The sequence below is a fragment of the Clostridioides sp. ES-W-0016-02 genome (genome assembly GCF_020641035.1).
In the GTDB taxonomy this organism is placed as follows: Bacteria; Bacillota; Clostridia; order Peptostreptococcales; family Peptostreptococcaceae; genus Clostridioides.
The window spans coordinates 3,131,527-3,189,197 of record NZ_CP061361.1 but is presented as its reverse complement, the minus strand read 5'-3'; the positions used below and the strand labels follow the sequence as shown (position 1 = coordinate 3,189,197).

At 28.2% G+C, this 57,671-nt stretch carries 54 protein-coding genes (2 of these 54 only partly in view); 46 read left to right on the top strand and 8 right to left on the bottom strand.

Features of this window, described 5'->3' with window-relative positions:
- Positions 1 to 196, top strand: partial view of an SH3 domain-containing C40 family peptidase gene (locus IC758_RS15045; protein ID WP_227434465.1) — the 3' portion only. The gene continues 509 nt to the left of window position 1, outside the view; the window shows 196 of its 705 coding nt (coding positions 510-705); the start codon falls outside the window, past its left edge; it ends in the stop codon at positions 194 to 196.
- A gap of 299 nt (positions 197 to 495) precedes the next feature.
- Positions 496 to 2,610 carry a cell wall-binding glycosyl-hydrolase Cwp19 gene (locus tag IC758_RS15040; protein WP_227860554.1) on the top strand — a complete coding sequence of 705 codons (2,115 nt, stop codon included), beginning with the start codon at positions 496 to 498 and terminating at the stop codon, positions 2,608 to 2,610.
- A 241-nt stretch (positions 2,611 to 2,851) separates the two neighbouring features.
- Here the strand turns inward: IC758_RS15040 and IC758_RS15035 are convergent, their stop codons facing one another.
- Together IC758_RS15035 and IC758_RS15030 are read right to left on the bottom strand one after the other, a co-directional pair.
- Positions 2,852 to 3,817, bottom strand: coding sequence for an LCP family protein (locus IC758_RS15035; protein ID WP_227830829.1), 966 nt, complete (start codon positions 3,815 to 3,817; stop codon positions 2,852 to 2,854).
- Positions 3,818 to 4,152: 335 nt separating this feature from the next.
- Complete coding sequence (locus IC758_RS15030) at positions 4,153 to 5,109, bottom strand: LCP family protein (RefSeq protein ID WP_227434468.1); 957 nt, start codon at positions 5,107 to 5,109, stop codon at positions 4,153 to 4,155.
- Positions 5,110 to 5,477: 368 nt separating this feature from the next.
- On the opposite strand from IC758_RS15030, the gene IC758_RS15025 reads away from it, so the two are divergent.
- The gene (locus tag IC758_RS15025; protein WP_227434469.1) at positions 5,478 to 6,266 is read left to right on the top strand and encodes an HAD family hydrolase; all 789 of its coding nucleotides are present in this window, start codon (positions 5,478 to 5,480) and stop codon (positions 6,264 to 6,266) included.
- A 362-nt stretch (positions 6,267 to 6,628) separates the two neighbouring features.
- Here IC758_RS15025 and IC758_RS15020 read toward each other — a convergent pair whose 3' ends face one another.
- The gene (locus IC758_RS15020) at positions 6,629 to 7,099 is read right to left on the bottom strand and encodes a DUF4358 domain-containing protein (protein WP_227434470.1); all 471 of its coding nucleotides are present in this window, start codon (positions 7,097 to 7,099) and stop codon (positions 6,629 to 6,631) included.
- Between the two features lie 138 nt (positions 7,100 to 7,237).
- Here IC758_RS15020 and IC758_RS15015 point away from each other — a divergent pair, with 138 nt between their 5' ends.
- The 11 genes from IC758_RS15015 (at position 7,238) to IC758_RS14965 (ending at position 19,022) form a co-directional block, all read left to right on the top strand.
- Positions 7,238 to 7,882, top strand: a complete 645-nt coding sequence (locus tag IC758_RS15015) for an undecaprenyl diphosphate synthase family protein (RefSeq protein WP_227482127.1) — start codon at positions 7,238 to 7,240, stop codon at positions 7,880 to 7,882.
- Positions 7,883 to 8,005: 123 nt separating this feature from the next.
- Positions 8,006 to 8,830, top strand: coding sequence for an N-acetylmuramoyl-L-alanine amidase (locus IC758_RS15010; protein ID WP_227434472.1), 825 nt, complete (start codon positions 8,006 to 8,008; stop codon positions 8,828 to 8,830).
- 325 nt (positions 8,831 to 9,155) lie between these two features.
- Positions 9,156 to 10,706 carry a putative bifunctional diguanylate cyclase/phosphodiesterase gene (locus IC758_RS15005; RefSeq protein ID WP_227824284.1) on the top strand — a complete coding sequence of 517 codons (1,551 nt, stop codon included), beginning with the start codon at positions 9,156 to 9,158 and terminating at the stop codon, positions 10,704 to 10,706.
- Positions 10,706 to 11,104, top strand: a complete 399-nt coding sequence (locus tag IC758_RS15000) for an RrF2 family transcriptional regulator (protein WP_227434474.1) — start codon at positions 10,706 to 10,708, stop codon at positions 11,102 to 11,104. The genes IC758_RS15005 and IC758_RS15000 overlap by 1 nt, the downstream gene beginning before the upstream one ends.
- Positions 11,105 to 11,143: 39 nt before the next feature.
- Complete coding sequence (locus IC758_RS14995; protein ID WP_227434475.1) at positions 11,144 to 12,877, top strand: Eco57I restriction-modification methylase domain-containing protein; 1,734 nt, start codon at positions 11,144 to 11,146, stop codon at positions 12,875 to 12,877.
- Positions 12,878 to 13,107: 230 nt separating this feature from the next.
- A complete protein-coding gene (locus tag IC758_RS14990) occupies positions 13,108 to 14,319 on the top strand; it encodes a patatin-like phospholipase family protein (protein WP_227434476.1) in 1,212 nt (403 codons plus the stop codon).
- Positions 14,320 to 14,510: 191 nt separating this feature from the next.
- Positions 14,511 to 14,771 carry an HPr family phosphocarrier protein gene (locus IC758_RS14985; protein WP_003422895.1) on the top strand — a complete coding sequence of 87 codons (261 nt, stop codon included), beginning with the start codon at positions 14,511 to 14,513 and terminating at the stop codon, positions 14,769 to 14,771.
- Between the two features lie 261 nt (positions 14,772 to 15,032).
- Positions 15,033 to 16,745: a phosphoenolpyruvate--protein phosphotransferase gene (gene ptsP, locus IC758_RS14980; protein ID WP_227434477.1), complete on the top strand. Its 1,713-nt coding sequence runs from the start codon at positions 15,033 to 15,035 to the stop codon at positions 16,743 to 16,745.
- Between the two features lie 492 nt (positions 16,746 to 17,237).
- The gene (gene tnpA / locus IC758_RS14975; RefSeq protein ID WP_255630929.1) at positions 17,238 to 17,555 is read left to right on the top strand and encodes an IS200/IS605 family transposase; all 318 of its coding nucleotides are present in this window, start codon (positions 17,238 to 17,240) and stop codon (positions 17,553 to 17,555) included.
- A 31-nt stretch (positions 17,556 to 17,586) separates the two neighbouring features.
- On the top strand, positions 17,587 to 18,690 hold the full coding sequence (gene tnpB, locus IC758_RS14970; protein ID WP_413927358.1) for an IS200/IS605 family element RNA-guided endonuclease TnpB: 1,104 nt from the start codon (positions 17,587 to 17,589) through the stop codon (positions 18,688 to 18,690).
- Positions 18,691 to 18,809: 119 nt separating this feature from the next.
- Positions 18,810 to 19,022 (top strand): hypothetical protein, encoded by a 213-nt coding sequence (locus IC758_RS14965; RefSeq protein ID WP_227434479.1) that lies wholly within the window; start codon positions 18,810 to 18,812, stop codon positions 19,020 to 19,022.
- Between the two features lie 441 nt (positions 19,023 to 19,463).
- Here IC758_RS14965 and IC758_RS14960 read toward each other — a convergent pair whose 3' ends face one another.
- Entirely contained in the window at positions 19,464 to 20,129 is a 666-nt protein-coding gene (locus IC758_RS14960) for a hypothetical protein (protein ID WP_227434480.1), read from the bottom strand.
- Positions 20,130 to 20,472: 343 nt separating this feature from the next.
- Between IC758_RS14960 and IC758_RS14955 the strand changes: the two genes are divergently transcribed.
- The 20 genes from IC758_RS14955 (at position 20,473) to IC758_RS14860 (ending at position 42,671) form a co-directional block, all read left to right on the top strand.
- On the top strand, positions 20,473 to 21,903 hold the full coding sequence (locus tag IC758_RS14955) for a DUF4116 domain-containing protein (RefSeq protein ID WP_227434481.1): 1,431 nt from the start codon (positions 20,473 to 20,475) through the stop codon (positions 21,901 to 21,903).
- 305 nt (positions 21,904 to 22,208) lie between these two features.
- Positions 22,209 to 22,817, top strand: coding sequence for an accessory gene regulator ArgB-like protein (locus IC758_RS14950; RefSeq protein ID WP_227434482.1), 609 nt, complete (start codon positions 22,209 to 22,211; stop codon positions 22,815 to 22,817).
- 3 nt (positions 22,818 to 22,820) lie between these two features.
- On the top strand, positions 22,821 to 22,967 hold the full coding sequence (locus IC758_RS14945; RefSeq protein WP_227434483.1) for a cyclic lactone autoinducer peptide: 147 nt from the start codon (positions 22,821 to 22,823) through the stop codon (positions 22,965 to 22,967).
- Between the two features lie 356 nt (positions 22,968 to 23,323).
- Positions 23,324 to 24,703 carry a thioether cross-link-forming SCIFF peptide maturase gene (scfB, locus tag IC758_RS14940; RefSeq protein ID WP_227434484.1) on the top strand — a complete coding sequence of 460 codons (1,380 nt, stop codon included), beginning with the start codon at positions 23,324 to 23,326 and terminating at the stop codon, positions 24,701 to 24,703.
- A gap of 28 nt (positions 24,704 to 24,731) precedes the next feature.
- A complete protein-coding gene (locus IC758_RS14935) occupies positions 24,732 to 25,226 on the top strand; it encodes a gamma carbonic anhydrase family protein (protein ID WP_227434485.1) in 495 nt (164 codons plus the stop codon).
- 301 nt (positions 25,227 to 25,527) lie between these two features.
- A complete protein-coding gene (locus IC758_RS14930; RefSeq protein WP_227434486.1) occupies positions 25,528 to 27,192 on the top strand; it encodes an ABC1 kinase family protein in 1,665 nt (554 codons plus the stop codon).
- 12 nt (positions 27,193 to 27,204) lie between these two features.
- Positions 27,205 to 29,655: a single-stranded-DNA-specific exonuclease RecJ gene (recJ, locus tag IC758_RS14925; RefSeq protein ID WP_227434487.1), complete on the top strand. Its 2,451-nt coding sequence runs from the start codon at positions 27,205 to 27,207 to the stop codon at positions 29,653 to 29,655.
- 12 nt (positions 29,656 to 29,667) lie between these two features.
- Entirely contained in the window at positions 29,668 to 30,180 is a 513-nt protein-coding gene (locus IC758_RS14920; RefSeq protein ID WP_227434488.1) for an adenine phosphoribosyltransferase, read from the top strand.
- A 73-nt stretch (positions 30,181 to 30,253) separates the two neighbouring features.
- Entirely contained in the window at positions 30,254 to 32,461 is a 2,208-nt protein-coding gene (locus IC758_RS14915) for a RelA/SpoT family protein (protein WP_227434489.1), read from the top strand.
- Between the two features lie 24 nt (positions 32,462 to 32,485).
- A complete protein-coding gene (dtd, locus tag IC758_RS14910; protein ID WP_227434490.1) occupies positions 32,486 to 32,935 on the top strand; it encodes a D-aminoacyl-tRNA deacylase in 450 nt (149 codons plus the stop codon).
- A gap of 14 nt (positions 32,936 to 32,949) precedes the next feature.
- Positions 32,950 to 33,564: an MBL fold metallo-hydrolase gene (locus tag IC758_RS14905; protein WP_227434491.1), complete on the top strand. Its 615-nt coding sequence runs from the start codon at positions 32,950 to 32,952 to the stop codon at positions 33,562 to 33,564.
- A 92-nt stretch (positions 33,565 to 33,656) separates the two neighbouring features.
- Positions 33,657 to 35,216, top strand: coding sequence for a coproporphyrinogen III oxidase (locus IC758_RS14900; protein WP_227434492.1), 1,560 nt, complete (start codon positions 33,657 to 33,659; stop codon positions 35,214 to 35,216).
- Positions 35,206 to 36,468, top strand: coding sequence for a histidine--tRNA ligase (hisS, locus tag IC758_RS14895; protein ID WP_227434493.1), 1,263 nt, complete (start codon positions 35,206 to 35,208; stop codon positions 36,466 to 36,468). Before IC758_RS14900 ends, hisS begins: the two co-directional genes overlap by 11 nt.
- A 73-nt stretch (positions 36,469 to 36,541) precedes the next feature.
- A complete protein-coding gene (gene aspS / locus IC758_RS14890) occupies positions 36,542 to 38,329 on the top strand; it encodes an aspartate--tRNA ligase (RefSeq protein ID WP_227434494.1) in 1,788 nt (595 codons plus the stop codon).
- A gap of 333 nt (positions 38,330 to 38,662) precedes the next feature.
- Positions 38,663 to 39,415: a GntR family transcriptional regulator gene (locus tag IC758_RS14885; RefSeq protein ID WP_227434495.1), complete on the top strand. Its 753-nt coding sequence runs from the start codon at positions 38,663 to 38,665 to the stop codon at positions 39,413 to 39,415.
- 24 nt (positions 39,416 to 39,439) lie between these two features.
- Positions 39,440 to 39,853, top strand: coding sequence for a PTS sugar transporter subunit IIA (locus IC758_RS14880; protein ID WP_227434496.1), 414 nt, complete (start codon positions 39,440 to 39,442; stop codon positions 39,851 to 39,853).
- 3 nt (positions 39,854 to 39,856) lie between these two features.
- Positions 39,857 to 40,600, top strand: coding sequence for a BtpA/SgcQ family protein (locus IC758_RS14875; protein ID WP_227434497.1), 744 nt, complete (start codon positions 39,857 to 39,859; stop codon positions 40,598 to 40,600).
- On the top strand, positions 40,600 to 41,070 hold the full coding sequence (locus IC758_RS14870; protein WP_227434498.1) for a PTS sugar transporter subunit IIB: 471 nt from the start codon (positions 40,600 to 40,602) through the stop codon (positions 41,068 to 41,070). Before IC758_RS14875 ends, IC758_RS14870 begins: the two co-directional genes overlap by 1 nt.
- Before the next feature lie 16 nt (positions 41,071 to 41,086).
- The gene (locus IC758_RS14865; protein ID WP_227434499.1) at positions 41,087 to 41,845 is read left to right on the top strand and encodes a PTS mannose/fructose/sorbose/N-acetylgalactosamine transporter subunit IIC; all 759 of its coding nucleotides are present in this window, start codon (positions 41,087 to 41,089) and stop codon (positions 41,843 to 41,845) included.
- On the top strand, positions 41,829 to 42,671 hold the full coding sequence (locus IC758_RS14860; RefSeq protein WP_227434500.1) for a PTS system mannose/fructose/sorbose family transporter subunit IID: 843 nt from the start codon (positions 41,829 to 41,831) through the stop codon (positions 42,669 to 42,671). The genes IC758_RS14865 and IC758_RS14860 overlap by 17 nt, the downstream gene beginning before the upstream one ends.
- Before the next feature lie 6 nt (positions 42,672 to 42,677).
- Here IC758_RS14860 and IC758_RS14855 read toward each other — a convergent pair whose 3' ends face one another.
- Positions 42,678 to 42,875 (bottom strand): hypothetical protein, encoded by a 198-nt coding sequence (locus IC758_RS14855; RefSeq protein WP_227434501.1) that lies wholly within the window; start codon positions 42,873 to 42,875, stop codon positions 42,678 to 42,680.
- A 505-nt stretch (positions 42,876 to 43,380) separates the two neighbouring features.
- Between IC758_RS14855 and IC758_RS14850 the strand changes: the two genes are divergently transcribed.
- Both IC758_RS14850 and IC758_RS14845 read left to right on the top strand, forming a co-directional pair.
- Positions 43,381 to 44,613 (top strand): cytosine permease, encoded by a 1,233-nt coding sequence (locus tag IC758_RS14850; RefSeq protein ID WP_227434502.1) that lies wholly within the window; start codon positions 43,381 to 43,383, stop codon positions 44,611 to 44,613.
- A 13-nt stretch (positions 44,614 to 44,626) separates the two neighbouring features.
- Complete coding sequence (locus IC758_RS14845) at positions 44,627 to 45,433, top strand: nitrilase-related carbon-nitrogen hydrolase (RefSeq protein ID WP_227434503.1); 807 nt, start codon at positions 44,627 to 44,629, stop codon at positions 45,431 to 45,433.
- A gap of 122 nt (positions 45,434 to 45,555) precedes the next feature.
- Here the strand turns inward: IC758_RS14845 and IC758_RS14840 are convergent, their stop codons facing one another.
- A complete protein-coding gene (locus IC758_RS14840; RefSeq protein ID WP_227434504.1) occupies positions 45,556 to 46,425 on the bottom strand; it encodes a LysR family transcriptional regulator in 870 nt (289 codons plus the stop codon).
- A gap of 171 nt (positions 46,426 to 46,596) precedes the next feature.
- Here IC758_RS14840 and IC758_RS14835 point away from each other — a divergent pair, with 171 nt between their 5' ends.
- The 6 genes from IC758_RS14835 (at position 46,597) to IC758_RS14810 (ending at position 51,960) form a co-directional block, all read left to right on the top strand.
- A complete protein-coding gene (locus IC758_RS14835; protein WP_227434505.1) occupies positions 46,597 to 47,658 on the top strand; it encodes a DUF917 domain-containing protein in 1,062 nt (353 codons plus the stop codon).
- A gap of 263 nt (positions 47,659 to 47,921) precedes the next feature.
- Positions 47,922 to 48,857, top strand: a complete 936-nt coding sequence (locus IC758_RS14830) for a DUF1177 domain-containing protein (protein WP_227434506.1) — start codon at positions 47,922 to 47,924, stop codon at positions 48,855 to 48,857.
- Positions 48,858 to 48,966: 109 nt separating this feature from the next.
- On the top strand, positions 48,967 to 50,394 hold the full coding sequence (locus IC758_RS14825) for a cell wall-binding repeat-containing protein (RefSeq protein ID WP_227434507.1): 1,428 nt from the start codon (positions 48,967 to 48,969) through the stop codon (positions 50,392 to 50,394).
- A gap of 373 nt (positions 50,395 to 50,767) precedes the next feature.
- Positions 50,768 to 51,169 (top strand): hypothetical protein, encoded by a 402-nt coding sequence (locus tag IC758_RS14820; RefSeq protein WP_227434508.1) that lies wholly within the window; start codon positions 50,768 to 50,770, stop codon positions 51,167 to 51,169.
- A 42-nt stretch (positions 51,170 to 51,211) separates the two neighbouring features.
- A complete protein-coding gene (locus IC758_RS14815) occupies positions 51,212 to 51,505 on the top strand; it encodes a metal-sensitive transcriptional regulator (protein WP_227434509.1) in 294 nt (97 codons plus the stop codon).
- A 14-nt stretch (positions 51,506 to 51,519) separates the two neighbouring features.
- Positions 51,520 to 51,960 carry a SoxR reducing system RseC family protein gene (locus tag IC758_RS14810; RefSeq protein ID WP_227434510.1) on the top strand — a complete coding sequence of 147 codons (441 nt, stop codon included), beginning with the start codon at positions 51,520 to 51,522 and terminating at the stop codon, positions 51,958 to 51,960.
- A gap of 88 nt (positions 51,961 to 52,048) precedes the next feature.
- Here the strand turns inward: IC758_RS14810 and IC758_RS14805 are convergent, their stop codons facing one another.
- A complete protein-coding gene (locus IC758_RS14805) occupies positions 52,049 to 52,522 on the bottom strand; it encodes a threonine/serine exporter family protein (protein ID WP_227434511.1) in 474 nt (157 codons plus the stop codon).
- Complete coding sequence (locus IC758_RS14800; protein WP_227434512.1) at positions 52,522 to 53,310, bottom strand: threonine/serine exporter family protein; 789 nt, start codon at positions 53,308 to 53,310, stop codon at positions 52,522 to 52,524. The genes IC758_RS14805 and IC758_RS14800 overlap by 1 nt, the downstream gene beginning before the upstream one ends.
- Positions 53,311 to 53,627: 317 nt before the next feature.
- Between IC758_RS14800 and glyA the strand changes: the two genes are divergently transcribed.
- The 4 genes from glyA to IC758_RS14780 form a co-directional block, all read left to right on the top strand.
- The gene (gene glyA, locus IC758_RS14795; RefSeq protein ID WP_227434513.1) at positions 53,628 to 54,872 is read left to right on the top strand and encodes a serine hydroxymethyltransferase; all 1,245 of its coding nucleotides are present in this window, start codon (positions 53,628 to 53,630) and stop codon (positions 54,870 to 54,872) included.
- 247 nt (positions 54,873 to 55,119) lie between these two features.
- The gene (locus IC758_RS14790; protein ID WP_227434514.1) at positions 55,120 to 56,217 is read left to right on the top strand and encodes an MGDG synthase family glycosyltransferase; all 1,098 of its coding nucleotides are present in this window, start codon (positions 55,120 to 55,122) and stop codon (positions 56,215 to 56,217) included.
- On the top strand, positions 56,208 to 56,906 hold the full coding sequence (locus IC758_RS14785) for a polysaccharide deacetylase family protein (protein WP_227434515.1): 699 nt from the start codon (positions 56,208 to 56,210) through the stop codon (positions 56,904 to 56,906). The genes IC758_RS14790 and IC758_RS14785 overlap by 10 nt, the downstream gene beginning before the upstream one ends.
- A 2-nt stretch (positions 56,907 to 56,908) precedes the next feature.
- On the top strand, positions 56,909 to 57,671 hold the 5' portion of the coding sequence (locus tag IC758_RS14780) for a lysylphosphatidylglycerol synthase transmembrane domain-containing protein (RefSeq protein ID WP_227434516.1). It continues 302 nt past the right edge of the window; 763 of the gene's 1,065 nt are visible here — the first part of the coding sequence; it begins with the start codon at positions 56,909 to 56,911; the stop codon falls past the right edge of the window.

Here is a 57,671-nt window from a genome sequence, read left to right as displayed (position 1 = left end):
ATCTAGAGCAGAATTAAAAGCAGGAGATTTAGTTTTCTTTGGTTCAGGTGGTTCAATAAATCATGTTGGGTTGTATATAGGAGATTCTAAATTTATACATTCACCACAAACAGGAGATGTAGTAAAAGTTACTAGTATGGCTCCAGGAACTAATTATGCTAGAAGACTTATAACTGCTACACGTGTTTTACAATAATAATAGATTTAATTTACATAGGATTGAATATTAACATTAAATGCAGTTATGTTTAATGTTTTACATAGAGAGTGAAGTATTAATTAATATTAAAATAGTGATGAACGTTATAAAAACAGCAAAGAAGATAAATTTCTTTGCTGTTTTTTTTATAATAAATTATTTCATATTATAATCAAATATTAAATATAAATATTAACTATATTATTCAATATTTGACAGATAATATGAATTTTAGATATACTTAGTAAGGAGTATATTGTAGAAAAAAATAAATTTAAGAAATTAAGGGGGATGAAATGAAAAAGATAAGTATATTACTATTATCGTTGGTAATGACACTTACAATGTGTAGTGTAAGTTCATTTGCTGATTCGTCAAATGATAAGGAAATGAGAGCAGCTTGGATATCTACAGTTTATAACTTAGATTGGCCTAAGACTAAAAATAATGAAGCCAAGCAAAAAAAGGAATACACAGACCTATTAGACAAATTAAAAAGTTCAGGGATAAACACAGCAGTGGTTCAAGTAAGACCAAAATCAGATGCTTTATATAAATCAAATATAAATCCATGGTCTGAATATCTTACAGGTACTCAAGGTAAAGACCCTGGATATGATCCATTACCATTTTTAATAGAAGAAGCACACAAAAGAGGAATGGAATTTCACGCATGGTTTAATCCATACAGAATAACTATGGCAGATGAGAGTATAGATAAGTTGCCAGCAAACCATCCAGCAAAGAAAAACCCAAGCTGGGTAGTTAAACATGGAAATAAGTATTACTATGACCCAGGTCTACCAGAAGTTAGAAAGTACATAGTTGATAGTATAGCAGAGGTAGTTCAAAATTATGATATAGATGGTGTTCATTTCGATGATTATTTCTATCCAGGAGTAAGCTTCAATGATACTGCTACATATCAAAAATATGGACAAGGACAAAACAAAGACAATTGGAGAAGAGAAAATGTAAATACTCTACTTAGAGATGTAAAGGCATCTATAAAGAGTATAAAGCCTGAAGTTGTGTTTGGTGTGAGTCCAGCTGGAATATGGAGAAATAAGAGTAGTGACCCAACAGGTTCAGATACATCAGGTAATGAAAGTTATGTAGGTACATATGCAGATACAAGAGCATGGATAAAACAAGGATTAGTTGATTACGTAGTTCCACAACTTTACTGGCCAATTGGTCTTAAAGCTGCAGATTACTCTAAATTAGTAGCATGGTGGGCAAATGAAGTAAAAGGAACAAATGTAGATTTATACATAGGACAAGGTATATATAAGCAAGGGCAATCAAGTTATAATGGGCAAAACATAGCAAAAGAAATAGTTAAGCAAGTAACATTAAATAGAAAATATAGTGAAATAAAGGGTAGTATGTATTTTTCAGCTAAAGATATAGCAAATAGTACATCTATACAAAATGATTTAAAGAGCTTGTACTCTGACAGCAATGAACAGCCAGTGACTCCACCATCTAATGTCAAGGTGGAAAAATTAAGAGGTGCTGAAAGATATGATACAGCAGTTGCAATAAGTAAAAAAGGATGGGCTACAAATTCAGATACAGTAGTATTAGTAAATGGATATTCTATAGTAGATGGTATAACATCAACTCCACTTGCTACTGCAAATGATGCACCTATATTATTAGTAAATAAGGGTGACATACCAACATCTACCAAAAATGAAATAAAAAGACTTAATCCAAGTAAAGTTATCTTAATAGGAGGAAATAATTCTATTGGAGATAAAGTTGAAAGTGAGATAAAAGATACATTATCAAATGTATCAATAAACAGAGTGGGTGGCTCAGATAGATATAGCACATCTCTTTTAATAGCAAAAGAATTAGCTAAGACTAATCCAGTAGACAAACTATATATAACAAGTGGTACAGGTGAAGCAGATTCTCTTTCTATAGCTTCAAAAGCAGGAGAAGAAAAACAGCCAATCGTATTAGTATCAAAAGATAATGTAAGTGATGAAATCTATAACTGGGTATCAGACTTAAATGTAAAAGATGCATACTTTATAGGTGGTAATTTAAGTATATCTGATTCAGTAATAAGTAAATTAGATAAAGTTATTACTAATGATGTATCTAAAAATAGAATAGCTGGAGAAAATAGAGAAGAAACAAATGGAAAAGTAATACAGAAATTCTATCCAAATGCTGAATATTCATCAATATTTGTAAGTAAGAGTAATCAGTTAGTAGATGCATTAACATCAGGACCTTTAGCAGCAAAATTAAAATCACCAGTAGTTATGCTTGGAAATAGTGTAACATCTGCTCAGAAAACTGCTCTAGAGCCTAAAAAGACAAGCCTAGTATATGAAGCTGGAGATGGCATAAATCAAACTGCATTAAACAGTTTATTAAACTTAGTTCAGTAGTAAGAATTTAATAAAGATGCTATATTATAAATTCTATAAAGGCAAATTAAAATAAAAGTATCAAATTGGAAAATGTTAAATTAAAAAGTATTAAATAAAAGTAGAAATTAAAAAAAGAACTATATACATTTTATAATCAAGCATGGATAACAACTTGAAAATAATTATGTAATATAGTTCTTTTTCTATATTTAATCTTATATTTTATAATAATATTTGTATTAAATGTTTTTTAGTGTTATTATTGTTTAAATTCTATATCATTAAATATAAAATCATGTAATATATCTAAAGTATCTGGGTCAAATCTAAGAACCCAACCAGCCTTTCCATATATACCACCTGTACTATGAATTTCATCATCAATAGGGAATTCAAATTGTTTAACATTTAAGTCGCCCATTTTTAAAACTTGAGCTCCTAAAGAAAGTATTGCATTAGGTTTCATATTAGTTTTAACATATGGAAGAACAGCATCTAATAAACCTGGATATTTAGTAACAGGTAAGGTTTCTGTTTTCTTGATTATAGCTTGTATAATCTCTCTTTGTCTTCCATCTCTTGCAAAAGCTGTATCATTATGTCTGATACGTGCAAAAGATAATGCTTGATATCCATTTAAAGTTTGTGCTCCAGATTTTCTAATATATTGTATGCTACCTTTATCATCACTTTTATTCCAACCATAAGTTTCAGGAATAAATTTATTTAATTCACTTATTTCTCCTTTTTCAATTGTAACTTCAACGCCACCAATAGCATCAATTATATACATAAATGATTCGAAATTAACACAAGCATAATTTTGAATATCAACATTAAAGTTCTCTTCAATTGTTTGTATTAATAAATCAGCTTGTCCATAAGCATAGGCATGAGTAAGTTTTTGTTTACCATGACCAGGGATGTCTACATAGCTATCACGAGCTAATGATGTAAGTTTGATATCATTATGTTTGTTATCAATAGTTAATATCATCATAGCATCTGACCTTGAAGAATCTTCATTTGGTCTAGCATCTGTTCCCATAAGTAGTATGTTAGTTATCCCATTTTCATTTTTATGGTCATTATTATCTAATAAATCACTATTTATGCTTGAGTCATGAATAGTAGATAATTTATAATAAAAATATCCATAGACGCTTATAGGGAATATTACTACCAAGAAAGCCAGTAGTATAACAAATTTCTTTAATTTTGACAAAAGTACCCCTTCTTTCTTCTTTTTCCTGTATATTTTTTAATAGCATACACTTAATTATATTAAAGTATTGAGATATATTCAATACTTGTTTCAGTTACAAAAAAAAGACAATGGCATAATTTATAAGAAAATTTGTCAATTTATATATAATTAAAAGTATGTGTAGTATACTCTTTAAAAAATTAATTAAATTTTTAAAGAAAAATAAGATTTATATGTTTTTTTACAATAAAAATAAGTACACACCTATCAATTACAAAATAATTTGCTTCTTGAAAGGCATGCACTTACTGTCAAATTCTGTATATAACTTTTTATTAATATAAATAAATATTTTACTCTTCAACCATAATATCTTCAAATATGAAGTCGTGCATTGCATCTAATTCATATTCTTCAAAAGGAATTACATAGCCTGCACTACCAATTTTTCTACCATTTTCAGTAGAAAGAGGGAATTCCATTGATTTTAAGTCTAAGTTTCCAATACTTAAAAGTTTTGTTCCTAGAGAAATTATTTCATTAGGACTCATATTAGTTTTAACATATGGAAGTATAGTATTAACTAGATTAGGATATTTGGTAACTGGTAAATCCTTAACACCATTTATTAAACTTTGTATAACACTTCTTTGTCTTCTATCTCTCTCATCTGTACTATCATTTTTTCTTATACGAGAAAATGCAAGTGTTTGATATCCATTTAGTTTTTGCTCACCTGAACTTCTTATATACTCAAGAGAGCCTTTGTCAGAATTTTTATGCCATTTATAAGTTTCAGGTATAAATTTGTTTAATTCTCTTATTTCACTCTTATCAACTGTAACAGTAACCCCTCCTAGAGCATCAACTATATCCATAAAAGAGAAAAAGTCAACTACAGCATAATTCTGTATATCGAGTTGGAAATTTTCTTCTATAGTTTCTATTAATAAATTAGCTTGACCATATACATAAGCATGTGTTAATTTTTGCTCTCCATGTCCTGGTATATTAACGTACGTATCTCTATTTAATGATGTTAATTTAAGACTTTTATTTTTATTATCAATAGTTAATATCATCATGGCATCAGAACGAGAAACTTCTTCTCCTGGTCTTGCATCTGTACCTAATAATAATATATTTGTAATATCTTCTTCATTTTTATAGTCATTACTGCTAAGAGCCTCTGTATTTATACTATCATCTTGGATAGTTTTTAATTTAGTAAAAACATATCCGTATACACTGACAGGAAATGCTATGACTAAAAGGGCTAGAAATATAACAAATTTTTTGAGTCCTGACAATAATATCCCCTACTTTCTAAATTTTTTAATTACACATAGTTAATTATATTAAAAAATTGTTACATAAGCAATAAAAAACACAATAAATTAGCATAAGTTTGTCATAATATAATTATTTTTATAATATTTTATAGAAGGAAGTGTGTAGTTATTATTAATTTTCTTGGAATATAATTATATGAAGATTTAAATTTTTATAAATTACTGTATATATTGGAAAAAATATTTTCCTGATTGTAGTTATATCATCTTACAAAAGGTGTAAATTGTAATTTAGAATTTTTGGTGTATAATAGGAATTGAAAATTTAAACTGATAAAAATTAATAAAAAATAATCATAAATTATATAATTTGGGGGAGGAAATGTATGATAAAATTAATAGCAACAGACTTAGATGGAACTTTGTTAGATGAAAAGAGCGAAATAAATCCAGAATTTTATAAAGTATTTAAAAAATTAAGAGAGAGGGGAATAATGTTTTCTGCTGCAAGTGGCAGGCAGTATCAAAATCTTATAAAAAAATTTGAAGATATAAAAGATGATATGATGTTTATCTCAGAGAATGGAACATTAGTAGTATATAAAGGAGAAGAAATATTATCAAATCCTTTGGATAAAGAGTTAGTAAATGAAATCATAGAGACAACAAGAAGTATAAAAGGGAAAAAAATTGTAATGAGTGGTAAAAAATACGCCTATATAGAGAGCAAAGATGAAGCTTTTATAGAAGAAGTTAATACTTACTATGCAAAGTTTAAAATTGTAGATGACTTGACTGAAGTAGAAGGTGATATATTAAAGATAGCTATACATGATTTCAAAGGTGCAGAACATAACAATAGTATCTACTTTGATAAGTTTTCTGATAGAGCTCAAGTATGTATTTCTGGGGTAGAGTGGCTTGACTTAACTGCAAAAGGTGCGAATAAAGGAAGTGCCATAAAAAAAGTACAAAGAATGTTAGATATAAAATATGAAGAAACTATGGTATTTGGTGACCAATTGAATGATGTGGAAATGATGAAGAGTGCTTATCATAGCTATGCCATGGAGAATGCAAATGAGTATTTGAAAGAAATTGCTAGATTTAGAGCAAAAAGAAATACTGAAAATGGTGTTGTAGATAAGATAAAAGAAGTCATAAAAATTGGATAGCCATCTATGATGGGGTTCTAAATGAAAAAGATTATTTTGGCTGGTATAAATGATAAATTAAAGGAAGCATATAAATTACAGCTTGAAGAAGTATTGGGAGAAATTGCAGAAATAGAAACTAACTAACTATATGATATGTCTGGTGGATATACATTAGCATGGATGACATACTTAGTATTGACTGTAATTATGGTCGATTTGATATTAATAAGTTTAGTTTTAGGAAAAAAGAAAAATATAAATATCAAAGAGAGTTAAATGATACTAATTGAATAAATAAAAAATATCAATGTAATTTTTGATAAAATAAATTTATTTATATAAAAATTACATTGATATTTAATAAACATCAATAAAGATATTTATTTTTTTATGATACTCAGTATTTTGTCCTCTATTTGAGATACATTTTCTGCGGAAATCAAATAAACATATTTACCTGCTTTTTCAACAATAGTACTGTTTGCTATTTCAGAATTGTTTTTTTCTCCATGTCCTTCTCCAAAAGGTGCTTGAATCATGTCTCTTTTATAATTTTCTAGAGTTTTATAGATTTTATTTACATCGTCAGTTTTTATGACAATGATATCTTCTAGATATAATTTTTCAGAAGAATTGATTACAAAACCTTGTGTAATGTCTTCTTCTACATCGTTAAAATAATTAAATTCTTTTGCATCAAAAAATTTTGATTCTTTTATAAGCAAATCAGAAGACTTTAATGCTTTTTCAATTTTTGATGTAGAAACGTTTTTATAATCGCTACTTGAAGAACAACTAACCATTCCAAAGGATAAGATTATTGAAAAAAACAACATTAAAATTTTTTTCATGAGAAACCTCCAAGTTTTTTTAACTCTATCTTAATTTAGTTTACTACATAATTATATAAAAATAAATGTATTTAATGTTACAGTTTTGATTAATAATGTAAGAATTTGATAATAATACCTATTAAGAGGTGATTAAAAATGAGAGTACCAAAACATGTAGGAATTATCCCAGATGGAAACAGAAGATGGGCAAGTCAAAATGGAATGACAAAGGATAGAGGATATGAAAGTGGAATAAATCCTGGACTAGAATCTTATAGATTATGTAGAGATTTAGGTTGTGAAGAAGTAACTTTTTATGGATTTACAACTGATAATACAAGACGTCCATCAGTCCAGACAAAAGCGTTTACAAAAGCATGTATTGATGCAGCAAATATATTGATAGAAGAAGGTGCAGCTTTACTAGTTGTTGGAAACACAAAATCTCCAATGTTCCCAGAAGAATTATTACCATATACAAATCGAATTCAAGCTAAAGATGGACAGATAAGAGCAAATTTACTGGTAAATTATGGATGGTATTGGGATTTAAATAATATATCAGGAGTAGAAAATGTAAATAAGAATAACATACAGGATTACATACAGTCATTTGATGTGTCAAGACTGGATTTGATAATTAGATGGGGAGGAAGACGCAGATTAAGCGGTTTCTTGCCTGTGCAATCAATTTATGCAGACTTTTATGTTATAGATAATTATTGGCCAGATTTCAAAGGTGATGATATAAAAGATGCCTTTAGTTGGTATGATACACAAGATGTCACTTTAGGCGGATAATTAAGAAATTTCAGTTTTTAGATTGTAGAGTATTTTAAATTATTGAAAAAAAAACTTCTTGGTGGTAAAATAACACTAATAATATGAAAAAATGTAAAAATCTATACCAAGAAGGGTGAAGAAATGTCGAAAAGCAATAATAACAATAATTCAAGAAACAAATCTAAAAATACCAGCTATCTAAATAGAAAAAAAAGAAAAATAAATAAAAAAAAGTTAGTAGTACTGATTTGCTTTACAGCGTTATTTTTATTTATTGCATTTAAGGCTACTCAAGGTGTAGTAGCTTTGGTCAAAGGGATGGATAAAAATAATAAAGCAAATCAACAACAAAAAGTTGACTCAGAACAATTTGACCTTGGTGATGAAAACGAAAATAAAAACAAAAAATATACTGTATTTATAGACCCAGGTCATGGAGGAAATGATAAAGGAACTCAAAGTAAAACTAGTAACAGATATGAAAAAGACCTTACTTTACAAATTTCAAAGAAATTAGCAAATAAATTAGCTAAGCAAAAGGACATTCAAGTAGTTGTATCTAGAACTGATGATACATATGTATCATTAATGGATAGAGTAAACTTAGCAAAAAATAGCTCTGCTGATGTACTTGTTTCTATACACTTAAATGCAGAAAAAAATGGAAATACAGCAACGGGTATAGAAACATGGTATAGAAATAAAGCTACAGATGGCTCAAAAGAATTTGCACAAACAGTTCAAAGTACAATAGCATCTTATGTTAAAGTAAGGGATAGGGGAATAATTGAAAATAATTTTGAAGTACTTAGAGAATCAAATATGCCAGCTATATTAATAGAGTGTGGTTTTTTAACAACGCCTTCAGAAGAGCAAAAAATAATAAATGCGAAATATCAAGAGCAACTTACAGAGGGAATTGTTCAAGGTATACTTTCATATTTGGATTCTAAGGGAAACAAATAATTTAATTATTATCTAAATGTAAAAGTTAAATTAAAAATGCAAAGGTGTGAATTATATTAAAAGTATGATTTCATACTGAAAAGATTATTTAGATTCAAGAACTATGAAACTACAGACTGTTTTATGTATGTCTGTCTTCATAGTTTTTTTTGTCAAAATTAGTTGGTATTTGAAAAAAATAGAGAAATAAAATCGTAGAAATAGAGTTATTTATATGTGATTTTAAGTTAGATTGATTTACTAGCAATTGTGCCTTATAATTAATATATAATATAAAAAAAGTTTGATTGTAAAATAATTTAAAAAATAATATAGGGGAATTTATATGAATAAAAAAAGTATAATGAAAATTTGTTGGTTAAATAAAATAGTTTTTATTATAATTGGTGTTTTGGGAATAGTTTTACTTACAAAGCATATTGGAATAGACATTAAGAGTCAAATTTTGCTTTTATTAATCTTATTTAGCATAAGTATGTTTATTTCATACCTTAAGGTTAAGGCATATGAAGACGAAATTAATTTAGATATCACAAGTAATTTGGATAAACTTATAAACATCACTAAGGATGATGACTTTTTACAACATATTCAAAGTTATATATTTGCTAATAAGAGAGAAAATTGTGTGTTAGCATGCTTTGATTTATGCAGACTTAAACTTATAAATGAGATATATGGTTATAAGCTAGGGGATGAAGCATTAGACAATATCTCAAACAACTTAAAAAATTATTTTGGAAATGAAGCTATTTATGGAAAGTTAAAAAGCGATGTCTTTTTATTAATAATAAAACTTGAAGATAGAGATGAAAAGATTCCTAATTTGGCAAACCTTATTAAAAATAAAATTGTGACCTTGAGTCAGATAGATAGTTTTAAAATGAATATAAACATTGAAGCTTCTATTGGTATTTATAAATTTAATAATGATGAAATTGACATAAAAAAAGCCATAGATAATGCTGATATGGCAAGAATTAAATCAAAAGGATTAAAGCATATAGAATATGTTGAATTTGATGATGCTATGGAAAAAGAAATAAAATCACTTATGAAAATAGAACAAGATTTATTTTTAGCTATTAAAAACAAAGAGTTCATAATTCACTACCAACCTAAATTTGATTCAAGTACAAATAAAATTATAGGTTCAGAAGCATTAATAAGATGGATTCATCCAACCTTAGGTATGGTTGCTCCAAATAATTTTATACCTATAGCTGAGAAAAGTGGTTTGATAAATAATATTGGTAGATGGGTGATTGAAGAAGTTTTTATTACTATTGATAAATGGATTTCAGAAGGGATAAATGTTTTACCAGTTTCAATAAATTTATCTAGAGTAGAACTTTATAAGAATGATTTAGTAGATTTTTTTAAGTCGATGTTTGATACATATAATGTTCCTAGAAAACTTGTAGAAATAGAAATAACAGAAACAACAGCTTTAAATGATGTAAAATTTATTAGTGAGAGACTTTATGAAATTAAATCTTTAGGTATGAATATATCATTGGATGACTTTGGCATAGGGAACTCAAATTTTATCAATCTTAAGGGGATACCAGTAGATGTTATAAAAATTGATAGGTCACTTATATTAGATATAGTAACCAACTCAAAAACAAAGGTTATGATAAAAGCCATTGTTAATCTTTCGCACGATTTAAATTTAGCTGTTATATGTGAAGGTGTAGAGGATATGGAACAAGTTAAAGTTTTAAATAATATGGGATGTAATTTTATACAAGGTTATGTATTTTCTAAGCCAATAGAAGAATGTAGTTACAAGGAACTTCTTACTGGAAGAAGTAATATAAGTTTAGAAGAGAGTCTTTTGAAAGAATATATGGCAGTTGAGGAGGTGGAATAATGATTTCAGAAGACGTAGATTATGCAATAAGAATTGTAAGAGCTATATTTAATAATGGAGAAAATAATCCAATAGATGTCAAAACAATATTAAAGAATGAAGATATACCAATATTAACACTATATAAACTACTTAGAAAACTTTGTGCAAATAATTTACTTACTTTTAATAAAGAAGATGGAAAGAAATACATGTTAAATGTATCATTGGATACAATAAGTTTGAGAACAATTGTAGAAATAATTGATGGGAAAATATATATAAATAAATGTACTAGATATGTATCTAATTGTAGTAATTGTTTAAAAGGTTGCAAGGTAAATCAGGAATTACTAGAGATAGAAAAAGAAATCTATAAACTTTTATCAAGAAAATCTATAAGACAGATATTAGAATAATAAATTTTTAGCTTAGCTAATAGTTGGAGGTTTTCAGTTATGGATGATATATCTCAAGATAATTTTCTATTATCTAAAGAGTATGAGAATAGTTTAGATGTAGATACTAAAAAAGCAGGTGGAATATACTATACACCTAAAATCATTGTCGATTATATTGTTAAAAAAACCTTGAGAAATCACGATATAATTAAAAATCCATATCCGAGAATTCTTGACATATCTTGTGGATGTGGGAACTTTCTTTTAGAAGTATATGATATTTTATATGACTTATTTGAAAAAAATATTTATGAATTAAAAAATAAATATGATGAAAATTATTGGCAGATTGATAATATACACAATCATATATTGAACTATTGTATATATGGTGCTGATATCGATGAAAATGCTATAAATATACTAAAGGATAGCTTAAAAAACAAAAAGACAACGAATGATTTAGAAGATGAAGGTATTAAAATCAACCTATTTTGTTGTGATAGTCTAAAGAAAAACTGGCGATATAAGTTTGATTACATAGTTGGTAATCCTCCGTATATTGGACATAAAAAACTTGAAAAAAAATATAAAAAATTTCTTTTAGAAAAGTACAGTGAAGTTTATAAAGATAAAGCTGACTTATATTTTTGTTTTTATAAAAAGATTATAGATATCTTAAAATGTGGAGGAACTGGAAGTGTTATAACGCCGAGATATTTCTTAGAAAGTTTGTCAGGAAAAGATTTGAGAGATTATATTAAGTCAAATGTTAATATTAAAGAAATAGTAGATTTTTTGGGTGCAAATATATTTAAAAATATAGGTGTTTCTAGTTGTATTCTTACTTTTAATAAAAAAAAATTGAATGATACGCCTATAGATATATTTAGAATAAAGAATGAAGATGTATCTATAAATAAATTTGAAACACTAGAAGAACTTTTAAATAGTAGTAAATTTGAATATTTTAATATAAATCAAAACTTGCTTTCTGATGAATGGATAATTGTAAATAAGGATAATGAATCTTTTTATAATAAAATACAAGAAAAAGGTAAATATAGCCTAGAAGACATAGCTGTAAGCTTTCAAGGCATAATTACAGGATGTGATAAGGCTTTTATTTTAAGTGAAGGGGATTTAAAATTAAATTTTGTAGATGAGAAGCTTTTAAAAGATTGGATAAAAAGCAAAAATATAAACAAGTATGTAGTAGAGAAAAGTAAATATAAGTTAATATACTCAAATGATATAGATGACGAGGTTAAAAACAAAAAAATACTTGATGAAATTATAGGTGTGTATAAGACTAAATTAGAAAACAGAAGAGAATGTAAAAGTGGAATAAGAAAGTGGTATGAGCTTCAATGGGGTAGAGAAAAGCTTTTTTTCGAAAGAAAAAAGATAATGTATCCATATAAATCCAAAGAAAATAGGTTTGCTATAGATTATGATAATAATTTTTCAAGTGCAGATGTATATTCTTTTTTCATAAAAGATGAGTATTTAGATAAATTTTCATATGAATATTTAGTTGGAATTTTAAATTCTAGTGTATATGATAAATACTTTAAAATAACAGCTAAAAAAATGAGTAAAAATATATATGATTATTATCCTAATAAGGTTATGAAGATAAGAATTTTTAGAGATAATAATTATGAAGCAATAGAGGATTTATCAAAACAAATAATATCAATTTTATTAAATGAAACAATAGACAAAGACAGAGTAGAAAAATTGCAGATAAAAATAGATAAATTAGTAATAGATTCTTTGGGAATATAAATAAGTATGGATATGAAAAAATATGTTGAATGTTAATAATTTATCTAAATTGATAAAGAAAAAGTTAACCATATAAAAAATATTAAAAATATATACTTTTGAATATTTTTTTGATAAAATAAAAATAAATTTGTACAATTTTATTTTTCTCCAATAGCTAAAAGTAGTTTTTTGAATTAATATTTGCTGAGGAATATAAATTAGGAACGCTTTAAATAGTAGGTGATAATATGAAAGGATTAGTTTTAGAAGGTGGAGGAACAAAAGGAGCTTATCAAATAGGTGCGTATAAAGCTTTAAGAGAACTTGGTATAGAATTTCAAGGAGTAACAGGAACATCAATTGGGGCTTTGAATGGAGCATATATAATTCAAAACGATATTGAGGTAATGGAAGATATATGGCTAAACTATGATTATACTCATTTTATGAATATTGACAAAGAAAGCTATGAGAGATTTAAAAATGTAGATTTTACTACGAAAAATATCAATGCAGTTTTTGAACTTATAAATAAAGCCAGAAAAAATGAAGGTATAGATATAAGCCCATTAAGACACTTGATGGAAACTACATTAAATGAAGATATAATAAGAAAATCAAAAAAAGACTTTGGACTTGTTACGGTTTGGTGGGATAAAAAAATTAATCCTCATCCATTGTATATAGAAGATATGCCACAAGGTAGATTGGTTGATTATTTAATTGCTAGTTCTAGTTTGCCTATTTTCCAAACAAATGTAATGGATGATAAATTGTATTTGGATGGAATGTTTTGTGATAATATGCCAATAGGGCTTTTAGAAGATAAAGGATATGAAGATGTTGTTGTAATTAGGTTAATTGATGATTTTCTTGGAAAAATGAACCTAAATAAACATCAAAATATAAATATAAAAACCATAATACCATCAGAATATTTAGGCGGTTCTCTTAATAAAGATAGAGATAATGTAGAAAAAAATATTCGATTAGGATATTTAGATACCATGAAAGCTTATGAAAGATGCGATGGTATTAAGTATTACTTTGATGTAGAGTATAAGTATGATGAAGAGTATTGTTTTGATAGATTTAGAAGAATGAGTAATGAAACAATACAATGTATTTGTAACTTATTGAATATAAAAAGAGATGTTTCGCTTAGAACTGTTATGGAAAATGTAATACCAAAGCTTGGTGAGACACTTGGTTTACCCAAAAATTTTTCATATAAAGATTTATTTTACTGTGTATATGAGAAAAAACTTGAAGAAAATAGTATAAATAGGGTAAAATTATATGATTTTAATAAGGTTATAGATGTTGTAAATACAAATATTGATTCTAATAAGAATTTAGCATCAAATTTTGAAATTAGACCTAAAATCAGTATTAAAAAGAACAAAAACACAAAATTATTGACAAATTGTATTATAAAAGACTTAAAAAGTCAAAGTTAAATAAAAAACAAAAAAAAATTTGTAATTATACTCGAAAAAAGTGTATATTAGTAGTATAATATTTTTGTAGCACTAGTGGGAACAAAAAATGACCATAGGACAAAAAAGTACCACTAAGTGCCATTAAAGTAAAAAATAGGAAAACAATTTTAAAAAATATAAAATGTTAGGTTTATAGGAGGATTTAAAAAATGGAAAAAGTAGTTAGTATCAAAAATGCAAGTGGATTACATGCTAGACCAGCAGGAATGTTTGTTAAGAAGGCTGCTGAGTTTAAATCAACAGTAGAAGTTGTGGCAAAAGACAAAACTGTAAATGCAAAATCAATCATGGGAATAATGAGTTTAGGTTTAGCTCAAGGAGAAGAATTAAAATTAGTTGTAAATGGAGAAGATGAAGAAGTAGCTTTAGCAGCAATGGTTGAATTAGTTGAAAGTGGATTTGGAGAGTAGATATAATAATTTCTAAAAATTTGGTATTTATAATCTAATCATTGCTTAGAGTAAAAGTAACAGAGAAACATTAAAAATATACAGACAAAAGTTTGTAAATATTTAGTTTCTTTGTTACTTTCATGTTTATTTAATCAGAAGATTAAGATTATTATTAATTGGGTATGAAAATATAAATATTTTAAATGATGAAATAAGTAAGATATTTTTAATTATAAATTTGGAATCAAAATACAGAAGATATTTTTAGGAGGTAGGGTTATGGCTTACAAAGGAATAGGAGCTTCTCCTGGTATTGCTTTAGGGAAAGCGTTAGTAGTTGAGCATAGTGAGTTAGTAATTGAGAAAAAAACTATAGATAATGTTGAAGCGGAAGTTGCTAAATTAGAAAATGCAGTTGTAGTTTCTAAAGAAGAATTAATAAAAGTTAAGGAAAAAGCTTCTCAAGAATTAGGAGAAGAAGAGGCAGAAATATTTGAAGCACATTTATTAGTTTTAGAAGACCCAGAGTTAATTGGTTCTGCAATTGATAAAATCAAAACTGAAAATGTAAATGCAGAATATGCTTTAAATGAAATAAAAGAAATGTTTGTTAGTATGTTTGAGTCTATGGACAATGAATATATGAAAGAAAGAGCAGCAGACATAAAGGACGTTACAAATAGAATACTTAGACATATACTAGGAATCAAAGTTGTTGATTTATCTGCTTTAAGTGAAGAAGTAGTATTAATAGCACATGATTTAACTCCATCAGATACAGCAACTATGAACAAAAAAATGGTTTTAGGATTTTTAACTGACATAGGTGGAAGAACTTCTCATACAGCTATAATGTCTAGAACTTTAGAAATCGCTGCAATCGTTGGACTAAGTGATATAACTTCAAATGTTAAAGATGGAGATTTTGTAGTTTTCAATGGAGATACTGGTGAAGTAATCGTTAATCCAGATGAAGAAACTATAAGCAAATACACTGAGTTAAAAGCTAAGTATGAAGAGGAAAGAAAAGCATTACAATTATTAAAAGGAAAGCAATCAGTAACTCTTGATGGGAAACACGTGGAATTAGCTGGTAATATAGGAACTCCTAATGATATAGAAGGTCTAATAAAGAATGATGCTGAAGGTGTTGGTCTTTATAGAACAGAATTTTTATATATGGATAGAGATTCTTTCCCAACTGAGGAAATACAATATGAAGCTTATAAAGCTGTATTAGAAGGAATGGAAGGTAAACCTATAGTTATAAGAACATTAGATATAGGTGGAGATAAAGAGTTAAGTTACTTGACTATGGAACCTGAAATGAATCCATTTTTAGGTTACAGAGCAATAAGACTTTGTTTAGATAGAACAGATATATTTAAGACTCAATTAAGAGCTTTATATAGAGCAAGTGTTCATGGAAGATTGAGAATAATGTTCCCTATGATTTCATCTTTAGAAGAATTATTACAAGCTAAAGAAGTTGTAAAAGAAGTTTTAGCAGAACTTGATTCTGAAGGTATAGCTTATGCTAAAGATGTAGAAATCGGTATGATGATAGAAGTGCCATCTGCTGCTGTAATATCTGATATACTTGCTAAACATGTAGATTTCTTCTCAATAGGAACTAATGATTTAATACAATATACTTGTGCAGTTGATAGAATGAATCAAAAGATAAGCTATCTTTACAATCAATTTAATCCAGCTGTTTTAAGACTTATAAAGACAGTTATAGATAATGCACATAAAGAAGGTAAATGGGCAGGTATGTGTGGAGAATCTGCTGGAGACCAAAAAATGATACCAATACTTTTAGGTATGGGATTAGACGAGTTTTCTATGTCTCCAATATCAATACTTCCTGCTAGAAAATTAATAACTTCAGTTAAAGAAGCGGATATGAAAAAATTAGCTGATGAAGTACTTAATATGGGTACTGCGGAAGAAATAAAAAGATATATTGAAACAACTTTTAACATGTAATTTATAAAATATATAATATGTAATTTACAAACTTATATTATATAAAATATCCATGTAGATATGTTATAAATAATATGAATAACTCAATAAGTAAAGAAAAGCCATAGTTTATTTTATACGCTATGGCTTTTTTATTATTATAAATTAAAATTTATAATACTTTAATTATAGTTTGTGTTTTTTGTAGACTTATTTTTTAGGTAATTGCACCTGAATATGTATTAATGTTATGTGGATGTACTTTTGAAATATGGTAATATATATTAAGGGTGAATGGTTTAAAGAGTATATATTTAACCTCCTATGGCGAAATTCCTCTTCCTCGTCATAGGAGATGGAGGATGTAAGCCTAACCGATAGGTTATTTATTTTACTTGATTTTCAAAAAATGTATTGTATTATAAAATCAGTAGTAAAAACTGAAAGGAAGTAACTACAATGAAATTAGATAGTAATAATCATTAAGTATTTTTGTTACACTATCACTTAGTTATGTGTATAAAATATAGAAGAAAAGTAATAGATAACTCTATATCAGATAGACTAAAAGATATATTTGTAGATATCTCCCCAAATTATGGAGTGGAGTTGCTAGAATGGAATCATGATATTGACCATGTGCACTTGTTATTCAAAGCAAAACCAAATACAGAGATATCTAAACTCCTAAATGCTTATAAATCAGCATCAAGTAGAAGAATAAAGAATGAATTTCTAAGTATTCGTAAGTCCTTATGGAAAGAATACTTTTGGAGCAAAAATTATTGTCTAGTAACAACTGGTGGAGCTCCATTGGATGTTGTAAAATAATACATAGAAAATCAAGGAAAGTAGGGATAATATGCTAAGAGCATATAAATATAGATTATATCCAAATAGCGAACAAAAAGAATATTTTGCTAAAACTTTTGGATGTAGCAGACTTATATATAATCTTATGTTATCCTATAGGATTAAAGCATATGAGGAAAACAAGGACTTAGATATTAAAAAAATAAAATATCCTACACCTGCACATTACAAAAAGGAATATGAGTTCCTAAAAGAAGTTGATAGTTTAGCACTAGCAAATGAACAAATGAATTTAGATAAAGCCTATAAAAACTTTTTTAGAGATAAATCAGTAGGTTTTCCTAAATTCAAATCTAAGAAAATAAACTACCATAGTTATACTACTAACAACCAAAAAGGTACTGTAAGGATTGAAAATGGATATATAAAATTACCTAAACTAAAATCGATGGTTAGGATAAAACAACATAGAATGTTTGATGGAGAAATAAAGAGTTGTACTATATCGAGAACACCAGGTAATAGATATTATATTTCTATATTAGCAGAAACTGAAATAGAGAAACTAAAAACTATTGATAAGAAAATAGGTGTAGATGTTGGATTGAAAGAATTTGCAATATGTAGCGATGGATTTAGAGTAGATAATCCTAAACACTTTAGAAAATCAGAGAAAAGATTAACTAAACTACAAAAGGACTTATCAAGAAAACAAAAAGGAAGCAATAATAGATATAAAGCAAGATTGAAGGTAGCAAGGTTGCATCAAAAGATATCAGACCAAAGAGCAGATTTCCTAAATAAGTTATCAACTAAACTAATACACGAAAACCAAGTTATAGTTATTGAGGACTTGAAGGTAAAGAATATGGTGAAAAATCATAAGTTAGCGAAAGCTATAAGCGAAGCAAGTTGGTCGGAGTTCAGAAGAATGTTAGAATATAAAGCTAATTGGTATGGTAGAGAAATAATAGTAGCAGATAAGAATTTCGCATCTAGTCAATTATGTTCTAAATGTGGATATAAAAATCCATTAGTGAAGAACTTAGGACTAAGAGAATGGGAATGTCCAGAGTGTGGAGCATTCCACGATAGAGATAGCAAGTATCAATCTACTAAACTTAGCCATATAAATGGTAATCATAAGGGTTAGGAACTAGCCCAATAGCTTGGAGATACTGATAACAATAGTTATCTTGACCAAGAAGCCACCACTTCAAACATTACCGTAGGTAGTTAAGTGGATGGTAGTTCACTGATACTAGATTTGAAATGAATTTACCAGATTATATTAATAGCGATACAATTGTATATATAGAAAAAATGGATTTAGGAGAAGAAGAAGAAAAAGATAAAAGAAGTTATAATGTAATATTTGCCAATGATGGGGTAGAAAAGGCTGGTGGAAAATTAGGTTTTTCTGACATTAATATTGATGTTATAAATGATGGTGGAGTGTGGAAAGTATCTGGATTTACGAAATAAATTTAAACTTAAAATTATTAATGTTAAAATTTGATATTGTATTGAAAAATAATTAAAAGTATTTAATAATAGAATTAAGGGTAAAATAAATTAAGAACTTAAGATATTGAATATGAATGTATAATTCTAATGTGATATCCAGATAAATCCTGAATTTAATTTGAGTTTTAATATATATGGTCTAAGGTTTGATTATTAAAGATTTAATTGTAAGTGTTACAGTTGATGATATTGATGTAGAGATTAAAGTTTAGAGTAGAAAGTGCACCTTAAATTTTAAAATGTAAATTTAAAAATGTAAGCTAGTACAATCTAAAAATTATAATCACTCAATAGATTCAGGGATTTATTTGTTTATTATAAATAAGTGGGAGTAGATTTTTCTACTCCCACTTTGTATATTATTATTTAATCAAAAATTATCACATTAAAATCCTAAGATTAGTTGATATTTCCTGCTTTATTAGCAAATAACTCCTTAATAACATTGTTTCTAGTAGCTAAATCTCCATTAGAATTATTTGTTTTTTTCATAATTACAGAATAACGCTTTTTATTTATAAAAAATATTAAAATCTTATCATCATCAAAGTTATATTCTTTGTATCTATCAATAGATTCATAACCTAAATTTAAGATGTTTTTATCTTTTATGCTATCTACATCCAAAACATATGATGGGTCAGCCTTTAGTAATATATTAATTAAACATTTTTCTTCACCAGCACAAAATAAATCAACCTTATTTGATATAGACTTAGATTGTTCTGAAGTTATTTTTACAGGAATAAGATTACTATTGCTATCTCTTAAAAGAGAACCATATGTGTCTTGTTGATATACTAAATTAACTTTTTTCTTAGGAACACTTACCATCTTATCCAAATGTACATAATGATGATTTTCAACAAAGCCTTCATTTAATATTTCAACAAAGTTGTCAATTTTACCTAAACAAAAAGATTCTATAGATTCTTTACAGAATTTATTTGTAAATGGTATAATGTTTACGTTTTCCTCGTCTATATTCCATGCTATAGCATAATCCAATGAATATACTTCTTCCTCTATATCTGCAAAATTATATTGTACTATGTTTCCTTTCAAAATTACTCAACCTCCATCTTATAATATATTTAATATACTTTATAAAACTTATATTATACTTAAATAATATCATAAATTAAATGAATATGATATAGTAAATGATGAAAAAATTGAAAAAAATAACTATAAATGAGTATTAAATATAAATAGTATATACTAATGGGATGAAAAATGTCCACTATTAACTTTATTACCCCGCATGTTTATAATTAAATTATTAATATAAAATAGAATCTATCGACAATGAATGGACTTTTAAAAGAACTTAATATAAAATTAATTAAATAAATACTTAAAAATGATTTACTTTAATGATAAAATCGTATTAAAGGAGGTTAATTTTATGGATATAAAAAATAAAATTAAATCTATGTTTTTGCCAGATAAAGATGACTATTTAGATGATGAAGAATTTGAGGATGATATAAAAATTAATGAGGATAATTCAGAAGAAGATAATAATGTACATTTAAATGACTTAAGCAGAGTGAAATATGACTATAGAGAATTAAAAGACATAGAAAATCAAACTGAAGAAATGTGTTTACTAGCAGTAAGGCAAGATGGTACAATAATAGAATTTGTAAAAGATAAGAATGATAGGGTGTGCATGGAGGCAGTAAAGCAGACTTATAAAGCTCTCAAATACATAACAAATCAAACCGAAGCTATATGTATAGAAGCTGTAAAACAGAATTATAGAGCCTTATATTATGTAAACGACAAGACAGAAAATATATTAATTGAAGCTATAAGAAGTGCATCAACTCATGATGTTATGGAAGTTTTTAGATTTGTTGAAGAGCAGACAGAAGAGGTATGCTTAGAATTAATAGAAAGGGCATCAAAAAATGATGTGGCAGAAATATTAAAGGATATAAAAGAACAGACTCCAACAATATGCTTAGAAGCAGTAAAAAAAGATGGAAAGTCTTTAGCTTATGTTAAGGAACAAAATAATAGTATATGTTTAGAAGCAGTAAAGGAAAACTACAGTGCATTGCCTTGTGTAGGAGAACAGACAGAAGAAATATGTATAGAAGCAGTAAAGCAAAATGATTTTGCCTTGTATTATGTAAATGAACAGACAGAAAAAATATGTATAGAAGCAGTAAGACGAAGTTATATGGCTCTTCAATATGTAAATAAGCAGACGGAAGAAATCTGTTTAGAGGCAGTAAGAAATGATGGAAGAGCACTACAATATGTAAAAGAGCAGACAGAGAATATTTGTTTAGAGGCAGTAAGACAAAATGGGAAAGTATTACAATATGTAAAGAAACAGACAGAAGAAATATGTATAGAAGCTATAAGGGGCTCATTTAAAGATTTTGAAATAAAAGAAATATTGACCTATATAAAGATACTAACAGAAAAAGTATGTTTAGAGGCAGTAAAGCAAAATGGAAATATTCTTAAATATATAGAAGAGCAAACAGAATCAATGTGTATAGAGGCGGTAAAAGAAAATTACAGTGCTATACAATATGTAAAAGAGCAAACAGAAAAGGTTTGTTTGGAAGCAGTAAATCAAAGTTTTGAGGCACTTAAATATGTAAAAGAACAAACAGAGGATATTTGTTTAAGGGCAGTAAGACAAGATTATAGAATGATAAAATATGTTAAAAATCAAACAGAAAAGATATGTTTAGAAGCAGTAAAACAGAATTATAGAGCTTTGGAATATGTAGAAAATCAAACAGAAAAAGTTTGTTTAGAGGCAGTAAAACAGAATAGAAAAGCACTTCAATATGTGAAGCAAAAACAAAGTTAAACATATATATTACGAAAATAAAAGCAAAACTAAGGTATATCATAAAAATAAATATAAAATTAAGGATTTATAATAAAAATAAAAGCACATAACTTATATGCTATAAGTTATGTGCTTTTATGCATATAAAGCTTAATAAAACTCTTTTATTATAACTTTTTTATTATATAAAAAATAACAAAATGATTATATAGGTCTTTTTTTGACCAGTTTTACAATTTCAATAACTAGTTTTGAAAAATATATTGAATTTTCTCAAAAAAGACGCTATTCTATATATGTAAAATTTTTTTCTGGAGGTTATAATGTTTAAGAGATATGCTGATAAAATGACATCTGTTTTAATTTATAACAACATGATAGATAACCATGAATCTAGGGTGTATTCTTATGGATTTGAAATATTAATTGCTTTTATAGTTAATATAACGACCATACTACTCTTAGGTTTTTTATTTGGGAAATTTACATATATATTATTTTTTTTAATATGTTACTGTCCAATAAGGCAATTTTCTGGAGGGTATCATGCAAATAACTATTTTAGATGTCTATTAACCTTTATTTTTATAATCTTATCTACAATATTTATTATAGAAAATCTAAATGTATATTTATTTAAAAATATTATTATGATTATTGCTAGTATTAGTTGGATTGGAATTTGCATCATGTGTCCAGTAGAGCATAAAAGTAATCCTATAAGTGAGATAGAAAAGTTAACTTATAAAAAAATTGCTATATCTATGTCTACAGTAGTCTTGTTAATGACAGTTTCAAGTTTTTCATCAAATGTATTTATGGATTACTTTATATATAGTGCTTTTGCAATGTTTTGGATTTGTATAATGCTAGTATTAGGTAAATTAAAATCTAAAAAGAATATAAGTAAAATGTGTACGAGGGAGAATTAAATTATGAAAAAGTTTATTGTGAAAATTATGAAGTGTGCTAGTTCATTAGCACTGAGTACTGCAATTTTGTCAGCAAATAGCACTTGTCCATGGATTATACATCAACCCAAGGTACCAAAAGAAATTAAGAATTTAAAAAAGATAAATTAAAAACAAGCAATTATTTATATGAAATAATTATAAGAAATATTATGGTTTAATAAATACAAAATAAGCAAATTATTTATATAGAATTATTATAAAAAGAACTTATTATACTTTTAATAAATATAAAATAAGTAATTAGATACAAAAATTTTATTTTATGAGTACATAATATACTTTATTTTTTAATGTATAAGTGTGCTAATTTAGGGGGATATAGTGTATCCATTGAAATGACTTACGAGTAGTAAGTCATTTTTGTATTGTATGTATTTTAAGCAAACTGTATGATATAATGAAGGGTAAAGTTTAATTAAAACAGTAAAAAACTTTAGTATAGATAGTAGTTTAGGAGGTAGGTTATGAGTATAATACATAAATTTTCTATGAATGGATATAATATCGTTTTAGATGTGAATGGAGGAGCTGTTCATGTATTAGATGATGTTGCATACGATTTATTAGATTTTTATAAAGAAAAAAGTAAAGAAGAAGTACTAGATATATTAAAATCTAAATATCAAGAAGAAAAAATAAATGAAGCATATGAAGAAATATTAAATTTAGAAAAAGAAGGTCTTTTATATACAGAAGATACATATCAATATCATCCAAGCTTTGTACATAGAGAGCCTGTAGTAAAAGCATTATGTTTAAATGTAGCACATGATTGTAATTTGAAATGTAAGTATTGCTTTGCAGCTCAAGGGGATTTTGGTGGAGAAAAAGAACTTATGAGTTTTGAAGTCGGTAAAGCAGCAATAGATTATTTGATTGCCAATTCTGGAAGTAGAAAAAACTTAGAGATAGATTTCTTTGGTGGAGAGCCTCTAATGAACTTTGAAGTTGTAAAGCAATTAGTTGAATATGGAAAAAGTATTGAAAAGGATTATAATAAAAATATAAGATTTACAATAACTACAAATGGTGTTCTGTTAAATGATGAAATTATAGATTATATAAATGAAAATATGCATAATGTAGTTTTAAGTTTAGATGGAAGAAAAGAAGTCAATGATAATATGAGACCAACTTTAAATGACAAAGGTAGTTATGATATTACATTGCCAAGATTTAAAAAACTTGTAGAAGGAAGAGCAAAAGATAAGTATTACTATATAAGAGGTACATTCACAAGAGATAACTTAGATTTTTCTAAAGATGTTATGCATTTTGCAGATTTAGGGTTTAAATTAACATCTGTAGAGCCAGTTGTTGGAGATGAAAGTAATCCATATGCACTTAGAGAGGAAGATTTACCAAAAATATTTGATGAATATGAAAAATTTGCGGTGGAGTATGCAGATAGACAGTTACAAGGAGATGGATTTAAATTTTTCCATTTTATGATAGATTTAAATCAAGGACCATGCGTAATAAAGAGAATAACTGGATGTGGTGCTGGAAATGAGTATCTTTCTGTAACACCAAGTGGAGACATATACCCATGTCATCAATTTGTTGGAAATGAAGAATTTAAAATGGCAAATATATTGGATAAAGAAATTGTACTTCCAGAAAAGTTAAAAAATACATTTAGAGAAGCTCATGTATATACTAAGGAAGAGTGTAAAAAATGTTGGAATAAGTTCTATTGTTCAGGTGGATGTCATGCAAATGCAATAAACTTCAACAATGATATATCAAAACCATATGAGTTGGGCTGTGAAATGCAAAGAAAGCGTACAGAATGTTCTATTATGATACAAGCAAAATTAATGTTAGAAGGAGCAAATAATTAAATTTATATCTTAAAGGAGTTGTTTATATATGATTAGAGAGTATTTAGAAGATAAACCTTTAATTGATGAAAGTGTCTTTGTAGCAAAATCAGCAGATATAATTGGAAATGTTAAAATCGGTAAAGATTCAAGTGTATGGTACAATGCAGTAGTTAGAGGAGATGAAGGACCAATAACTATTGGAGAAAATACTAATATACAAGACTGTTCAATAGTACATGGAGATGAAAATACTGTAATTGGGAATAATGTAACAGTAGGGCATAGGTCAATAGTTCACGGTTGCAAAATTAGTGACAATGTTTTAATTGGAATGGGTTCAATAATACTAGATAATGCTGAAATAGGAGAATACACTTTAATTGGAGCAGGTACATTAATTACATCCAATAAAAAGTTCCCACCAGGAGTTTTAATAATGGGCTCTCCCGGAAAAGTAGTTAGAGAACTTACTGAAGAAGATAAAAAATATATTGATGAGTCATATCAATGGTATTTAGAAGCAGCACAAAATCAAAAATAACAATTAAAGAGTGGTTGTTTCAAAACATGCTTAAATTTGTTTTGAGGCAACCACTAATTTATTTTATTAGGTTAGTTGGTATTTTAATTTTGAGAAAGCAGTTGTTTAGAATAGGTATGAAATGTCAAAAATAAAAATTAACTGAGTTAAAGAAATTTAATAAAATTACTAGTATATGTGATAAAATTAAATATTAAAGAGGATATAAGATATTAGAGTATCAATTAGTAAAATAATGTCGTAGACAGAGATAAATTAAGGTGTAAGTTTTTGGGTATACCTATTCTAGGAGTGAAAAAATTTGAGAATAAGTTATAGGAATTTAAAGAGATATAGAGAAATTGGATATATTTTGATAAAGTATGGTTTTAGTTTTATTGTAGAAAGATTAAATATAGAGGGCATAGCATATAAAATACCACTATTTGACCCACCAGAAGAAATAAAAAATATGACAACTGGTGAGAGAATGAAAAGAGTCTTAGAAGAACTAGGACCTACATATGTAAAAATAGGTCAAATATTGAGTACAAGAAAAGACTTGTTAGACCAAGATATAATTGATGAAATATCAAAGCTTAGAGATGATGTAGAAAAATTTGATTCAAATATAGCCATTGAAATATTTAAAGAACAAGTAGGCTTAAGCATAGAAGAAGTATTCTCAGAATTTAAAGAAGAACCAATAGCAGCAGCTTCAATTGGTCAAGTTTATGAAGGAATACTTAAAACAGGAGAAGAAGTGATTGTAAAAATTCAAAGGCCAAATATAGAGAAGATAATAAAATCTGACTTGGAGATTCTTAGAACTATTGCACATACATTAAAAGACTTAAAAAAAGATTTTAATTTAGATTTAGAGCAAATGATAGAAGAATTTCAAACTCAATTAATGAGAGAACTTGACTACAATTTTGAATCTATAAATGCAACTAAATTTTCTAGGATATTTAAAAATAGTGATGAAGTATATATACCAAAAGTATATTCAGAATATAACAGTAAGAGAATTTTAGTAATGGAGAAAGTTAATGGCACAAAGTTAAGTGATGTAGAAAAAATAAGAAAATTAGGCTACAATACAAAAACTATTGTCGAAATAGGTGTTAGGTCTTTTTTTATACAGGTATTGTCACATGGTTTTTTTCATGCAGACCCACATCCAGGTAATATATTTATAGTTGGCAGAAACAAGATAGCATATATAGACTTTGGAATGATTGGAATTATTGATAATAGAACTTTGAACCAATTAAATGAAATTGCATTAGCAGGTGTAGAAAAAAATGTTGATAAAATAATTTACTTATTAATAGAAATGGATGCATTAAATGGAGAAGCTGATGTTAAAGGTCTTAGACAGGATTTACTGTATCTAATACATTACTACTATGATATCTCTATAGAAAAGATAAATGTGACAGATATATTAAATGAATTGTTTAGATTTTTTAGACAGTATAAGATAATTATGCCTGCACAGTTTGTAACACTTGCAAAGACTATTATAACATTAGAGGGTACAAGTAGAACCTTGAATACAGATTTTTCTCTTGGCTCTATGGGAAAAGAGTTTATGAAGCATCATTATAAAAGTAAATTCAATCCTAAGAATGTAGTTTTAAATTCAAGACAAAATGTGGAAGAGATATTGCTTGATGTAAAAACTATTCCAAAACAGTTAAAAGCAATCTTAAGAAATGTAGAAAGAAATAATATAAAAATGCAAATTGAAGATGTTAAAATGACAAAATTAGAAATTTGTATAACAGAATTAACTTCTCAAATGTCATTAAGTTTAGTATTAGCATCCATCATAGTAGGTTCTTCACTTATAATTGCATCACCAAATATAGAAAATAATATATGGATAAAATTTACTGCTATAGCAGGGTTCTTTATTTCTTTTATAATAGGGCTATGCTTAGTTATAAGAAGTATTAGGTCAAAATACAAAAAAGATTAGGGGGAATTAAATTTGAAAAAATGGACACTGAAATATAAAGGGAAGATAGAGGAAAGTGAATTTAGCAAAAAACTTAATATTTCCCCGGAAATCTGCCAAATTTTAAAAAATAGAGGTATATATACTGAAAAAGATTCAGAAATATTCATGAATCCATCTTTAGACTATTTAAGAGACCCTTTATTAATGAAAGATATGCAAAAGGCTGTAGATAGAATAAAGTCAGCTATTGATAAAAAAGAAAAAATTTGGATTTATGGAGATTATGATGTTGATGGTGTATCTTCTACTTCTATTTTATGCTTATATTTTAATAGTATAGGATATCATGTGGATTACTATATTCCAAATAGACTAGAAGAAGGCTATGGTATAAATGAAGAGGCTATAAAGCTTATAAGCTCTAGGGGATGTGACTTGATTATAAGTGTTGATTGTGGAATTACATCAGTATCTGAGGTTAACCTAGCAAATAATTTGGGTATAGATGTTATAATAACAGACCATCATGAATGCCAAAATGAAATTCCCTCAGCTTTTGCAGTAATAAATCCAAAGCAAGAAGATTGTAACTATCCATTTGATGCATTATGTGGATGTGGTGTAGCCTTTAAAATGATACAAGCACTTACTCCAGAAGAAGATTTTAAGACTAGTATGTATGATTATTTAGAAATAGTAACATTGGCAACTATTTGTGATATTGTTCCACTTGTGGATGAAAATAGAATAATTGTAAAAAATGGTTTAAAATTAATGAAAGAAGGCAAAAATATTGGATTAAGAGAGCTTATAAAAGTTTGTGGTGTAGAAAGTGAAAAAATAGGTTCTTCTCATATAGGCTTTGCAATTGGGCCTAGAATAAATGCATCAGGACGTTTAGGATATTCTTATTTGGGTGTTGAGTTATTTACTACTCAATCTAAAGATGAAGCTGTTGAAATAGCTAATATATTGGAAGAAAAAAATAATGAAAGACAGATGATTGAGGCTCAGATGTATCATGAAGCTGAGGAAATATTAAAGTCCAATAGTAGATATAATGAAGATAAAGTATTGGTTTTAGCTAAAGAAGGTTGGCAACATGGGATAATAGGAATTGTAGCATCTAAGTTGACTGAAAAATACTATAAACCAACGATTCTTTTAGGTGTAGAAGGTGGAGAAGCTACTGGCTCAGCAAGGTCAATAAAAGGATTTAATATATTTGAGGCTCTTGTAAAGTGCAAAGACTTAATGACTAGGTTTGGTGGACATGAGCAAGCAGCTGGATTGTCTTTAAATTCAGAAAATGTGGAAGCTTTGGCTAATGAAATAAATAAGTTTGCAGATTATAATTTGACTGAAGATGATATGATAGAAAATGTAAATGTTGAATTTGAACTACAAGAAAATGTAATAAGTTTAAATCTTGTGGAGGAATTACATAAGTTAGAACCATTTGGATTAAATAATCCTAATCCTAGATTTATAGTTAGGAACTATATTCTAAAAGACTTAAAAATCATAGGTAAAAATCAACAACATTTGAAATTAAGCATAGAAAATGAAAAGTGCTATGAATGTATAGGATTTAACATGAGTCATTTAAAATCATTATTCAAGGTAGGAGATAAAGTAGATGTATTGTTCCAACTAGATGAGAACAACTATATGGGAAATAGAAAAGTGCAGTTTCTACTTAAAGATATTAGATTAGCTCGACCTAAAAGTGCAAGTAATGACAAACTTTCGCTAAAATTAATGTCAAAAATAATACCAAAAGATTCACAAAGCTTGTATAATATATCTGAGTCTGGTTTTGAATTATTTGATGGAAATACAGATATAAATATATTTGATTATTTTGAAAAAGAGACATTGATAATATCTAATTCTATAAATGGATTCTATAGAGCAATATCAGATGTATCACTTATAGATTTGGATTTTAACATAAATTACAATATTATTGAAGATATTAACAAAAATACTGATAAATTAGAGCTTATATTTTCTCCTAATATTGATAAAATAGACTTAAAAAGATATAATAATATTATTCTTTATGATTATTTATACAATAAAGGCGAATATTCGTATATATATGAGAATAAAAGAGAAGAAAGTGAAATTATAAAATATTATAATGAAACAGACCTATTATATTTAAAGAATGTAGTTAGTAATATAGTTCCATCAAGAGATGAATTTATAACAATTTATAAACAAGCACTTATAAAAAAAGAAATTGATTTGGATATGGTAAATATAAAGGGAACTTTTAATGTAATTCCATTAAAGTTTTTTACGATATTGAATGTGTTTAGAGAATTAAATTTACTTGACTTTAATTTAAATTATGAAAAAAATTCTGTACTCATAAGAATATTGCCAAAACCACAGAAAAAATTAGACTTAAATGAGAGTTTAATACTCAATAATTTAAAAAAATTAGAAAAACAATACAATAGCAGTTATTAGGAGGCGTTTCCCATGGATTTAAAAAACTTTATAAGGAATATTGATGATTTCCCAAAGCCAGGTATAGATTTTAAAGATGTTACAACTCTATTTAAAGACGGCGAGGCATTTAAATATGCAGTAGATTCTATGGCTGAAGAATTGAAAAGCAAGGGTGTGGATTTAGTAGTAGGTCCAGAAGCAAGAGGATTTTTGATGGGTACACCTGTAGCATATGCACTAGGAGTAGGATTTGTTCCAATTAGAAAACCTGGAAAGTTACCAGGAGAAGTTGAGAGTTATGAGTATGGATTAGAGTATGGTACGGATACTTTAGAAATACATAAAGATGCAATTAAAAAAGGTCAAAAAGTGGCAATAGTAGACGATTTATTGGCTACTGGTGGAACTATGGAAGCTGCTGCTAAGCTTGTAGAAAAATTAGGTGGAGAAGTAGTTTCTATGCAATTTTTAATTGAGCTAGAATTCTTAAATGGGAGAGAAAAGTTATCTAACTATGATGTTAATTCTCTTATAAAATACTAGTACTTTTACAATAGTTGGTATAGCACCAACTATTTTCATATATATTAAAATTTTATACAAAATAGGTGGTTATATGCATGATAAAGAATTACAAGAAATAATTGAAAAGATAAAAGTTTATGCACCTAATGCAAATTTTGAAAAGGTTGAAAAAGCCTACAATCTTGCAAAAAAAGCGCATGATGGACAATATAGAAAATCTGGGGAACCATACTTTATTCATCCATTGGCAGTGGCAAATATTTTAATAGAGATGGAATTAGATATTGAAACTATAACAGCAGGTTTGCTTCACGATGTTGTAGAAGATACAGAATATACCTATGAAGACATAACAAAAGAATTTGGAAAAGAAGTAGCGGATTTAGTTGATGGAGTAACAAAACTTGGTCAGATAAAATATCGTTCAAAAGAAGAAACTCAATCTGAAAATTTAAGAAAAATGTTTCTAGCAATGGCAAAAGATATAAGGGTTATACTTATAAAGCTTGCTGATAGATTGCATAATATGAGAACGTTAAAATACATGCCTCCAGAAAAAGCAAAGTATAAAGCAAAAGAAACTTTAGAGATTTATGGAGGTATAGCCCACAGATTAGGTATATCTAAGATAAAGTGGGAATTAGAAGACAGAGCATTAAGGTTTATGGACCCAGAAGGGTACTATGAATTAGTTGATAGAGTGTCAATGAAGAGAAGTCAAAGAGAAGACTATATACAAGGGATTGTTGAGCTTCTTAAAGATAAGTTTAAAGATTTAAGTATACCATGTGATGTATATGGTAGACCGAAGCATTTTTACAGTATTTATAGAAAGATGCAGAAAAAACATAAGACTTTTGAAGAAATTTTTGATTTAACGGCTGTAAGAATACTGGTAGATAATGTAAAAGACTGTTATGCTGTACTTGGTATAGTTCATACATTATGGAGACCTATCCCAGGCAGATTTAAAGACTATATAGCAATGCCAAAGCCAAATATGTACCAATCATTACACACTACTGTTGTAGGGCCTGATGGAGAGCCTTTAGAGATACAAATAAGGACTCATGAAATGCATAATATAGCAGAAAATGGTATTGCAGCACACTGGAAATATAAAGAAGGTATTTCTGGCAAAGAAGTAAAAGTTGAAGAAAAGCTTCAGTGGTTAAGACAAATGATGGAGTGGGAAAAAGATTTAAAAGACCCACAAGAATTTATGGATGCACTTAAAGAAGATGTATTTAATAGTCAGGTTTATGTATTTACTCCACGAGGAGATGTAATTGAATTACCAGCAGAATCAACTCCTATAGATTTTGCCTATAGAGTCCATACAAATGTAGGAAATAAATGTGTTGGAGCAAAAATTGATGGAAGAATAGTACCTATTGATTATAAGCTTCAAAATGGTAACATTGTTGAAGTACTTACATCATCTAATTCTAATGGTCCAAGTAGAGACTGGCTTAACATAGTAAAAACACCAAATGCAAAAAGTAGAATTAGACAATTTTTCAAAAAAGAAAGAAGAGAAGAAAATGTTGACCGTGGGAATACCATATTAGAAAGAGAGTTTAAGAAACATGATATACCACAGAAAGACCCTCTTGTTGAAAAATACATGGCATTAGTTGCCAAGAAGTTTAATCAGCCAAGTGTTGAAGACTTAGTTGCCACTGTGGGTTATGGTGGTATAATGTCATCTCAAGTTGTATCTAAAGTAAAAGACTTGTATTTAAAAGAAATTAAAAAAGTAAAAAAAGAACAACAGATGCAAGAAGAAGATTTAAATAAACACAATATGAGCGAAACAGAATACAGCAAAAAGAGAAAGAAAAATTCATCACAAGGTATTGTAGTAAAAGGACTTGATAATATCTTAGTAAGGTTTGCTAAATGTTGTAATCCACTTCCAGGAGATGAGATTGTAGGATATATCACTAAAGGTAGAGGTGTAGCTATACACAGAGCGGATTGCCCAAATGCAAATAACAATGGAGACTTCTTCCAAAATAGATTAGTGGAAGTGTCATGGAGTTCAGCAGGTAAAGGCAAGTTTGAAGCAGAGATTCAAATAAAGGCTGTCGACAGAAGAGGAATTGTTAATGAAATAACTCATATTGTTGCAATGGATAAACTTAGCTTAAATGGAATAAATGCAAGAAAAGGAAAAGATAGTATTGTAAGTATAAATCTACTTGTAGAAGTTAATGACACTGAGGAATTGAAAATTCTAATGAAAAAATTAAAAGCAATTCCTGGTGTAGAAAGTATTTATAGAATGACAAATTAGAGTTAAAATAATAGGGAGGAAAATATGAGAGCAGTAGTACAAAGAGTATCTTCATCTAAAGTTACAGTAGATGAAAACATTATAGGTCAAGTAAATAAGGGGTTGCTAGTACTGTTGGGAGTGACTCATGATGATAAATCAAGTGATGTAGACTACATGATTGATAAAATATTAAACCTAAGAATTTTTGAAGATGAAAATGATAAGATGAATTTATCTCTAATGGACATAGGTGGAGAACTTTTAGTAGTATCTCAATTTACTTTATATGGAGACTGTAGAAAAGGAAGAAGACCTGGATTTAGTAACGCAGCTAGACCAGAACTTGCAAATGATTTGTATGAAGAATTTGTAAAAAAAGCCAAAGATAAAGGTGTAACAGTAGGTACAGGTCAATTTGCAGCTCATATGATGGTAGAATTAACTAATGATGGACCAGTAACAATACTATTAGACTCAAGTAAATCTTTTTAAGGGGGAAAACTTTAATGGTTATAAAAAAATTTGTAGACAGTTATTTTGGAGTAAACACTTATGTGTTAGGTGATGAAAAAACTAAAAAATGTGCAGTTATAGACCCAGGAGGAAGTTTAGTAGATACATTAAGCTTTGTCAAAGAAAATGGATTGAATGTTGAATATATAATTCTTACTCATGGACATGGTGACCATATAGGGTATGTTAAAGATATTAAAGATAAGACTGGTGCTAAGGTAGTTGCACATACTGATGAAAAAGAATTATTAAATGATAAAAATAAAAACTTAAGTTACACAATGAGATGTGGCGCACAAGAATTTGATGCAGATATATATGTAAATGATAAAGATAAAATGGAACTTGGTGAATTAAAAATGACTTTCTTGCATACACCAGGTCATACACAAGGATGTATGTGTATAAGAGTTGAAGATGACATGTTCACAGGAGATACTTTGTTTGCTGGAAGTATTGGTAGAACTGATTTATATAGTGGAGATTTCCACCAAATGGAGAAATCACTTAAAAAATTATGTAAATATGAAGATGCTGTTAGAGTATATCCTGGTCATGGGCCAACTAGTACTTTAGGTGTTGAAAAGAAGACAAATCCTTACATGTAATTTTATATTAATATTTAAAAATAGTATCAAATATTTAATAAATGTATCAGTGATGGGGTTCTTCTAGTGTTTAAATAGAAGGAGTTAAGTTGATGTTGGATGTTTTTTTAAAAGGACATGATTATAAGTATGAAGTAGCAGAACTTATAAAATTGTTTACTAGTGAATTTAAATTTAATGACTTTGCTGATTGTAGCAATAGTATAGAGTCAAGATATTTAATAAATAGATTGATTTGTGAAAATGATACTTTACTTTCAATTACTGAATATTATGAAGGTGGTAACTTAAAGTATGAATCAATACAAAATATCAAAGATATAAATACGGAGTTTTTAAATGGATTTTGTAATAATAATACGATTGAAGAGTTTTTAGATAGACTAGACAGTGAAAGTAAGAGAAAGATTAGAAAATTATGCAAAGAAAGTATTAAAAAAAGTATGTTTATAGTACTTAAACAAATATTTAATTCTTATGTTCCATGGGGCATTTTGACTGGTATCAGACCAGTCAAAATTGTCCACAATCTGATGGATGAAAAACTAGATGATGATAGTATAAGAACTATTCTAAAAGAGAACTATTTTATAATGGATGAGAAAATAGATTTAGCTCTTGAAATAGCTAAAAGAGAACGCTTATTTATGTATCCGATAGACAAAAATAAAATTTCTCTTTATGTAAGTATTCCATTCTGCCCAACTAGATGTGTATACTGTTCATTTCCTTCAAACTCGTTAAAGCAATTTGGCCATTTAAAAAGAGAATATGTCTATAAATTGATTGAAGAAATTAAAGGGTTTGCCAAAGTTATTGAGGATACTAATAAAGAAATTGAAACTCTATATATCGGTGGTGGAACTCCTACTACATTGGATGAGGAAGAATTGGATTTACTTATAAATGCTCTCTTTAGAGAATTGGACTTAAGCAAAATTAAAGAATTTACGGTAGAAGCAGGTAGACCAGATACTATTACCAAAGAAAAATTAAGTGTATTAAAAAAACACAATGTAAGTAGAATTAGTATAAATCCTCAAACTATGAATGATGATACTTTAGTTAAAATTGGAAGAGAACATAAAGTTTCTGATTTAGTAGAATGTTTTAATATGGCTCGAAATATGGGATTTGACAATATAAATATGGATATAATTTTAGGTCTTATAGATGAAGACTTAGACATGGTAAGAAATACATTAGAGGAAATAAAAAAGCTTTCTCCTGAAAGTCTTACAGTTCATACATTAGCTATAAAAAGAGCTTCTAACCTAAATATAAATATGGATAAGTACAAAGAACATTTAACTCAGTATGAAGAAATGATAAAAATGATAGATTTATCAATGAAATATGCCAAGGATATGGGACTTAATCCATATTATATGTACAGACAAAAACATATGCTAGGTAACTTAGAAAATATAGGTTATGCTAAAGAAGGATATGAGTGTATTTACAATATACAAATTATGGAGGAAAAACAAAGCAACTATGCCTTGGGTGCAGGTGCTATATCAAAATTTGTCTATGTAGATGAAGATAGAATTGAAAGAGTAGAAAATGTAAAGAATGTTGAACAATACATTGATAGAGTAGATGAAATGATAAAAAGGAAGAAAGAAGAGGTATATAAAAATGTTGACTAAAGCTCCTAGAGGAACTAAAGACATAACTCCAAAAGAGGCTTATAAATGGCGTTATGTAGAAAATAAATTTAGAGAAATATGTGCTTTATATGGGTATGAGGAAATGGTAACTCCTATATTTGAACATACAGAACTTTTTAAGAGAAGTGTTGGAGATACTACAGATATAGTTCAAAAAGAAATGTATTCTTTTAAAGATAAAGGGGATAGAGAAATTACTCTAAAGCCAGAAGGTACAGCTGGTGTAGTAAGAGCATTTATAGAGAATAAATTATATGCAGATACTCAACCAACAAAATTATTTTATGTTACACCTTGTTTTAGATACGAAAGACCACAAGCTGGTAGACAGAGACAATTTCATCAATTTGGTATAGAAGCACTTGGAAGTGATACTCCTTCAATGGATGCTGAAATAATAGCACTAGCTGTTCAATTTTTTAATGAAGTTGGATTAAATGATTTGGTAGTGAGTATAAATTCAGTGGGTTGTCCAGTTTGTAGAAAAGAGTACAATGCTTTATTAAAAGAATATCTTGATTCAAAAGCAGATATATTATGTGAAACTTGTAATGAGAGAAGAGAAAAAAATCCAATGAGGGTTATAGACTGTAAAAACCCTACATGTAAAGAAAATATCAAAGATATACCATTTATTGCAGACCATTTGTGTGATGATTGTAAAGTTCACTTTGATAAACTTCAAGAATACTTAAAGGAAATGAATATAAACTTTGTAATTGATAAAACAATAGTTAGAGGGTTAGATTACTATAGAAAAACTGCTTTTGAAATTATATCTAATGATATAGGTGCTCAAAGTACTGTATGTGGTGGAGGCAGATATGATGGTCTTGTTGAACAACTAGGTGGTCCAAAAGGTATAAGTGGAATTGGATTTGGACTAGGGATTGAAAGACTTTTACTTACACTTGAAGGTAATGGAATTGAAATAGAAAACCCTCAATCTACAGACATATTTATAGTAACTATAGGTGAAGAAGCAAATACAAGAAGCTTTAAATTGTTGAAAGATTTAAGACAAAATCATATAAGTGCGGATAAAGACCATATAGAAAGAAGTGTAAAAGCACAATTTAAGTATTCAGATAAAATAAATTCAAAATTTACAATAGTAATTGGTGATGACGAGCTAAAAAATGACACTGCAACATTAAAAAATATGAAAACATCAGAGCAAACTACTGTAAAATTAAGTACATTAGTTGAAGAATTAAAGCAAAAGCTGTAAAATAAGAAAGTATGATGTTTTGTGTATTAGATAAATATATAGCATTAAAATTAAATAAAATGGAGGTAGTATCTTGGAAACTTTAAAGGGTTTAAAGAGAACTCACTACTGTGGAGAGTTGAGAGAAAAAAACATAAATGAAGAAGTTGTACTTATGGGATGGGTACAGAAAAAAAGAAACTTAGGAGGACTTGTATTTGTTGATTTAAGAGATACAAGTGGATTATGCCAAATAGTTTTTGATACAGATGTAGATAAAGAAGCTTTTGAAAAAGCTGAAAAATTAGGTGCTGAGTTTGTAATAGCAGTAAAAGGAAAAGTATGCGAAAGACAGTCTAAAAACCCTAACATGCCAACTGGGGACATAGAGATATTTGCAACTGAACTTAGACTTTTAAATAAATCAGAAACTCCACCTATTTATATAAAAGATGATGATGATGTTTCAGAAGCACTAAGACTAAAATATAGATACTTAGACTTGAGAAAATCATCTATGCAAAGAAATTTAAAGTTAAGACATAAAGTAATGAATATTACAAGAAATTACTTATCAAATAATAGATTTTGTGAAATAGAAACACCATTTTTAATTGCTCCAACACCAGAAGGAGCAAGGGATTATCTTGTACCAAGTAGAGTTAATCCAGGTAAATTTTATGCATTACCACAATCACCACAATTATACAAACAATTATTAATGGTAAGTGGTATGGATAGATATTTCCAAATTGTTAAGTGTTTTAGAGATGAAGACCTAAGAGCTGATAGACAACCAGAATTTACACAAATAGACTGTGAAATGTCTTTTGTTGAACAAGAAGATGTTATGAGTATGATTGAAGGATTACTTGAAGTTATATTTAAAGAAGTTTTAAATGTAGAATTGACACTTCCACTTCCTAAAATGACTTATGCAGAAGCTATGGCTAGATATGGTTCAGACAAACCAGACACTAGATTTGGTTATGAACTAACAGATATATCTGATGTCGTTTGTAATTGTGGATTTAAGGTGTTTGCTGATGCTACACAACCAGGAAAAAGCGTTAGAGGTATAAATGTAAAAGGAAAAGCTGACGATTTTACTAGAAAACAAATATCATCATTAGAAGAACATGCTAAAACATATAGAGCAAAAGGGCTTGCTTGGATGAAAGTAGGTCAAGATGGAGTAACTTCTCCAATAGCAAAATTCTTTAGCGAAGATGAAATGAATGCTATACTTACAAGAATGAATGCAGAAGCAGGAGATTTACTTTTATTTGTAGCTGATAAAAACTCAGTAGTATTTGATGCTTTAGGACAAGTTAGACTTGAAGTGGCAAATAGACTTAATATATTAGATAAGAATGTATATAATTTATTATGGGTAACTGAATTCCCTGTTTTTGAAGAAGATGAAGAAACAGGTAAGTTTGCAGCAATGCATCACCCATTTACATCACCTATGGATGAAGATTTAGATAAACTAGAAGATGGAGATAAAGCATCTTTAAGAGCTAAAGCTTATGACATTGTATTAAATGGATATGAAATAGGTGGAGGAAGTGTTAGAATATCAAATTCAGATGTTCAATCAAGAATGTTTAAGGCACTTGGGTTTACAGAAGAAAGAGCTAATGAGAAGTTTGGTTACTTATTAGAAGCATTCAAATATGGAACTCCTCCTCATGCTGGTCTAGCTTTTGGGCTTGATAGACTTGTTATGTTGCTTGCGGGAGCTGAAAATATAAGAGAAGTTATTGCATTCCCTAAAAATCAAAATGCTGTTTGTCCTATGACAAATGCTCCTACAGTAGCAGATGATGAGCAATTGGATGAATTAAGTATAAAAGTTGATATAAAAGATAAAGAATAATATATGAATAAGAAATAATATATAAAAGACTGTCGCACTAAAAATAGGGTGACGTCTTTTTTTTGTACTATTTAATAGTAATAATTGTCAATTAAAAGTAACATTAATTATTATTTACACAATTCTAAAAAAGAATTCTGTTAGATTAATAATCCAAACTATTCCTACCTGATACTACAAACAATAAAATACTATATTAGACAAAAAAATTAAAAAATTACCAAATTAAAAATTATTTAAAAATAAATTGACAACGATTTCGAGTTGTTATAATATGTAATAAAGAACTTGTTATATAATGTTATAAAAATACTACATGAGGGGGTGAGTAAAATGGATGAAAAAAAGCAAAAAAAAGAAATGGACTTAGAGGTAAATTCATTTATTCCTTTGTACCAACAACTATATGACAACATAAAAAAACAAATAGCAGCTGGTATATATAAGCCAGGAGATAAACTTCCATCTGAAGTAGACCTATGTAAGGAGTTTAATATAAGTCGTATAACTGTGAGAAATGCGCTTAATGAACTTGTAAAAGAAGATATATTATGTAAAAAGCGTGGAAAAGGAACTTATGTAACTATTCCAGAGAGAATAGAAGCAACATGTGCAGGAAATAGTTTTACTAATTCTTGTCATCGTATTAATGCAAAACCAAGTACTAAGATAATCTCTATTTTGATAAAAAAAGCTGATAAGCAGGTGGCTGAAGCTTTAAATATTGAACTAGAAGAGAAGATAATATGTATTAAAAGACTTCGATTAATAGATGAAGTACCTGTTATTTTTGAAGTTGATTACTTTAGAATAGATTACATGTTTTTATTAAAAGAAGAGCTGGAAGATAAGTCTTTAATGGAAGTTATATCTAATAATATAAGTACACTACCTAATCGTGTGGAAAATATATTTGAAGTAAAACACTCAAACAAAGAATATTCTGACCACCTTAAATGTGCAAGCAATATGGCATTATTAAAAGTAAGACAATTAGTATATACAGAGAATAATGATGTTTTATATTACAATGAACAATTTATAAGAAGTGATAAGTATAAATATGCAGTATCAGCAGAAATATAATTTACACTTAGGAGAGGAATAAATATGAGAAAAATAATATTAGCGTCTCATGGAGACTTTTCAAAAGGGCTTTTAGATTCAGTAAAAATGATAGTAGGAGATTTAGCAAATTGCGTTAATTCATACAGTTTATATCCTGGACAAAGCGCTTCAGATTTTGCTTTAGAGTTAGAAAAAACAATAGTAGAAGATAAAGAATGTGAATATATAATTTTATCTGATTTATACGGAGCAAGTGTATGTACTGCTATGTTAAGGTTAACTAAGTTACATAATGTTAAGCTATTTTCAGGAATGAATTTAAATATGGTATTAGAGCTTCTTACAAGATTTTCTGATAAATTAACAACTGAAGATGCAGAACAGTTAGCAAAAGAATCTAGAATGGGAATACAAAATGTAACATTACAAATAAATGAAGAAGAAGAGGTATTTTAGTTTATGGACAATAAGGGAATATTATCAGTTTTTAAAAACAAAAAGCCAATTATAGCAATGATACACCTAAAGGGAGATACTTCAGATGATATTTTTGAAAGAGCTAAAAAAGAAATTAGTATCTTAGAAGCAAATGGTGTAGATGGAATAATGTTAGAAAATTACTATGGCAATTACTATGATTTAGAAAGAATACTTGAATATGTATCTAAATCTAATTTGTCAATACCATATGGAGTAAATTGCTTAAATGTTGATACTATGGGATTTGAACTAGCAACAAGATATAATGCAAGCTATGTACAAGTTGACTCTGTAGTAGGTCATGTCAAACCTAGAGATGAGGCTACTTTAGAAGAATTTTTCAAATTACACCGCTCAAAATGTCAAGCTTATTTAATTGGAGGGGTACGTTTTAAGTATCAACCAGTTTTATCAGAAAATACTGTTGAAGAAGATTTAAAGATAGGAATGACAAGATGTGATGCTATAGCAGTTACAGAAAATGCTACAGGGCAAGAAACATCAATGGAAAAAATAGAATTATTCCGCAAAAATGTAGGAGATTTCCCTTTAGTTATTGCAGCTGGAGTTACATTAGAAAATGCAAAAAAGCAGCTTGAGATAGGGGATATGGCAATAATAGGAAGTTACTTCAAAGATAATTACCAAGACTTTGGAGATGTTAGTGCAGAACACGTAAAAACATTTATGGATGAAATAAAAAAAATTAGGGAGGAATTATAATGATTAAATTAGTAAGGGTAGACCACAGACTTATACATGGACAAGTAGCATTTACATGGACAAAGTTTTTAAATACAGATTGTATATTAATAGCAAGTGATGAACTATTAAAGGATGATTTAAGAATGGCAGGGCTTAAAATGGCTAAGCCATCTAATGTCAAACTTGTAATGAAAAGTATAGCAGATTCTATAAAAGCACTTAATTCAGGTGTAACTGATAAATACAATCTTTTGATACTTTGTGAATCTGTAGAAGATGTTTATAGACTATCTAAAGAAGTTAAATCTATTAAATCAATAAACCTTGGTGGAACAAAATCAGATGATAATCGTGAAAATATATCTAAAGCAGTTCATGTATCAAAGGATGATATAAACATGATTAAAGAATTAGATTCAGAAGGTGTAAATGTATTCGTACAATTAGTTCCTGATGATGATGCTACAAATGTAATGAAACTAATATAATTTTAGGGGGATAAAAATGGAATTTACACAAGTTATTCTAATAACTCTAATTGCATTCTTTGCATATATGCATTGTTTTGTAGGTTCTACAATGCATAATAGACCTATAGTTGTTGCACCACTTGTTGGTTTAGCACTAGGAGATTTACGTACAGGTATAGTAATAGGGTCAACATTAGAACTAGTATTTATGGGTGCATTCCCAGTTGGAGCAAGTAATCCTCCTGACTTTGTATCTGGTTCTATTATTGCTACAGCATTTGTAATATTAACTGGTCAAGATGTATCAGCAGCAGTTGTACTTGCAGTTCCTATAGCAACTTTAGTATTACTTATAGACAACTTCTTAATGACAGTAGTACTTACATGGGGAGCTCATCTTGCTGACCGTTATGCAGAAGATGGTAACATTGAAGGCGTAGAACGTATACAATTATTATTTGGTATAGGCAATAAATTAATACTAGCAATAATAGTAGGTACAGGATTCTCATTAGGTGTTCCAGTAATAGAAAAAATACTTTCATTTATACCATCATATGTAATTCATGGTATGGATGTTGCAGCAGGCGTGATACCAGCAATAGGTTTTGCCATGTTAGCTAGAATGATGCTTAATAAGAAAACGATAGCATTCTTATTATTAGGTTTTATAATGGTTGCTTATTTAAAAATAACAGTAACAGGAGTTGCATTATTTGGATTAGCAGTAGCTTTAATATATGTTAACTTTTTAGGAGAAAAGGAGGTAGTAGTAGATGACAACGAATTCTAAGAAATTAGAAACAATTTCGCCAGATAGCAAAATAACAAGAAAAGACTTTTGGAAATGTTTTAGAAGGTCTTTAACATTAGATTCATCTTGGAACTATGAACGTATGCAAAATATAGCATATGCATATACGATGGCACCAATAATCCGTAGATTATATAAAAATGATAAAGAAAAAAAATCTCAAGCTTTAAAAAGACATCTTGAATTTATGTCAGTTACACCTCATATAAGTACTCTTTTAGTTGGTATATCTGGAGCTATGGAAGAAGAAAATGCAAAAAATGAAGAATTTGATGCAAAGAGTATAAATGCTGTTAAGTCAAGTTTAATGGGTCCAGTTTCTGGAATAGGAGATTCATTTTTCTGGGGAACATTAAAGCTTATAGCAGCTGGAGTTGGTATAGCTTTAGCTTCTCAGGGGAATATAATGGGTCCAATTTTATTCCTTCTAATAATAAATATTCCTCACTTTATTATTCGTTATATATGTTTAGATAAAGGATTTAAGTATGGAACTCAATTTTTTAAAGATGTAAGTGGTTCAAATATAGTCTCAAAAGTTATGGAAGCAGCATCAATGCTAGGACTTATGGTAATTGGAGGGATGACCGCCTCTAATGTAATACTAAAACTTAGTGTTAATGTGGGGAGTGGAGAATGGGCAGAGCCTATTCAAACTTACTTAGACCAAATAATGCCATGTATGCTTCCAGCTATGATATTTGGAATTATGTATTGGTTATTAGGAAAAAAAGTCAAGACAACTACGATATTAATTTCAGTTATGATTATTTGTATAATATTAGCTGCAATTGGGGTAGTATAAGTAAAATTATGAATATGATTTTTGATAATCTTTTCTACAATTGAAATATATAAAGGGGGGGCGTACTAAAAAATAGGCGATTCCCCTTTTGAATAAAAAGTAAATACTAAGTTCAAATAAATCACCAATTTTATGCCCATAGTGGCAAGCACCTTTTTCTTTTTTATCCATTAAAGTTATCTTTATCTTTGGTCTTCTAGCCATAATCTTACACATCCTCCTTTGTATTCATATTCAATATAATAAAAATACTGTATTTTAAAATTTTATCATGAATTCGTTTTTAAGTAAATTTTGTTTTAAAAACTATTTTTATAATAATAATCAGAAAATTTAGACTAAATTTGATTAGTAAAGTTGTAATAAATTCACTAAAAATAAGTTAGAATAGGTGAAAATTGAAGTATTTATAAGCCTCATAAAAAATATTTGGGAATAAATTATACACTATAAAATTTTAATAAAATAAGTATAATTCTAATAAAACTGAAATAAATTTAAAATATGTGTGAATAGTCTAAATTTAAATAATAATTTTAGACTATTTATCTATCTATAACTTAAATTATATCAAATTGATAATAAACTATATATTATACTTTTTTGTAGAGTAGAATTATAATTATAGAAAGAAAAAAAACTATCAAGGGTGAAAAAAATGTAGAAAAAAGTAGAAAAGATTCTTTTACAAAGAAAGGGAGGGATAATCTTGCAAGAGAGAGAAGAATTAGTTTTAAATCCAGTTCCAAAAGAGGAAAGAGTTGGATGGTTAGCTCCATTATTTAATATGCTTGGCTCTAATATAGCCATATCAGAATTAATGGTTGGAGGAACCTTAATTTTAGGAATGACTCTTTCCAATATGATTATTACATCAATTATAGGGAACTTAATATTAGTCGCAATTATTATGATACAAGGTTATATTGGTTGTAAAGAAGGGTTAAATACATATGTATTAGCTAAGGGGGCATTTGGAGAGATAGGTGGAAAATATCTAATATCTCTATTGCTTGGAATAACTAGCTTTGGTTGGTTTGGTGTACAAGCAGGAGTTGCGGGATTATCAGTACAAAAAATATTTCCAAGTGTAAACTTAACTCTAGTCACAGTTATACTTGGATTATTAATGGTAGTTTTCGCTTTGTATGGTTTTAAGGCAATGGCTAAGTTTAATTACTTAGTTATACCACCACTTATAATATTAATGGCTTGGGGAGTTTTTAAAGCTTTTTCTACTTATGGAGTTGAAGCTATCTACAATTACACTCCTCAAACAACAATGAGCATGGTTGAAGGATTAAATATGGTTGTTGGTCTTATCATAGTTGGTGCGATTATATCACCTGACCAATTAAGATATACAAGGGGAGTAAAAGATATTTGGATAATTGGTTTTTTAGGATTAGGTATTATTTCATTGTTCCAACAAGTTGCAGCAGGTGTAATGTCTATGGGTGCTCCTACTTGGGATATAACAGAAGTATTGGCTAATTTAGGATTTGGATGGATAGCATTTGTTATTTTAATACTTGCATCTTGGTCAACCAATGTATCAAATGCCTATTCTGGTGGATTGGCACTAAAAACTATTTTTCCAAATGTAAAGAGAAATGTATTAACTTTAGTTGCAGGTCTAATAGGTACAACAATAGCAGCTACTGGTATAATATTCAAATTCCAATCGTTCTTATCTTTCTTAGGAATAGCAGTTCCAGCTATAGCAGGAATTATGTGGTGTGAATATTATTTTATACAAGGAAGAACTTATAAACACAGAGAAGGAATAAATTGGATTGCAGTAATAAGTTGGTTAATTGGTTTTGCAGCATCATATTATACTTCAAAAATAAGTTTCTTAATACCACCAATAAATGGAATTGTAGTAAGTATGATTCTTTATTATATACTAATGAAATGTTTTGGAAGTAAGGATAAATAAAGGGGGAATTTGTATGAGTCGTAAAGTGAAAATAGGTATAATTCAACAGCATAGTGTACTTGGAGATGTTAAAAAAAATATAGAAAAAGCAGTAGAGATGATAGATGATTTGGGAAATCAAGGTGCAGATATTATTTGTTTGCCAGAATTATTTGCTACAGGATATAACTTAGAATATTTAGGTGGAATTAAAACATTAGACCTAATAAGAGAACATAACAAATACATAGAAGAATCAATGTCAGAAGCAGCTAAAAGAAATAATGTATACCTAATATCTCCATATGGAACTTTAGAAAAGGACTCTACACATGTTTTCAACTCAGCTGTTATATTCGATAGACAAGGTAATATGATGGGAGAATACTGTAAAAATCACCTATGGTCATTAGAAGCAGTATACTTTAAAGCAGGGGAAAAAGTAGATGTATATGATGCTGATTTTGGTAAATTTGGTGTAATGATATGCTATGATGCAGGATTCCCAGAAGTGGCTAGAGAGTTGACATTAAAAGGCTCTGAAATAATATTTATACCTTCTGCATGGAGAATACAAGATGAAGATATGTGGGATTTAAACGTATCTCAAAGAGCTTTAGAAAATACTGTGTATACAGTAGGAGTAAATTTAGTAAGTAATGACCCTAATTTGATACTGTTTGGAAAGAGTAAAATATGCAATCCTAGAGGAACTATAATAAGTCAATTAGATACATATAGAGAAAAATATATATTAGCAGAGATTGACCTAGATGAAATAGAAAAATATAGGAACGATATTCCATACTTAAAAGACAGAAAAAATTGTTACAATATATAATTTTACATTATATGTTAAGGTACAATTTTGATAAAAAATAAAAATAGGAGGATATGTCAAACGCTAAAGATAAAGTTATTAACTCTGTTTGATATATCCTCTTTAATAATACCAGCTTTGGTTTAAAGATTTTTGAAATAGTTCATAAGAAAGTCTTTGAATAATAAGACTGCTTTAGATGCATAATTCTCACTAAACCATGAAAGATTTAAATATCTTTTAAATTCAATATCTTTTATATGTAATAGTTTAATTTCAGGGTCTCGAGATAAGCCCCATGATTTTCCACATATAAATCCAACTCCTTGAAGTGATTTTATAAGAGCATAGATTGTATATGGAGAATCGGATTCAAAGGCTATTTTTGGCTTGAAATTAGCTGATTCACATAATATATCTATTATTTCTCTGTAGTTCTCACCTTTAGTTATAACTATAAAATTTTCATCTGAAACTTCATTTAGATAAACCTCATCTTTTAAGGATAGAGAGTGGTTTATTGAAACTCCTAATAATATTTCCTCGCAGGTTAATGTTATATTATTTTCTGAGTTTAATTTTGTAAATGAAGAAGATATATACAAATCAAAATCACTTTTCTTATAAGACGATGGTAGAGTATGTGAAACATTAAAGGTAATATTAGGATATAGTTTTCTAAAGTTGCTCAAAAGTGGCGGTAATACATTAGCAGCTGCTGTAGCTAATATTTTTACTTCACCAGAGTTTTCTAAGGAAATATCTTGTAATTCTTTTTTTGACATTTCTACTAAATCTAAAATACTATCCACCCTTTTTAGAAATAATCTACCATACTCATTTAGTACAATATATCTTCCTTTTCTATCAAACAACTGAACTCCAAGTTCTTTTTCTAAAGAAGATATGGTTTTACTTAAAGCTGGTTGTGCTATATTTAGTTTTTGTGATGCTTTTGTTATGTGTTCCATTCTAGCGACAGTTTGAAAATACTTAAGATGCAATAAATCCATAATATAAAATACACCTCTTTTAATATAACTTGAATTATATAAATTTGATAATTAATTATATATTATACATTATAATACAAAGCTTGTATAATAAACTATAATATGGCATAAAGTTATGTAAATATTTACTAATACATTTACATAATCTAACTAATAAAGGAGATATTTAATATGAAATTAACTAAGGAAATATTAGAATATGCTTTAATAGGAGGTACAATTTTAGGTGGAGGAGGTGGTGGTGCAAAGGAAAGTGGAAGAGAGATGGGGGAATATGCCTTACAACATGGATTTCCAAATCTAATAAGTATAGATGAATTACATGATGATGCAATTGTCTTAAATGTATCAGCAGTAGGAGCTCCAGCAGCACCACTCAAGTATGCTGATAATGATGATTATATAAATACAGTCAAGATATTTATTGATAAACTAGGATTAGATATACAAGGTATTATTACAAATGAAAATGGAGGATGTGCAACAATAAATGGATGGATTCAGTCTTCTGTACTTAAAATACCACTAATAGATGCACCTTGCAATGGTAGAGCCCATCCAACAGGCCTGATGGGGAGCCTTGGATTACATAGAGATAAAACATATAAGTCTTATCAAGCTGTGTCTGGTGGAAATCCAGAACTTGATAATCATATAGAGGGATTTGTAGAGGGTTCTTTAAATAAGACAGCAGGACTTGTTAGACAGTGTGCTGTAGCAGCAGAAGGTTTAGTTGCTGTAGCTAGAAATCCTGTAAAAGCATCTGTTGTAAAAGAAAATGCTGCTATAGGAGGTATAAGCCATGCAATAGATTTGGGTAGAGAGTTTTACTTAGGTTTAGAAATATCAAAAGATAAAGCAATAAACAACGTTGTCGAATTTTTGAATGGAGATGTAGTTTCAGAAGGAACAATAGAAATTTTAGAGTTAGAAACTACAGGTGGATTTGATGTAGGTAAATTGATTGTAAATGGTTATGAGGTAACTTTTTGGAATGAATATATGACAATAGAAAAAGAGAATAATAGAATAGCAACATTTCCAGACTTAATTATGACTTTTGATAAAAACACAGGCATGCCTGTTACATCAGCAGAAATCAGAGAAGGGCAAGAGATAGTTTTAATAAAAACTTCTAAAGAAAATTTAAAACTTTCAATAACAATGACACAAGAAGAATTATTAAAAGATATAGAAGATATATTAAATAAAAAAATAATTGGAGTTAATTAGGATATGTAGTAATTTGATTGATTGAAGAATTAAAATTGATTAAATTTAATGAGCAATATAATACCTATAAAACTATAAATAAAACAAATACTTAGGAAAAAGTTTATAAAAATAAAAAAATAAATAAGATATGAAAGATAATAAGAAAAAGTTTATAAAAATATAGATAAAATAAAAAATGCTGTAATATTTATAAAAATAAAAGTAAAAATATTTAAACAAAAACTATAAATAAAAGAAATAAAATTGGATGGTGAGCAAATATGATGTTAAAACAAGTTTTGGAAGTTTATGATATTATTGATAGCGCAGAAGTAGATGGAGAATGTGTAAAAAAATATTTGGAAAGCTATGGTGGGAAGAATATATTAGTAAAAACTTTAGGTACGGAAAAAGGGTCTACTGACTTAGTAAAGCTTACAATACCAGGAAAAAATGGAAAATCATCAGGAGGAACAGCTAAGACATTAGGTGTTTTAGGAAGACTAGGAGGAATTGGAGCAAGACCAGAAATGATAGGTATGGTTTCTGACGCTGATGGAGCTTTAGTAGCAATAGCAGTAGGAGCAAAATTATTGGACATGCAGAATAAGGGAGATTTTATTGATGGAGATGTAATAGTTTCAACTCACATATGTCCAGATGCACCTACTAAAGAACATAAACCAGTTCCATTTATGGATTCTCCAATTGATATGAGAACTATGAATGAAAATGAAGTTGATTTAAGCTGTGATGCTATATTATCAATAGATACAACTAAAGGGAATAGAGTTATAAATACAAGAGGTTTTGCTATATCTCCCACAATAAAAGAAGGGTATATTCTAAAAACAAGTAATGATTTATTAGACATAATGCAGACTACTACAGGAAGACTTCCTTACGTATTTCCAGTGTCAATACAAGATATAACTCCATATGGAAATGGTTTATACCATATAAATAGTATTCTTCAGCCTGCTGTAGCTACAAAAGCACCTGTAGTAGGAGTTGCTATAACAACTGAGACAACAGTTGCTGGATGTGCAACTGGAGCAAGTAATTATTCTGATTTAGAGAGTGCAGGAAGATTTGTTGTTGAAGTAGCAAAACACTATTGTGGTGGAAATTGTGAGTTTTATGATGAACATGAATGGAATATTTTAATGAATAGATATGGAAGCTTAGATAAGTTTCAAACTTTTGGAGAAGAATAAAGTTGTCTTTTATTGATGTTTTAGAATGGATGATATAGGCTAAATTATTGTGATATAATATTTAGAGTAAATAAAAATTGTAGATATAATAATTTTAGGGGGAGTTAATATGAAATCAACAAAATCAATATCATCAGTATTGTGTTTATCTCTAGTTTTAAGTTTATCATCAATATCATATGCAAATGAAGTGGGTAGAACGGCAACAGAAAATACTTTAATAGGTAAAGATAGATATCAAACAGCTATTGAAGTAAGTAAAGAGGGTTGGAGTAGCGCAAATGAAGCTGTAATAGTGAATAGTGAATCTATTGTAGATGCATTATCTGTTACACCATTTGCTAAATTAAAGAATGCTCCAATACTACTTACAGAAAAAAATAATTTAAATTTACAAACAAAGAAAGAATTAGAAAGATTAGGTGTTAAAAAAGTCTATATAATTGGACTATCTGGTTCTGTATCAGATAATGTAGAAAAACAACTAGAATCTAATAACTTAACAGTTGATAGAATTGGTGGTAGTGACAGACATCAGACAGCTTTAAACATAGCTAAAAAGATAGAAGGTTTAAAAGACATATCAGAAATAGCTGTGATAAATGGATATACAGGTCTTGCAGATGCAGTTAGTATAGCTTCTGTAGCTGCTACTAATGGTATGGTTATACTTCCGGTTTCTGATGCATCTGGAGTGTCTAGTTTTAAGGATTTTATAGCTTCTAAAAATATAAGTAAGTCATACATAATAGGCTCTACTAATGCTGTATCAGATAAAATAAAACAAAGTCTACCAAATTCAGAAAGAATAGGTGGAGCAGATAGAAATGAAACAAATGGAAAGGTAATAGAAAAATTTTATACATCAAATGACTTAGATAATGTATTTGTAGCTAAAGATGGAATGAAAAAACAAAATCAACTTATAGATGCTCTAGCAGTAGGTGTATTGGCATCAAAAGAAAATTCTCCAGTACTTATAGTAGGAGATAAATTGAGTGCAACTCAAAAGAGTATATTTACAAATAAAAAGGCGACTGCTATAACTCAAGTTGGTAGTGGTGGAAATGAAAATGCATTTGCAGAACTAAAAGATTTACAAGGGAGTAGTACTGGTAAGAAAGTAATGTATGTAGCTAATACAGATAAAGTAAATGTAAGAAGTGATGCTACAATAGAAGCTTCTGTAGTGGGTTATCTAAACAATGGTGATGAAGTAGAAGTTTTAGAAGTACTAAAAACGGGATGGGTTAAGATAAAATACAATGACGATATTGGATATGTCAGTGGATCTTATCTAACAAGTAATAAACCTAATAACAGCAGTGAGAATGTTAAGATAAAATATGTAAAAGAAAAAGATGGTCTAAATGTTAGAAAAGGACCAAGTACGGAAGATGAAAAAATAGGACAACTTCCATATGGAAGTAAGGTAGAAACTGTAGAAATGTTTGCTACTGGATGGGTAAAAATAAAATACAATAGTGGATATGGTTATGTAAGTAATGATTACCTATCTGATACACCAGTTATCTAAACTTATAGATAATAAACAATAAAGAGACTGTCTTAATATTAATGACAGTCTCTTTATTGTTATGAAATGTAGATTTTAATAATGATTTATATTTTGATAACCTAACTTTAGAAGTTATTATTGTAGATATTATTAATATATAAATACTTAAAATCCGATGCTTAATACCAAAATTGCATATTAATATGATGAGATAATTTAAATATAAATAATTTTATCTAATTATTATTATAAATTAAGTAGTAATATAAAAGAAATAGCTAAAATGAGTCCTTTTATTTTTGTTTTTTGTATCTATTTGGTATAATAGTATTGAAACATATAATAATTTAGATAAAATTTCTTAAGAGAAATACTATGAGGAGAACATAAAATGAAAAAATGTCTTTACTGTAATAGGGATATAAAGTCACCAAATAATAAATTGGCTATAAAATACGATGACAATACCAATATATATCCATGCCGTACAGAATGTAAGGAAAAAATTGAAGAATATATAATAAAAAAACCTACTTATAAGTTTATAAATATATTGGAGGTTCTTTTAGGTGTAGGTGGAATATTTTGCTTTTTGAGCAAATGGACTATTGCAGCCCAAATTGTACTTGGAATTGACGCATTAGTTATATTTTTATTTCCATTAGCAGGGTTTAAGATGAATGGTAAATTAAGTATGGAGCAAACTAAGCATCAGAGCAGGTCTATAGCAATATCAATTTTAGCATTTATAATAGTAATAACTGTATTATATTTTAAGCAAATTGGTAAGTAAATCATAATTGTATAGAACATCATAAGAGTATGAGGTGAGTTTATGGAAGAAAGAAAATTAGCACCAAACAATGAGCGAGAAGCTCTTATAAAAAGATTAAAAAGAATAGAGGGTCAAGTTAAAGGGATACAAAAGATGGTAGAAGAGGAGCGTTATTGTGTTGATATATTAGTTCAAATATCTGCTATAAGGTCTGCTATAAATAGAGTGGGTACAATTATTTTGGAAAATCATATAAAAGGATGTGTAGCAGAAAGTATCAAACATGATGATAGTGAAAAAACTGAAGAGATGATAAAAGAACTTATGGATACCATAAATAAATTTACAAAATAAGGGGGCGGTTAGGTATGAATCAACAAGGATTTATTATGGAGATTGTTGATGATAGAACTGCAAAATTAAAAATGCAAAGACACTCAGCTTGTGCTGCTTGTGGAAAATGTGCTACTGCTGACTCATCAGAGTCAAAAGAGATATTAGTAGAGGTAGACAATACAATTGGTGCGAAGGTTGGTGACCATGTAGAAGTAAGTATGGATAACATGAATGTATTAAAAGCAGCTGTGATGGCTTATATAATACCTCTTGTAGCACTTCTTGTTGGAACAATAGGAACATACTATATATTGGGAGCAATTGGCATGACATCTGGCGTTGAAGCGATAAGTGGATTAGTTGGGATTTGTCTTACAATAATTTGTTATTTGTATTTAAAGAAAAATGATAAAAAATTTAGAGATAGTAGAGAATTTATACCAGTAATCACAAGAATCTTAATTGACCTTTAAAATGATTATAATTTAAAAATAGCAATGTACTCTTATAAACACTTAATGTATATTTATAGGATTTGGGTACATTGCTATTTTTATATTTTTATTTTGATTTTCTTTGAGGAATAAAGTTCTTTCGTATTTTTAAAAGGTTTAATGTTCTTACAAAAGAAGTTACAACCAATACACCAAGCGATATTGCAGCACTTAAAAATAGTGCATCAGTACCTTTTGACATAGCTAAATCATAATTTTTTTGAATTAAAGATAACATTGTATTGTATAATCCAATTCCTGGTATCAGAGGAAGAATACCTGGAATTACAAATACAATAGCTGGTTGCTTTAGTTTTCTAGCCAATATCTCACTACATGCTGAAACCAAAGCGGCAGCTATAAAACCCGCAAAAATTGAGTTTGTAGTGAAATTAAATAAATATACATACACAATCCAACCAACTCCACCAGTTATTCCAGCTGGAAGAAGTAGATAAAGTGGTGCATTAAAAAAAACAGCAAATCCAGCAGTTGCAATGCCTGAAAATAAAAAATGTAAAATCATTGACATATCAGTCATTAGAAAGGACCTCCAATTCTATACCATGTATCAAGGACAAAACCGACTCCAGAAGCAATTGCAATAATAATCATAGCAGCATCGAAAGCACGAGAAATTCCTGATATTAAATTACCTGATATTAAATCTCTGATGGCTTTTATAAAAGCAACTCCTGGGAGTAGTGGCATTATTGCTCCAACTATAAGCATTTTAGGGTCATTCAAAATACCTATTTCAACTAGTAAAACTCCTGAAAGTGCTATTAAAAAAGAAGATACTAAACATGAAAATGCAGATATTGCACTTATCTTCATGGTTTTATCATAAGTAATTGCAGCAAATATTGCTATTATAAATGTAAGAATAAAATTTAATATATAATTCCCTCCAAGCAAGCAAGCAAAGCAAGCAGATGCAATTCCTGTACAAGAGTAAAACAACCATAAAGGATAAGGTTTTACCTCTTGAATTTCATAAAGACGTGCAATAGCAGTATCAATATCATATTCTTTATCATTTACAAATTCTCGAGAAAAACTGTTTAATAAGGAAATCTTATTTAAGTTTATACCTCTTGATTGAATCGTTTTCATAAACGAAAAACCGTCAAATTTTTCATCTGAAATAATTATTACTGTAGGAGTTGTAAAAATATTTACATGATAAAATCCTCTTGACCTGCATATTCTAAGGACACTGTCTTCAACCCTAGATGTTTCAGCTCCATTTTTTATCATAAGTTCCCCTACAAATAGAGCTAATTTTAGAATATTTTTTTTATATTCAAGTTCCTCATTTTGATTCATAAATACACCTCCAAATTAAAAAACATAATATTGAAATTATATCAAATTTTTAAGTAATATTCCTTATATATATATAAATTATATTATCTTTTTTTTATTTAAAAATAGTCACATCTAAATTATATCCAATTAAAAGAATTAGACAATATTATTTATTATATTTTAACTTAAAATACAGAAAGAAAACATGTAAAAGTAGTAAAACACTTGACTATTAATTTATAAAAGACTATAATAATAAATTATCATATTGATAAAAACGAAAATTATGAAATGTCTGTAAAAGTAAAATTTAAATAATAACTAGGAGGAGTAATATGTTTGAGAACTTGAAAAAAGCGGACCCTGAGATTTATGAAAGTATGAAAAGAGAGTTAAAAAGACAACAAAGGAATATTGAGTTGATAGCATCTGAAAATATAGTATCAGTTCCAGTAATGGAAACTATGGGAAGTCATCTTACTAATAAATATGCAGAAGGTTACTCAGGCAAAAGATATTATGGTGGATGTGAGTACATAGATGAAGTTGAAACTCTTGCAATAGATAGAATTAAAAAGATATTTGGGGCAGAACATGCTAATGTTCAACCTCATTCTGGAGCAAATGCAAATATCGGTGTATATTTTGCTATGCTAAAACCAGGTGATGTTGTTATGGGAATGAATTTATCTCAAGGTGGGCATTTAACTCATGGTGCTCCAGTTAATATTTCTGGTCAATATTATAAATTTTATGAATATGGAATAGATAGAGATAGTGGACTTATAGATTTTGATGATGTTAGAAAAATAGCACATGAAGTAAAACCTAAAATGATAGTTGCAGGAGCAAGTGCATATCCTAGAGAGATAGATTTTAAAAAATTTAGAGAAATAGCTGATGAGGTTGGAGCATTACTTATGGTAGATATGGCTCATATAGCAGGTCTTGTAGCTGCTGGTCTTCATCAAAATCCATGTGAAGTAGCTGATTTTGTTACAACAACAACTCATAAAACTTTAAGAGGACCTCGTGGAGGAGTTATCCTTTGTAAAGAAAAATATGCTAAAGCTATAGACAAAGCAATATTCCCTGGAATTCAAGGGGGACCTCTTGAGCATATAATTGCATCTAAAGCAGTATGTTTTAAAGAAGCTTTAAGTGATGAATTTAAAACATACCAACAACAGGTTGCTAAAAATGCAAAAGCTTTAGCTGAAGAACTTATTAAGAGAGATTTTAAATTGATTTCTGGAGGAACAGATAATCACTTAATATTATTAGATTTAACTAATAAAAATATAACTGGTAAAGCCGCAGAAAAAAGATTAGATGATGCTTACATAACTGCTAATAAAAATACAATACCATTTGATCCAAATGGCGCACTTGTTACAAGTGGAGTAAGACTTGGTACTCCAGCTGTAACTACTAGAGGCATGAAAGAGGAAGATATGGCAGTAATTGCTGAGGCTATAGACCTATGTTTAACTTATGATGAAGAATCTAAGGCAAGAACATTGGTTGTTGGTTTAACTGAAAAATATCCTCTATATGAAGAATATAATATTATGGATTAATTAAAAGTATAATTAAATAAGACATATTTAAAGAATTAAAATGATAGTATTTATGTTTAAGTATGTTTATAAAGACAAAACCCAATTAATTAGGATATAGCTTCCAATATTAATTGGGTTTTGTATTTTTTAATTAAAACTTTAAGATTTCTTAAGAATTATACTAGGTTTTTCTAAAGATTTAAAGTTTATACTTATAAATATAGTAATTAAAGGTATTTAAAGGCTTTAATGAGGAGGGAATCTTATGAAAGTATTAATTCTTACAGGAAAATTTGGTATGGGTCATTACTCAGCATCAAACTCTTTAAGTGAAGATATAAAAACAAAATTTAATAATTCTGAAATAATAATTAAGGATATATTTGAATATATTATGCCTAACTACTCAGATAAAATGTATAAAACTTTTTCTATTCTTGTAAATCGGGGAAGTAGTCTTTATAATTTATTTTACAAATGCACTGAAAATGGAAAAAAAGATATAAAATTTACATTTTCAGATTATTTCTTAACTAAATTAGACAAGTTACTTAATGAAATACAACCAACAGTAGTTATTTCAACTTTTCCATTTTGTTCTCAAGTAGTATCAAGATATAAAGAAAAGTATAATTCAAATCTTCCTTTGATAACATGTATAACAGATATAAGTAGTCATTCAGAATGGATTAGTAAAAATACAGATTGTTACTTAGTGGCTAGTGAATCTACTAAAGAAGAACTTATTTTAAAAGGAATAGATGAAGATAAAGTAAAAGTTAATGGTATACCTGTAAAAAAAGAATTTAAAAAAATAGAACATATAAATCATTTAGATAAAAAAAACATCCTCATAATGGGTGGGGGCTTAGGTTTATTGCCTAAGTCAGAGCAATTTTATAGAGAACTAAATAGTTTAGAAGGAGTAAAAACTACTGTAATAACTGGTAATAATAAAAAAATGTACTATAAATTGTACAATAGATATGAAAATATTGAGGTTGTAGGCTATACTAATGAAGTATACAACTATATGGAGAGTGCTGACCTTATTATTTCTAAACCAGGTGGAATAACATTATTTGAAACAATTTACTCAGAGCTTCCAATATTAGCATTCAATCCATTTTTGCAACAAGAGATAAATAATGCTGATTTTATACTAAATAATGGAATTGGAAGAATACTTGATAAAAATAAAAAATACTATGTAGATGAGATAAAAGACTTAATCTATGATGATGTTACACTTAAAGAAATGAGTTTGAATATGAAAAAACTTAAAAAACAATTTGATAATAATTCATTAGAAAATATTTTATTTTCATTTGATGGACAAGGAGTGTGTAGAGAATGTATGTAGTAGGTTTAATTATAGTTGTTGCTTTGATTTTTTTAATCCATTCAATTATACCTACATATTATAATAAATTATTAAATAAAGATGTATTGAAAAATATGACTGAGAAGAATGAAATTGCTCTTACATTTGATGATGGACCAGACAAAAGATATACAGAAAAATTGTTGGATGTACTAAAAGAAAATAATATAAAGGCCATGTTTTTCGTAGTGGCAAAGAATGCTGAAAAAGAGCCTGAAATTATAAAAAGAATGTTAAGAGAAAATCACATAGTTGGTTTACATTCACTAGAACATAAGAATGCATGGCTTTATAGTTATAATTATGTTAAAAAAGATTTTATTGAAAGTACAAATACAATGAAAAATTTAGGTGTAGATGTAAACTACTATCGTCCACCATGGGGTCATACTAATATATTTTCATATCAATTTGTTAAAAAATATAACTTAAAGATGACCTTATGGGATGTAATGGCAGAAGATTGGAGTAAAGATAGTACAGTAGAGATTATAGTAAATAAGTTAATAGATAGAACAAAAGAAAATTCTATAATTTGTTTGCATGATGCAGGAGAAAACTCAGGAGGAGCAGTTGGCGCACCTGAACGTACTATCGAAGCATTAAAGATAGCTATTCCAAAACTCAAAGCTAGTGGTTTTAAATTTGTAACACCAGAAAGGATGTAGTTATGATAAGTAAAACTGAAAAGAAAAATAAGTGTCTAGGTAGTGTAACCTTCTTAGTTTTACTAATGGGTATAACTGGATACTTTGTTTTTAGAGGTCAATCAATTGAATCGTTAATAAAATCATTAAAAGGTGCAAGTCCTGTGTTTATATTAATTGGATTTGCAATGATGTTTATATATGTTGCTTGTGAAGGTATAAATATATATTTAGGTATAAAGGCTTTAAATCAAAAAACTACATTTTTAAAATGTATGGGATATGCGTTTGTTGGATTTTATTTTAGTTCAATTACACCTTCAGCGTCTGGAGGTCAACCAGCGCAAGTTTATTACATGAAGAAAGATGATATAAACATATCTTATTCTTCACTTATACTATTAGTTATTGTTGTCATTCACCAAGTTGTTGTATTGGCATATAGCGGAATAATGTTCATTATGGAACGTGAATTTATACTAAACAATGTAAGAGGAATGAGTATTTTATTGATATATGGTGTAATAACGAATGTTGCTCTTGTTGTTGGAGTAATTGCAGTTATATTTTCAAAAAAATTAGTAAATAACTTCATAATATTCATAACGAATTTATTAGGAAAATTAAGAATAATAAAAGATGTTGAAGGTTCACGAAAAGTGATAACTTCTCAAATTGAAGAATATGTTAAAGGTGCTCAATATATAAAACAAAATCCAAAGTTAGTAATTAAGATTTTACTTATAACTATTGTGCAAATAACAGCTATGTTTTTAGTACCATTCT

What these genes read in the sequence shown, in the direction of transcription:
- IC758_RS15040 (WP_227860554.1), top strand. Translation starts at nt 496, where the DNA reads ATGAAAAAGATAAGTATATTACTATTATCGTTGGTAATGACACTTACA.
- IC758_RS15025 (WP_227434469.1), top strand. Translation starts at nt 5,478, where the DNA reads ATGATAAAATTAATAGCAACAGACTTAGATGGAACTTTGTTAGATGAA.
- IC758_RS15020 (WP_227434470.1), bottom strand. Translation starts at nt 7,099, where the DNA reads ATGAAAAAAATTTTAATGTTGTTTTTTTCAATAATCTTATCCTTTGGA.
- IC758_RS15015 (WP_227482127.1), top strand. Translation starts at nt 7,238, where the DNA reads ATGAGAGTACCAAAACATGTAGGAATTATCCCAGATGGAAACAGAAGA.
- IC758_RS15010 (WP_227434472.1), top strand. Translation starts at nt 8,006, where the DNA reads ATGTCGAAAAGCAATAATAACAATAATTCAAGAAACAAATCTAAAAAT.
- IC758_RS15005 (WP_227824284.1), top strand. Translation starts at nt 9,156, where the DNA reads ATGAATAAAAAAAGTATAATGAAAATTTGTTGGTTAAATAAAATAGTT.
- IC758_RS15000 (WP_227434474.1), top strand. Translation starts at nt 10,706, where the DNA reads ATGATTTCAGAAGACGTAGATTATGCAATAAGAATTGTAAGAGCTATA.
- IC758_RS14995 (WP_227434475.1), top strand. Translation starts at nt 11,144, where the DNA reads ATGGATGATATATCTCAAGATAATTTTCTATTATCTAAAGAGTATGAG.
- IC758_RS14990 (WP_227434476.1), top strand. Translation starts at nt 13,108, where the DNA reads ATGAAAGGATTAGTTTTAGAAGGTGGAGGAACAAAAGGAGCTTATCAA.
- IC758_RS14985 (WP_003422895.1), top strand. Translation starts at nt 14,511, where the DNA reads ATGGAAAAAGTAGTTAGTATCAAAAATGCAAGTGGATTACATGCTAGA.
- ptsP (WP_227434477.1), top strand. Translation starts at nt 15,033, where the DNA reads ATGGCTTACAAAGGAATAGGAGCTTCTCCTGGTATTGCTTTAGGGAAA.
- tnpA (WP_255630929.1), top strand. Translation starts at nt 17,238, where the DNA reads ATGTGTATAAAATATAGAAGAAAAGTAATAGATAACTCTATATCAGAT.
- tnpB (WP_413927358.1), top strand. Translation starts at nt 17,587, where the DNA reads ATGCTAAGAGCATATAAATATAGATTATATCCAAATAGCGAACAAAAA.
- IC758_RS14965 (WP_227434479.1), top strand. Translation starts at nt 18,810, where the DNA reads ATGAATTTACCAGATTATATTAATAGCGATACAATTGTATATATAGAA.
- IC758_RS14955 (WP_227434481.1), top strand. Translation starts at nt 20,473, where the DNA reads ATGGATATAAAAAATAAAATTAAATCTATGTTTTTGCCAGATAAAGAT.
- IC758_RS14950 (WP_227434482.1), top strand. Translation starts at nt 22,209, where the DNA reads ATGTTTAAGAGATATGCTGATAAAATGACATCTGTTTTAATTTATAAC.
- IC758_RS14945 (WP_227434483.1), top strand. Translation starts at nt 22,821, where the DNA reads ATGAAAAAGTTTATTGTGAAAATTATGAAGTGTGCTAGTTCATTAGCA.
- scfB (WP_227434484.1), top strand. Translation starts at nt 23,324, where the DNA reads ATGAGTATAATACATAAATTTTCTATGAATGGATATAATATCGTTTTA.
- IC758_RS14935 (WP_227434485.1), top strand. Translation starts at nt 24,732, where the DNA reads ATGATTAGAGAGTATTTAGAAGATAAACCTTTAATTGATGAAAGTGTC.
- IC758_RS14920 (WP_227434488.1), top strand. Translation starts at nt 29,668, where the DNA reads ATGGATTTAAAAAACTTTATAAGGAATATTGATGATTTCCCAAAGCCA.
- IC758_RS14915 (WP_227434489.1), top strand. Translation starts at nt 30,254, where the DNA reads ATGCATGATAAAGAATTACAAGAAATAATTGAAAAGATAAAAGTTTAT.
- dtd (WP_227434490.1), top strand. Translation starts at nt 32,486, where the DNA reads ATGAGAGCAGTAGTACAAAGAGTATCTTCATCTAAAGTTACAGTAGAT.
- IC758_RS14905 (WP_227434491.1), top strand. Translation starts at nt 32,950, where the DNA reads ATGGTTATAAAAAAATTTGTAGACAGTTATTTTGGAGTAAACACTTAT.
- IC758_RS14900 (WP_227434492.1), top strand. Translation starts at nt 33,657, where the DNA reads ATGTTGGATGTTTTTTTAAAAGGACATGATTATAAGTATGAAGTAGCA.
- hisS (WP_227434493.1), top strand. Translation starts at nt 35,206, where the DNA reads ATGTTGACTAAAGCTCCTAGAGGAACTAAAGACATAACTCCAAAAGAG.
- IC758_RS14885 (WP_227434495.1), top strand. Translation starts at nt 38,663, where the DNA reads ATGGATGAAAAAAAGCAAAAAAAAGAAATGGACTTAGAGGTAAATTCA.
- IC758_RS14880 (WP_227434496.1), top strand. Translation starts at nt 39,440, where the DNA reads ATGAGAAAAATAATATTAGCGTCTCATGGAGACTTTTCAAAAGGGCTT.
- IC758_RS14875 (WP_227434497.1), top strand. Translation starts at nt 39,857, where the DNA reads ATGGACAATAAGGGAATATTATCAGTTTTTAAAAACAAAAAGCCAATT.
- IC758_RS14870 (WP_227434498.1), top strand. Translation starts at nt 40,600, where the DNA reads ATGATTAAATTAGTAAGGGTAGACCACAGACTTATACATGGACAAGTA.
- IC758_RS14865 (WP_227434499.1), top strand. Translation starts at nt 41,087, where the DNA reads ATGGAATTTACACAAGTTATTCTAATAACTCTAATTGCATTCTTTGCA.
- IC758_RS14860 (WP_227434500.1), top strand. Translation starts at nt 41,829, where the DNA reads ATGACAACGAATTCTAAGAAATTAGAAACAATTTCGCCAGATAGCAAA.
- IC758_RS14855 (WP_227434501.1), bottom strand. Translation starts at nt 42,875, where the DNA reads ATGGCTAGAAGACCAAAGATAAAGATAACTTTAATGGATAAAAAAGAA.
- IC758_RS14845 (WP_227434503.1), top strand. Translation starts at nt 44,627, where the DNA reads ATGAGTCGTAAAGTGAAAATAGGTATAATTCAACAGCATAGTGTACTT.
- IC758_RS14840 (WP_227434504.1), bottom strand. Translation starts at nt 46,425, where the DNA reads ATGGATTTATTGCATCTTAAGTATTTTCAAACTGTCGCTAGAATGGAA.
- IC758_RS14835 (WP_227434505.1), top strand. Translation starts at nt 46,597, where the DNA reads ATGAAATTAACTAAGGAAATATTAGAATATGCTTTAATAGGAGGTACA.
- IC758_RS14830 (WP_227434506.1), top strand. Translation starts at nt 47,922, where the DNA reads ATGATGTTAAAACAAGTTTTGGAAGTTTATGATATTATTGATAGCGCA.
- IC758_RS14825 (WP_227434507.1), top strand. Translation starts at nt 48,967, where the DNA reads ATGAAATCAACAAAATCAATATCATCAGTATTGTGTTTATCTCTAGTT.
- IC758_RS14820 (WP_227434508.1), top strand. Translation starts at nt 50,768, where the DNA reads ATGAAAAAATGTCTTTACTGTAATAGGGATATAAAGTCACCAAATAAT.
- IC758_RS14815 (WP_227434509.1), top strand. Translation starts at nt 51,212, where the DNA reads ATGGAAGAAAGAAAATTAGCACCAAACAATGAGCGAGAAGCTCTTATA.
- IC758_RS14810 (WP_227434510.1), top strand. Translation starts at nt 51,520, where the DNA reads ATGAATCAACAAGGATTTATTATGGAGATTGTTGATGATAGAACTGCA.
- IC758_RS14805 (WP_227434511.1), bottom strand. Translation starts at nt 52,522, where the DNA reads ATGACTGATATGTCAATGATTTTACATTTTTTATTTTCAGGCATTGCA.
- IC758_RS14800 (WP_227434512.1), bottom strand. Translation starts at nt 53,310, where the DNA reads ATGAATCAAAATGAGGAACTTGAATATAAAAAAAATATTCTAAAATTA.
- glyA (WP_227434513.1), top strand. Translation starts at nt 53,628, where the DNA reads ATGTTTGAGAACTTGAAAAAAGCGGACCCTGAGATTTATGAAAGTATG.
- IC758_RS14790 (WP_227434514.1), top strand. Translation starts at nt 55,120, where the DNA reads ATGAAAGTATTAATTCTTACAGGAAAATTTGGTATGGGTCATTACTCA.
- IC758_RS14785 (WP_227434515.1), top strand. Translation starts at nt 56,208, where the DNA reads ATGTATGTAGTAGGTTTAATTATAGTTGTTGCTTTGATTTTTTTAATC.